General features: G+C 47.9%; 66 protein-coding genes (1 of these 66 running past the window's edge). 46 read left to right on the top strand and 20 right to left on the bottom strand.

Going from position 1 to position 56,399, the window contains the following annotated elements; translation table 11 throughout:
• Positions 1-60: the start of a carbon-nitrogen family hydrolase gene (locus D479_RS01990; protein WP_008633068.1), read on the bottom strand. Its footprint begins 723 nt before the window's first position; 60 of the gene's 783 nt are visible here — the first part of the coding sequence; its start codon is at positions 58-60; its stop codon lies off the left edge, out of view.
• 272 nt (positions 61-332) lie between these two features.
• On the opposite strand from D479_RS01990, the gene D479_RS21270 reads away from it, so the two are divergent.
• The 9 genes from D479_RS21270 (at position 333) to D479_RS01950 (ending at position 7,448) form a co-directional block, all read left to right on the top strand.
• Positions 333-1,331, top strand: coding sequence for a LytS/YhcK type 5TM receptor domain-containing protein (locus tag D479_RS21270; RefSeq protein WP_346773244.1), 999 nt, complete (start codon positions 333-335; stop codon positions 1,329-1,331).
• Positions 1,328-1,948 carry a histidine kinase gene (locus tag D479_RS21265; protein ID WP_346773243.1) on the top strand — a complete coding sequence of 207 codons (621 nt, stop codon included), beginning with the start codon at positions 1,328-1,330 and terminating at the stop codon, positions 1,946-1,948. Before D479_RS21270 ends, D479_RS21265 begins: the two co-directional genes overlap by 4 nt.
• Positions 1,945-2,676: a LytTR family DNA-binding domain-containing protein gene (locus tag D479_RS01980; protein ID WP_008633055.1), complete on the top strand. Its 732-nt coding sequence runs from the start codon at positions 1,945-1,947 to the stop codon at positions 2,674-2,676. The genes D479_RS21265 and D479_RS01980 overlap by 4 nt, the downstream gene beginning before the upstream one ends.
• Before the next feature lie 138 nt (positions 2,677-2,814).
• Positions 2,815-4,257, top strand: a complete 1,443-nt coding sequence (locus tag D479_RS01975; protein ID WP_008633053.1) for a carbon starvation CstA family protein — start codon at positions 2,815-2,817, stop codon at positions 4,255-4,257.
• Between the two features lie 82 nt (positions 4,258-4,339).
• Positions 4,340-4,615, top strand: a complete 276-nt coding sequence (locus D479_RS01970; RefSeq protein WP_008633051.1) for a GNAT family N-acetyltransferase — start codon at positions 4,340-4,342, stop codon at positions 4,613-4,615.
• Positions 4,616-4,630: 15 nt separating this feature from the next.
• The gene (locus D479_RS01965) at positions 4,631-5,092 is read left to right on the top strand and encodes a GNAT family N-acetyltransferase (RefSeq protein WP_008633048.1); all 462 of its coding nucleotides are present in this window, start codon (positions 4,631-4,633) and stop codon (positions 5,090-5,092) included.
• Positions 5,093-5,159: 67 nt separating this feature from the next.
• A complete protein-coding gene (locus D479_RS01960; protein WP_008633046.1) occupies positions 5,160-6,041 on the top strand; it encodes a diacylglycerol kinase family protein in 882 nt (293 codons plus the stop codon).
• Between the two features lie 45 nt (positions 6,042-6,086).
• Entirely contained in the window at positions 6,087-6,533 is a 447-nt protein-coding gene (locus D479_RS01955) for a YueI family protein (protein ID WP_008633043.1), read from the top strand.
• A 261-nt stretch (positions 6,534-6,794) separates the two neighbouring features.
• Entirely contained in the window at positions 6,795-7,448 is a 654-nt protein-coding gene (locus D479_RS01950; protein WP_008633042.1) for a peroxiredoxin-like family protein, read from the top strand.
• Positions 7,449-7,651: 203 nt separating this feature from the next.
• Here the strand turns inward: D479_RS01950 and D479_RS01945 are convergent, their stop codons facing one another.
• On the bottom strand, positions 7,652-7,852 hold the full coding sequence (locus tag D479_RS01945) for a hypothetical protein (RefSeq protein ID WP_008633040.1): 201 nt from the start codon (positions 7,850-7,852) through the stop codon (positions 7,652-7,654).
• 555 nt (positions 7,853-8,407) lie between these two features.
• On the opposite strand from D479_RS01945, the gene D479_RS01935 reads away from it, so the two are divergent.
• Positions 8,408-9,061 carry a lytic transglycosylase domain-containing protein gene (locus D479_RS01935; protein WP_008633037.1) on the top strand — a complete coding sequence of 218 codons (654 nt, stop codon included), beginning with the start codon at positions 8,408-8,410 and terminating at the stop codon, positions 9,059-9,061.
• 40 nt (positions 9,062-9,101) lie between these two features.
• Here D479_RS01935 and D479_RS01930 read toward each other — a convergent pair whose 3' ends face one another.
• Positions 9,102-9,653 carry an NAD(P)H-dependent oxidoreductase gene (locus D479_RS01930; protein ID WP_008633035.1) on the bottom strand — a complete coding sequence of 184 codons (552 nt, stop codon included), beginning with the start codon at positions 9,651-9,653 and terminating at the stop codon, positions 9,102-9,104.
• Between the two features lie 245 nt (positions 9,654-9,898).
• Between D479_RS01930 and D479_RS01925 the strand changes: the two genes are divergently transcribed.
• The 6 genes from D479_RS01925 (at position 9,899) to D479_RS20555 (ending at position 13,121) form a co-directional block, all read left to right on the top strand.
• Positions 9,899-10,171, top strand: coding sequence for a DUF1232 domain-containing protein (locus D479_RS01925; protein ID WP_008633033.1), 273 nt, complete (start codon positions 9,899-9,901; stop codon positions 10,169-10,171).
• 86 nt (positions 10,172-10,257) lie between these two features.
• Complete coding sequence (locus D479_RS01920; RefSeq protein ID WP_008633032.1) at positions 10,258-10,674, top strand: organic hydroperoxide resistance protein; 417 nt, start codon at positions 10,258-10,260, stop codon at positions 10,672-10,674.
• 107 nt (positions 10,675-10,781) lie between these two features.
• Complete coding sequence (locus D479_RS01915) at positions 10,782-11,066, top strand: hypothetical protein (RefSeq protein WP_008633030.1); 285 nt, start codon at positions 10,782-10,784, stop codon at positions 11,064-11,066.
• A gap of 60 nt (positions 11,067-11,126) precedes the next feature.
• Positions 11,127-11,738: a metal-dependent hydrolase gene (locus D479_RS01910; RefSeq protein WP_008633029.1), complete on the top strand. Its 612-nt coding sequence runs from the start codon at positions 11,127-11,129 to the stop codon at positions 11,736-11,738.
• A 187-nt stretch (positions 11,739-11,925) separates the two neighbouring features.
• Complete coding sequence (locus D479_RS01905) at positions 11,926-12,948, top strand: AimR family lysis-lysogeny pheromone receptor (RefSeq protein WP_008633026.1); 1,023 nt, start codon at positions 11,926-11,928, stop codon at positions 12,946-12,948.
• Between the two features lie 17 nt (positions 12,949-12,965).
• Positions 12,966-13,121: a hypothetical protein gene (locus tag D479_RS20555; protein ID WP_161484934.1), complete on the top strand. Its 156-nt coding sequence runs from the start codon at positions 12,966-12,968 to the stop codon at positions 13,119-13,121.
• A gap of 40 nt (positions 13,122-13,161) precedes the next feature.
• Here D479_RS20555 and D479_RS01900 read toward each other — a convergent pair whose 3' ends face one another.
• Positions 13,162-14,670 carry a BCCT family transporter gene (locus tag D479_RS01900; RefSeq protein ID WP_026576997.1) on the bottom strand — a complete coding sequence of 503 codons (1,509 nt, stop codon included), beginning with the start codon at positions 14,668-14,670 and terminating at the stop codon, positions 13,162-13,164.
• 272 nt (positions 14,671-14,942) lie between these two features.
• On the opposite strand from D479_RS01900, the gene D479_RS01895 reads away from it, so the two are divergent.
• The 5 genes from D479_RS01895 to D479_RS01875 all read left to right on the top strand — a co-directional run bounded on the left by D479_RS01895 (position 14,943) and on the right by D479_RS01875 (position 19,654).
• A complete protein-coding gene (locus tag D479_RS01895; RefSeq protein ID WP_008633022.1) occupies positions 14,943-15,452 on the top strand; it encodes a hypothetical protein in 510 nt (169 codons plus the stop codon).
• A gap of 198 nt (positions 15,453-15,650) precedes the next feature.
• Complete coding sequence (locus tag D479_RS01890; RefSeq protein WP_008633021.1) at positions 15,651-17,168, top strand: BCCT family transporter; 1,518 nt, start codon at positions 15,651-15,653, stop codon at positions 17,166-17,168.
• Positions 17,169-17,308: 140 nt separating this feature from the next.
• The gene (locus tag D479_RS01885) at positions 17,309-18,124 is read left to right on the top strand and encodes a DUF368 domain-containing protein (protein ID WP_008633020.1); all 816 of its coding nucleotides are present in this window, start codon (positions 17,309-17,311) and stop codon (positions 18,122-18,124) included.
• A 74-nt stretch (positions 18,125-18,198) separates the two neighbouring features.
• Entirely contained in the window at positions 18,199-18,516 is a 318-nt protein-coding gene (locus tag D479_RS01880; RefSeq protein ID WP_008633019.1) for a thioredoxin family protein, read from the top strand.
• Between the two features lie 55 nt (positions 18,517-18,571).
• Positions 18,572-19,654: an FAD-dependent oxidoreductase gene (locus tag D479_RS01875; protein WP_008633018.1), complete on the top strand. Its 1,083-nt coding sequence runs from the start codon at positions 18,572-18,574 to the stop codon at positions 19,652-19,654.
• Positions 19,655-19,705: 51 nt separating this feature from the next.
• On the opposite strand, the gene D479_RS01870 is transcribed toward D479_RS01875, so the two are convergent.
• Genes D479_RS01870 through D479_RS01850 form a run of 5 tightly spaced genes read right to left on the bottom strand, consistent with a single transcriptional unit; the run spans position 19,706 to position 24,182 of the window.
• Positions 19,706-20,353 (bottom strand): TVP38/TMEM64 family protein, encoded by a 648-nt coding sequence (locus tag D479_RS01870; RefSeq protein WP_008633017.1) that lies wholly within the window; start codon positions 20,351-20,353, stop codon positions 19,706-19,708.
• Positions 20,350-21,318, bottom strand: a complete 969-nt coding sequence (locus D479_RS01865; RefSeq protein WP_008633016.1) for an ABC transporter ATP-binding protein — start codon at positions 21,316-21,318, stop codon at positions 20,350-20,352. Before D479_RS01865 ends, D479_RS01870 begins: the two co-directional genes overlap by 4 nt.
• Complete coding sequence (locus tag D479_RS01860; RefSeq protein ID WP_008633015.1) at positions 21,315-22,115, bottom strand: ABC transporter permease subunit; 801 nt, start codon at positions 22,113-22,115, stop codon at positions 21,315-21,317. The genes D479_RS01865 and D479_RS01860 overlap by 4 nt, the downstream gene beginning before the upstream one ends.
• The gene (locus D479_RS01855) at positions 22,112-22,972 is read right to left on the bottom strand and encodes an ABC transporter permease subunit (protein WP_008633014.1); all 861 of its coding nucleotides are present in this window, start codon (positions 22,970-22,972) and stop codon (positions 22,112-22,114) included. The genes D479_RS01860 and D479_RS01855 overlap by 4 nt, the downstream gene beginning before the upstream one ends.
• Positions 22,953-24,182 carry an ABC transporter substrate-binding protein gene (locus tag D479_RS01850; RefSeq protein WP_008633011.1) on the bottom strand — a complete coding sequence of 410 codons (1,230 nt, stop codon included), beginning with the start codon at positions 24,180-24,182 and terminating at the stop codon, positions 22,953-22,955. The genes D479_RS01855 and D479_RS01850 overlap by 20 nt, the downstream gene beginning before the upstream one ends.
• Before the next feature lie 143 nt (positions 24,183-24,325).
• Here D479_RS01850 and D479_RS01845 point away from each other — a divergent pair, with 143 nt between their 5' ends.
• Positions 24,326-24,913, top strand: coding sequence for a class I SAM-dependent methyltransferase (locus tag D479_RS01845; RefSeq protein WP_008633009.1), 588 nt, complete (start codon positions 24,326-24,328; stop codon positions 24,911-24,913).
• A 33-nt stretch (positions 24,914-24,946) separates the two neighbouring features.
• On the top strand, positions 24,947-25,201 hold the full coding sequence (locus tag D479_RS01840) for a DUF2164 domain-containing protein (RefSeq protein ID WP_008633007.1): 255 nt from the start codon (positions 24,947-24,949) through the stop codon (positions 25,199-25,201).
• A gap of 35 nt (positions 25,202-25,236) precedes the next feature.
• On the opposite strand, the gene D479_RS01835 is transcribed toward D479_RS01840, so the two are convergent.
• The 8 genes from D479_RS01835 to D479_RS01795 form a co-directional block, all read right to left on the bottom strand.
• Positions 25,237-26,904: a methyl-accepting chemotaxis protein gene (locus D479_RS01835; protein WP_008633006.1), complete on the bottom strand. Its 1,668-nt coding sequence runs from the start codon at positions 26,902-26,904 to the stop codon at positions 25,237-25,239.
• A gap of 15 nt (positions 26,905-26,919) precedes the next feature.
• Positions 26,920-27,864 (bottom strand): BMP family ABC transporter substrate-binding protein, encoded by a 945-nt coding sequence (locus tag D479_RS01830; protein WP_008633005.1) that lies wholly within the window; start codon positions 27,862-27,864, stop codon positions 26,920-26,922.
• 109 nt (positions 27,865-27,973) lie between these two features.
• On the bottom strand, positions 27,974-28,984 hold the full coding sequence (locus D479_RS01825; protein WP_008633004.1) for an LLM class flavin-dependent oxidoreductase: 1,011 nt from the start codon (positions 28,982-28,984) through the stop codon (positions 27,974-27,976).
• A gap of 209 nt (positions 28,985-29,193) precedes the next feature.
• On the bottom strand, positions 29,194-30,099 hold the full coding sequence (locus D479_RS01815; RefSeq protein ID WP_039870440.1) for an efflux RND transporter periplasmic adaptor subunit: 906 nt from the start codon (positions 30,097-30,099) through the stop codon (positions 29,194-29,196).
• Between the two features lie 5 nt (positions 30,100-30,104).
• Positions 30,105-30,488 carry a hypothetical protein gene (locus tag D479_RS01810; protein ID WP_039870437.1) on the bottom strand — a complete coding sequence of 128 codons (384 nt, stop codon included), beginning with the start codon at positions 30,486-30,488 and terminating at the stop codon, positions 30,105-30,107.
• 22 nt (positions 30,489-30,510) lie between these two features.
• Entirely contained in the window at positions 30,511-31,182 is a 672-nt protein-coding gene (locus tag D479_RS01805; protein WP_008633002.1) for a hypothetical protein, read from the bottom strand.
• A 266-nt stretch (positions 31,183-31,448) separates the two neighbouring features.
• The gene (locus D479_RS01800; RefSeq protein ID WP_346773246.1) at positions 31,449-32,777 is read right to left on the bottom strand and encodes an MATE family efflux transporter; all 1,329 of its coding nucleotides are present in this window, start codon (positions 32,775-32,777) and stop codon (positions 31,449-31,451) included.
• A 43-nt stretch (positions 32,778-32,820) separates the two neighbouring features.
• Positions 32,821-33,279: a MarR family transcriptional regulator gene (locus D479_RS01795; protein WP_008633000.1), complete on the bottom strand. Its 459-nt coding sequence runs from the start codon at positions 33,277-33,279 to the stop codon at positions 32,821-32,823.
• A 155-nt stretch (positions 33,280-33,434) separates the two neighbouring features.
• Here D479_RS01795 and D479_RS01790 point away from each other — a divergent pair, with 155 nt between their 5' ends.
• The 7 genes from D479_RS01790 (at position 33,435) to D479_RS01760 (ending at position 39,846) form a co-directional block, all read left to right on the top strand.
• Positions 33,435-34,529 (top strand): hypothetical protein, encoded by a 1,095-nt coding sequence (locus D479_RS01790; protein WP_008632999.1) that lies wholly within the window; start codon positions 33,435-33,437, stop codon positions 34,527-34,529.
• A gap of 32 nt (positions 34,530-34,561) precedes the next feature.
• The gene (locus D479_RS01785) at positions 34,562-35,485 is read left to right on the top strand and encodes a YegS/Rv2252/BmrU family lipid kinase (RefSeq protein ID WP_008632998.1); all 924 of its coding nucleotides are present in this window, start codon (positions 34,562-34,564) and stop codon (positions 35,483-35,485) included.
• 154 nt (positions 35,486-35,639) lie between these two features.
• Positions 35,640-36,104 carry a MarR family transcriptional regulator gene (locus tag D479_RS01780; protein WP_008632997.1) on the top strand — a complete coding sequence of 155 codons (465 nt, stop codon included), beginning with the start codon at positions 35,640-35,642 and terminating at the stop codon, positions 36,102-36,104.
• 273 nt (positions 36,105-36,377) lie between these two features.
• A complete protein-coding gene (abc-f, locus tag D479_RS01775; protein ID WP_241210902.1) occupies positions 36,378-38,183 on the top strand; it encodes a ribosomal protection-like ABC-F family protein in 1,806 nt (601 codons plus the stop codon).
• 123 nt (positions 38,184-38,306) lie between these two features.
• Positions 38,307-38,591 carry a glutaredoxin family protein gene (locus D479_RS01770; RefSeq protein ID WP_008632984.1) on the top strand — a complete coding sequence of 95 codons (285 nt, stop codon included), beginning with the start codon at positions 38,307-38,309 and terminating at the stop codon, positions 38,589-38,591.
• 94 nt (positions 38,592-38,685) lie between these two features.
• Positions 38,686-39,075 (top strand): YppG family protein, encoded by a 390-nt coding sequence (locus D479_RS01765; RefSeq protein WP_008632983.1) that lies wholly within the window; start codon positions 38,686-38,688, stop codon positions 39,073-39,075.
• Positions 39,076-39,138: 63 nt separating this feature from the next.
• Entirely contained in the window at positions 39,139-39,846 is a 708-nt protein-coding gene (locus tag D479_RS01760; RefSeq protein ID WP_008632981.1) for an alpha/beta fold hydrolase, read from the top strand.
• 139 nt (positions 39,847-39,985) lie between these two features.
• Here the strand turns inward: D479_RS01760 and D479_RS01755 are convergent, their stop codons facing one another.
• Positions 39,986-40,843, bottom strand: coding sequence for a DegV family protein (locus tag D479_RS01755; RefSeq protein ID WP_008632978.1), 858 nt, complete (start codon positions 40,841-40,843; stop codon positions 39,986-39,988).
• 64 nt (positions 40,844-40,907) lie between these two features.
• Positions 40,908-41,822: a DMT family transporter gene (locus D479_RS01750; RefSeq protein WP_008632976.1), complete on the bottom strand. Its 915-nt coding sequence runs from the start codon at positions 41,820-41,822 to the stop codon at positions 40,908-40,910.
• A gap of 219 nt (positions 41,823-42,041) precedes the next feature.
• On the opposite strand from D479_RS01750, the gene D479_RS01745 reads away from it, so the two are divergent.
• The gene (locus tag D479_RS01745; protein ID WP_026576979.1) at positions 42,042-43,511 is read left to right on the top strand and encodes a DEAD/DEAH box helicase; all 1,470 of its coding nucleotides are present in this window, start codon (positions 42,042-42,044) and stop codon (positions 43,509-43,511) included.
• A gap of 47 nt (positions 43,512-43,558) precedes the next feature.
• Here the strand turns inward: D479_RS01745 and D479_RS01740 are convergent, their stop codons facing one another.
• On the bottom strand, positions 43,559-44,320 hold the full coding sequence (locus D479_RS01740; RefSeq protein ID WP_008632974.1) for a rhomboid family intramembrane serine protease: 762 nt from the start codon (positions 44,318-44,320) through the stop codon (positions 43,559-43,561).
• Positions 44,321-44,448: 128 nt separating this feature from the next.
• On the opposite strand from D479_RS01740, the gene acpS reads away from it, so the two are divergent.
• The 15 genes from acpS to D479_RS01665 all read left to right on the top strand — a co-directional run.
• A complete protein-coding gene (gene acpS, locus D479_RS01735) occupies positions 44,449-44,736 on the top strand; it encodes a holo-ACP synthase (protein ID WP_008632972.1) in 288 nt (95 codons plus the stop codon).
• Positions 44,737-44,884: 148 nt separating this feature from the next.
• The gene (locus tag D479_RS01730) at positions 44,885-46,369 is read left to right on the top strand and encodes an NAD(P)H-hydrate dehydratase (protein ID WP_346773245.1); all 1,485 of its coding nucleotides are present in this window, start codon (positions 44,885-44,887) and stop codon (positions 46,367-46,369) included.
• Positions 46,370-46,414: 45 nt separating this feature from the next.
• A complete protein-coding gene (locus D479_RS01725) occupies positions 46,415-47,437 on the top strand; it encodes an outer membrane lipoprotein carrier protein LolA (RefSeq protein ID WP_008632968.1) in 1,023 nt (340 codons plus the stop codon).
• Positions 47,438-47,581: 144 nt separating this feature from the next.
• Positions 47,582-48,730 (top strand): alanine racemase, encoded by a 1,149-nt coding sequence (alr, locus tag D479_RS01720; protein WP_008632967.1) that lies wholly within the window; start codon positions 47,582-47,584, stop codon positions 48,728-48,730.
• A gap of 150 nt (positions 48,731-48,880) precedes the next feature.
• The gene (locus D479_RS01715; protein ID WP_026576976.1) at positions 48,881-49,162 is read left to right on the top strand and encodes a hypothetical protein; all 282 of its coding nucleotides are present in this window, start codon (positions 48,881-48,883) and stop codon (positions 49,160-49,162) included.
• A 5-nt stretch (positions 49,163-49,167) separates the two neighbouring features.
• A complete protein-coding gene (locus D479_RS01710) occupies positions 49,168-49,518 on the top strand; it encodes a type II toxin-antitoxin system PemK/MazF family toxin (RefSeq protein ID WP_008632962.1) in 351 nt (116 codons plus the stop codon).
• Between the two features lie 214 nt (positions 49,519-49,732).
• Positions 49,733-50,602 (top strand): RsbT co-antagonist protein RsbRA, encoded by an 870-nt coding sequence (locus D479_RS01705; RefSeq protein ID WP_008632960.1) that lies wholly within the window; start codon positions 49,733-49,735, stop codon positions 50,600-50,602.
• Positions 50,603-50,607: 5 nt separating this feature from the next.
• Entirely contained in the window at positions 50,608-50,964 is a 357-nt protein-coding gene (locus D479_RS01700; protein ID WP_008632953.1) for an STAS domain-containing protein, read from the top strand.
• 2 nt (positions 50,965-50,966) lie between these two features.
• Positions 50,967-51,368, top strand: coding sequence for an anti-sigma regulatory factor (locus tag D479_RS01695; protein ID WP_008632951.1), 402 nt, complete (start codon positions 50,967-50,969; stop codon positions 51,366-51,368).
• 14 nt (positions 51,369-51,382) lie between these two features.
• Positions 51,383-52,393 (top strand): PP2C family protein-serine/threonine phosphatase, encoded by a 1,011-nt coding sequence (locus tag D479_RS01690; RefSeq protein ID WP_008632950.1) that lies wholly within the window; start codon positions 51,383-51,385, stop codon positions 52,391-52,393.
• Positions 52,394-52,458: 65 nt separating this feature from the next.
• Positions 52,459-52,788, top strand: a complete 330-nt coding sequence (locus D479_RS01685; RefSeq protein WP_008632949.1) for an STAS domain-containing protein — start codon at positions 52,459-52,461, stop codon at positions 52,786-52,788.
• A gap of 2 nt (positions 52,789-52,790) precedes the next feature.
• Complete coding sequence (gene rsbW, locus D479_RS01680) at positions 52,791-53,267, top strand: anti-sigma B factor RsbW (RefSeq protein ID WP_008632948.1); 477 nt, start codon at positions 52,791-52,793, stop codon at positions 53,265-53,267.
• Complete coding sequence (gene sigB / locus D479_RS01675; protein WP_008632947.1) at positions 53,239-54,018, top strand: RNA polymerase sigma factor SigB; 780 nt, start codon at positions 53,239-53,241, stop codon at positions 54,016-54,018. The genes rsbW and sigB overlap by 29 nt, the downstream gene beginning before the upstream one ends.
• Positions 54,019-54,038: 20 nt before the next feature.
• Positions 54,039-54,614: a SpoIIE family protein phosphatase gene (locus tag D479_RS01670; protein WP_008632946.1), complete on the top strand. Its 576-nt coding sequence runs from the start codon at positions 54,039-54,041 to the stop codon at positions 54,612-54,614.
• Positions 54,615-54,754: 140 nt separating this feature from the next.
• Positions 54,755-56,399, top strand: a 1,645-nt coding sequence (locus D479_RS01665; RefSeq protein ID WP_039870451.1) for a Tex family protein, incomplete at its 3' end; no start/stop codon positions are given.

Raw genomic sequence — 56,399 nt, 5'->3', positions numbered from 1 at the left:
GTTTGCCTCCGGGTTGCCAAGTACAATGTTCATTTGAATAATAGCTATTTTCTTCATCATTAGGATCACCTCATTTCCAAAAGTGTACCAAAGAAAGCGGGGGATTGCCTGTATTTTCTGAATATATCTCGTTTTGCTCCTTTACATGAACCGTTTTCAAACATGGTACAATAAGTGAAAAAAGTACAGAGAGGAAGGCGAGCGATGTTTGAACTGTTCCTTCCCATGTTGGAGCGACTCGGTATCATCGTGACCGTCGCTTTCATCATAACGAGGTTCCGTTTTTTCGGGAACTGATAGATAAAAAGACCTTGGATTCCGGACAGCAGTTCATGGCTGTCGTCTTTTTCGGGGTGTTCGGTATCATCGGCACCTATACAGGGATTACCTACAATACGGATTCATTGGATTTCGGAAGGTGGGCCTTTAATTTAGGAGAATCGGAAGCGCTTGCTAATTCCAGAGTCATCGGAATTGTGGCTGCCGGATTATTCGGAGGGTACCGGATTGGAATCGGCGCAGGCGTAATCGCGGGGCTGCATCGGTTTTCTCTGGGTGGTTTCACCGGTCTTGCCTGCGGAATCTCTGCTGTCGTGGCCGGGCTCCTTGCCGGCTTGTTCCATAAGAAAGACAGACCATTAAAGCTGACAACGGCCCTGCTCGTCGGTGCATTGGCGGAGACGGTGCAGATGGGCATCATTCTCCTTACTGCGTCCCCTTTTTCAAGAGCGTGGGGGCTTGTTCAGGAAATCGGCTTACCCATGATTGCCGCGAACGGTGTCGGGGCTGCATTGTTCCTGTTAATCATACGGAATGTGCTTCATGAAGAAGAGAAAGTAGGAGCTCTTCAAGCTCAGAAAGCATTAAAGCTGGCGGAGTCCACCGTTTCTCATTTAAGAAAAGGATTGTCTGCCCAGTCGGCAGGACAGGCCTGCCGTATCATTTATGAAGAAGTGGATGTCAGCGCAATTTCCATGACGGATAAGAATGATATCCTTGCCCATGTAGGTCTTGCTGATGATCATCATAAGTCCGGAGTTCCGATTCAGACAGATGCGACGAAGCAGGTCATCAGAGACGGAAAGATGGCGATAGCAGGTCACGAAGAGATTCATTGTCAAACGGCAAGATGCCCATTAGGAGCGGCAGTCATCGCTCCGCTGATGAAGCGGCAGGAAGTAGTGGGAACGTTGAAATTCTATGTGCGTTCAGAAAAGGATATATCCAATGTACTGATTGAGTTGATTCAAGGGTTGAGTGCCTCCTCAGCCAACAACTGGAACTTGCCGATGCGGAAAGAGCGCAGGAACTTGCTAGAGAAGCGGAAGTGAAAGCTCTCCAGGCGCAGGTGAATCCGCATTTTCTGTTCAATTCCTTAAACGTAATCGTATCCTTGACGAGAACAGAGCCGGATCGTGCCCGCTCCTTGTTAATAGCGCTCTCTAAGTTCTTCCGCCAGAACCTCAATGCGACACGGAAAACCTGGATTACCTTAGAAGAAGAATTGAAGCATGTGAAGGCATACCTGTTGATCGAAGAGACACGATTTGTGGATCGGCTCCACGTCTATTACGACGTAGATGAAGCTGCTTTGACAGCAAGGATAGCCCCATTGACGCTTCAACCCTTAGTGGAGAACTGTATGAAGCATGGAATTAAAGATCAGGATGGAGAAGCGATTATCCGGATTTCTGTCAAAGCAGAGGAGGACGGCGTCCGTGTCTCCATAGAAGATAATGGCACGGGGATCGATCCCGAACGCTTGGAAACGCTCGGAACAGATTACGTCGATTCACATAATGGTACCGGCTTTGGTATTTATAACGTGAACAGACGGTTGGAGCACATGCATGGAAAAGGATCCACACTTTCGATTAAAAGTGAGCATGGAGCGGGTACGGAAATTACGTTTTTATTGCCCGTGGAAAGGCAGGAGATTACACGATGATGGAGAAAATACGTGTAGTAATCGTTGATGATGAACGTTTCAGCAGAGAAGAATTAAACTTTCTTCTGAATCAATACCCAGAGCTCGAAGTGGTAGGAGAAGCAGGGTCCGGAGAAGAAGCGGTGATGAAGACGCTCCAGCTTCAACCGGACGTATTATTCCTGGACGTGGAGATGCCGAAGATGGACGGCATGGAAGTAGCGAAAGCTGTTCAGGAATTAAAGAAACAGCCCATTATTGTGTTTGCAACGGCATATCCCGATTTTGCTGTCAAAGCGTTCCGTCACCAGGCGGTGGACTATCTATTGAAGCCGTTTGAGGAAGAGCGCCTGAACGAGACGGTGGAACGGGTGATCCGGCTGATGCAGCCGGAAACGGAAACTTTGTCTCAAACCGGCCCGTCAAGGCTTGCTGTCGAGGGGGAGGACCGTATTGATTACATCGACCCCGGAGATATCATGTATGTGTACCGCGATGGGCGGGTGACCAAGATTGCAGGAAGAAACGGCACCTACGAGACGAAGGCTCCTTTGAAGGAAATCGAAGAGCGGCTGCGGTCTTATTCCTTTTATCGGATTCACAAAAGCTATCTTGTTAACTTGGACTATATCGATCGGTTGACTCCATGGTTCAACGGAGCGTATCAGCTCGAATTGAAAGGAACCGAGGAGCGTCTGTCTGTCAGCAGAAACTATGTGAAAGGCTTGCGTAAACAATTAGAGCTATAGGAGTACCCGTGCTGTTTTTCAGTACGGGTATTTGACGTGTTGGGCCGCCTATTCGACATCTTAAGCTGGAAACGACTCATGAAAGCGTTATCCTGGTACATTATTTGTAAGCGATTACAATGATGGGGAGGAAAATCCATGATTACGTTTCTGGTCAGTATTGCTATTTTAATTGTCGGTTACTTCACATATGGTAAGTACGTAGAGAAAGTTTTCGGTGTCAATGAAAAACGTCAGACGCCTGCTTATTCCCACGGCGACGGGGTCGATTATCTGCCGATGGGAGAGAAGAGAAATTCCTTGATTCAATTACTGAATATCGCCGGTGTCGGTCCCATCTTCGGTCCGATCCTTGGTGCTTTATACGGTCCTGTTGCGTTTCTATGGATTGTGTTCGGCTGTATCTTTGCCGGTGCCGTCCATGATTATTTGACAGGTATGATTTCGATCCGTAACCGTGGTGCGCACCTTCCTGAGCTTGCCGGTAAATTCCTTGGTAAAGTGATGAAGCATGTGGTGAATGCCTTTGCTATTCTTTTGCTGGTCCTTGTGGGAACGGTCTTCGTCACCGCCCCTGCAGATCTTCTGCACAATATGACGAGCAGCTGGTTGTCTCTACCTGTAATTCTAGCAGCTATTTTCGTTTACTATCTGTTGGCGACGATGCTTCCGATCGATAAAATCATCGGGCGGTTCTATCCGATCTTCGGCGCCCTTCTTGTTGTCAGTGCTCTTGGTGTCGGCATCTCGTTGATTGTGACAGGAGCACCAATTCCTGAGCTCAGCCTTACGAATATGCACCCGGATAATGCGCCGATCTTCCCGCTGTTGTTTCTTACTATTTCCTGCGGAGCTCTTTCCGGCTTCCATGCTACTCAGACGCCGATCATTTCCCGTACGACTCAGCAGGAGAAGCAAGGGCGCCGCATCTTCTACGGCATGATGATTGCAGAAGGAATTATCGCCATGATCTGGGCCGCTGCAGCCATGAGCTTGTTCAACGGCTCTGCCGGTCTGAATGAAGTGCTTGCTTCCGGTGGACCTGCTGCGGTGGTAAGCGAAGTGTCGATCGCTATGCTTGGAGCAGTCGGCGGAACGCTTGCCGTCCTTGGTGTCATCATTCTCCCGATCACTTCCGGAGATACTGCTTTCCGGAGTGCCCGAATGATCATTGCTGATTACCTGAATATTTCCCAGAAGAAGATTATGAGCCGGTTGTGGATCGCCCTGCCGCTGTTCGTTATCTCCTTCGTATTGACCCGCGTCGATTTCACTCTGCTTTGGAGATACTTCTCCTGGGCTAACCAATCGACGGCCGTCATTGCCTTATGGGTTGGAGCAATGTATTTATTCCTTGCCAGGAAGAACTATTTCATTGCAGCTATCCCGGCAACATTTATGACAATGGCTACCTTTACGTACATTCTTAATGCACCGATCGGCTTCGGGCTTTCTATCAATATTTCCTATATCCTGTCCGCCGTCATTACGGTAGCGATTGTAGCGGCATTCTTTATCGCCGCAAGGAAAGGATTGAATCGTAATATTCCGCTGGAGGAAGAACTGAAACCGACGGCATAAGGATAAACACCTGCTGGATCATTCCGGCAGGTGTTTTTCGCAGGTGGAAAATGGGTATGCTCTTATAAAAGGAGTGATAACAATGGACAGAACGATACATGAATCCAAAGGAGAATTTTATATCGGTGGTGTGGACAGCCCTGATGCCCAGTTGTTTTTTGAAGAGGATGACAATGTGATCACCATCACAAGTACAGAAGTGACACCAGCCCAGCGAGAGCAGGGGCTCGGAAAAGATCTGGTTGATCATGTCGTCAACTATGCAAGAAAAGAGAAGAAGAAGGTAGATCCTGTTTGCTCGTTTGCATACGATGTGATAAAAAGTACACCAGAGTATCATGTAGTTTGGAAAGAGTGAAGGAGGAAGCAATACATGGAAGTCCGTGAGCCTTTGGAGCGCGACTTGATGCATTTTACAAGATACAGCATCGATTTTCTTCATGTGATGAAAGAGAGGGAGACAACCAAGGAAGCGAGAGCGGAGCAGCTTAGAGAAAGGAAATTCTGGGCTGCCGACGTTTTCCTCTCTGAAGATCCGAAACAGAAACTGTACGTCGCTGAAGTTCAGGGACGGATGACAGGGTATGCGCTTGGAAGAATGGATGACAATAATCAAGGTACAATTCAAGAAATATATGTGGACGAATTTTATCGGCGGGAAGGGATCGGTTCCCAACTCTGCCGGGCAGTATTGGCTTGGATGGACGAGCAAAATGTCAGCGATGTGCGGGTGTCGCCACCATTCGATCTGCAACGCAGCCTGGACGGGTTTCTAAGGGCCGTCGGTTTTTGCCCGGTGCAGACAACTTATTCGTTCCAGAAAAATTCACGTTAGAATGCGTTTCTTCTCCTCTGTGAAAAGGAAAGAAGAGAGCAGAGGCAAGCGGAGGAGGAATACAGGTATGGATAAAGCGATGATTATAGTGAACCCTTCATCTGGGAAAGAAGAAGCGTTGGATCATGTGAAACGGATCGAGGAGATTTTGGAAGAGAAAGGATATCAAACGAAGGTTGTGCAGACAGAGAAAGAATTGGATGCCACCAAGTATTGTCAGGACGCTTGTAAAGACGAATTCCGTCTGGTCGTTTCGATGGGAGGAGACGGTACCCTGCATGAAACCATCAATGGAATGGTTGACCAAGATCATCGGCCCTTGCTTGGCATCATACCACTCGGGACGGTGAATGATTTCGCCAGAGCGCTTGATATACCTCTTCATATCGAGGAAGCGATTGAAGTGCTCCGTTCGGATCGAACCAAACAGGTCGATATCGGGAAGTTCAATGAGGACTACTTCGTCAACATTGTCGCGGCGGGAGCCATTGCAGAGGCCGTCTATGACGTCTCCCCTGATTTGAAGACAAAATTCGGTCCTTTCGCCTATATTGTCGAGGGTGTGAAAACCCTCACCGCCAACTCAAGCTACCCGCTCAGGATCGATTACGACAATAAGGCCTGGGAAGGGGAGGCACTTCTTTTTCTCGCTGCATTGACCAACTCGACAGGCGGATTCGAGAAGATGGCACCGGAGGCGGAAGTGAATGACGGTGTCATTCATTGTTATGTCGTTCCGAAAGTGAGCATGATTCGTCTAGGTTCGATACTAACGGCAATCATGAGGGGCAACTTGAAGAGTGTGGAAGGTGTCCATTACTTTACAGCAGAAAAAGTAAGGCTGACTTCCGAGGCGGAGCTTGTCACAAACGTAGACGGAGAAGAGGGGGCGGGTCTGCCGGTGGAACTGGCGATTCTTCCTTCCCACATTGACGTCCTTGTTCCTTGATGGAACAGGGCGGCGACAGATACAGCAGGAGAATGAGGTGCACGTATGAAGAAACGTAACGTCGATGATTATTTGCAGGAAGGGATATACGGGACGCCGGAAACCAAACCTTCCGAACGGAAGCAGTACTTAGGAACCATCCGTGAACGAGTGATTCTGGTTCTTACGAAAGGACAGGTTATGCAGGGAACGGCAAAGAAGGAGCTTTCATCCCGGATGAAGCAATATAAAGATGCGACTCTGTTGTTGAACGGGGAAGTGAGTTATCGCTTTCTCAGTCCATACATGGACATTGCTGAAGAGGAGAGCATCCATCATACCATGGTTTCCAACCAGGAAGCGGATACGGATACAGGACTTGTCCTGACCGTTGATTACCCTGTGGAACTGGAGGATGTAACGGTTAATCCTTCCGTAACTGGCGTGGAAGAAAAAAGTGTCCAGCGAGGTTGGAAAGGGTGGATGCGTTCCCTTTTTAAGCCGAAGGAATAATGTAAGGAAGAAAACGACTGCCGGGCGGAGGCTCGGGAGACCGTGCGTATACGTCTCGTTCGGTTTGTTGAAGCCTGCCCGCATCCTCTTGTTAGAAGAGAAGCCATCCCAGGCACATCGATGACTGCTGCTATGGATGTGGATAGGATATGGCCTTTTTTGCTGGGAGTTTATGCTGATTGTATGAAGACGTATCATTTTATGTTTAGAAAGATTCCAAGTAAAATGAAAATCGAAAATGATCCAAAAGGAGTTTTTCGAATGACAACTGATATGCGCAGCCAGTTTGACCAATATATCGAGAATTTTAAACAAAATACTTCTAAGGAAGTACAGGACAAGATGAGGAACGCCATTGATGAATTGGAAAATTCTGAAGAAGGTAACGGTCTTTCTGAAGGAGAAAAAGCACCGGACTTCACCCTTCCAGATGCTAAAGGGGGTCAAGTGCAGCTTTCCGAACAGCTTAAGTTTGGTCCTGTCATAGTGACTTTCTATCGTGGCGGGTGGTGCCCTTACTGTAATATGGAATTGCGTGCGTATCAGGAGATCCTGGATGACATCCATAAGGAAGGGGCTCAGCTAATTGCCATCAGCCCGCAGACTCCGGACCAGTCCATGACGACCCAGGAGAAAAATGACCTGCAGTACCATGTATTGAGTGATGTTGGAAACAAAGCAGCCAGGCAGTTCAATCTCGTTTACAAGCTTCCGGACTATCTCGTTGAAGTATATAAGGACAAAGGGTTGAACGTGGACAAACATAACGGAGACGATTCCTGGACGCTTCCAGTTTCCGCGACTTACATCATTGATACAGATGGTTCGATCGTTTATGAATATACTAAATCTGACTATAAAGACCGTGCAGAGCCTTCAGAAGTTCTACAGGAGCTGAAAAAGGTAAAAGCGTAAATAAAAAGACGTCCCCCACGTGGAGGACGTCTTTTTATTTTTTTATATCTTTCTTTAAAAATCTACCTTCGGAATAAAAAGGACAGGGTTAATTCCAGGCCATAAACAAAAAAAAGACTGTCGAGGAAGTGCTCGGCAGTCTTTTTCAATGGAAGCGGACATTGACTTCACAGGAGGACGAGAACGGATGCTTCTTCTGTCAATTACCTAAACTGTCGGAACAGTCTTGATAAGCCAAGGATAATAAGTGCGAAAGAAAATAGAATCATTGCAATGTACCCGGCATAGTAAAGGAATTGATCGAAGAAATTACCGGCTGTGTCACCGATGCTGAACAAAGCATACCCAGCGATCAGTACAGATAAATAAAGGAATACACGACCATCAGCTTTCAAATCCACCATGTCTTTCACCTCCTCTCCTCACCAATATATGCAGGAGGGAGAACCATTATTTATCTTTTCTCCATAAAATTCGACAGCTTGTCCACCGGCATAAAGAAAAAACCTTTCCATAGTGGAAAGGGGGATGGCACGTACTTTTCATTGAGGGAAGCAGACCATGAAATCTACAGGCTATTTTTCCTGGCGGGGAAAAATAGTAGGGTGATTCGACGTAAGAGACAAAAGAGAGTACCTATACCGATGATGAAGGATTCGGTCCTTCATCAGACAAATGTGCAGAACGTGGACAACCAGAACACGCCCGGCACGGTGAATAACGAGGATCTCTTTTGTTAACTATATTGTAACATTTTCCGACTGTCATCCGCTTTGGGAAAAGTAAAGATGGAAGGTGCTAATGGTTTGGGCTTTTGTCGAAGTATTTTCACAAGTTTTTACTTGTTCTGGAAAAGTGTGCGTTTTTTCGACTTTTTTCACTACGATCAAATGGCAGATTGTCGACTCATTGGGATTGATGTAAAATAATAGATAATAAAAGGTTGGAGGAATGAAAAGGTGGATATCCGTAATTATCAGTACTTGATTCAGCTGCAGGCAATGTCAATGATGAGCGGCGGTATAAATCAAACGTCCGGCTTGATGCAGGGACCGACGTTCCAAAGCCTGCTCCAAGCGGCTATGTCTTCTCCGTTCGGCAGTCAGGATGATGAAGGCGGAGAGGCTCCGATGTTATCCGTTGGTTCCAATACGTACAACACTGTCCCGCTGTCCTTCTCTTCACTTCCTTCTCCACAGCCGGAACCGGTAGAGAAAGAGGCAGTGCAGGAAAGCACGGCACCGAGTTCCATCGATCAGTTGATTACGAAAGCTGCCGAACGATTTGGTGTAGATGAACGTCTTGTCCGTGCGGTGGTCCATACAGAGTCGAACTTTAAAGCAGATGCAACAAGCCACGCTGGTGCGCAGGGACTCATGCAGCTCATGCCTGCGACAGCTAGAGCACTGGGAGTCAAGAATCCATTCGACGCAGAGGATAATTTAATGGGTGGAACGAAATATTTAAAGCAGATGCTGGACCGCTATGATGGAAATAAGAAGCTTGCGCTGGCCGCTTACAATGCGGGACCGGGAAACGTGGACAAGTACAACGGTATTCCACCTTTCCGGGAGACACAGAATTATGTCGGCAAAGTCCTTGCCAAAACATGAAAAAACCTGACCGGATCCCTATATGGGACGGTCAGGTTTTTTATTTATCCGGCTCTAAATGCCGGCTCATCTGCATGTATTTATTAAATACGACGGTCATTTCCTTTAAACGGTTGCGCACATCCTCATCGATCAGTTCTCCCTGGGTGGAGAAGTGGTTCGTGTGGGTGTAGACATAGTTCGGTGTCACCATACAGCGGAAGTAATTCAAGATCGGTTTCAATTGATTCTCGATGACGAGATGGTGCTGCAGTGTACCGCCGTTTGCTACGATCGAAACGGGCTTATAACGCATGGCCAGCGGGGATACTGCATCGAAAACATTCTTTAACGTTCCAGGAATGGATCCTTGGAAGATGGGTGTCGCGATTACATAGGCATCTGCACTTTCTACGGCCTGAATAAGCGCCTGCATATCTTTATTATATTCGTCCGCAGGCCTCCCATCGACGAATTGCAGGTCATAATTCTCCAAATCGACGATCTGGGTGTCGTGGGTGTCCGGAAGGTTTTGTATATATCCTTCTATTTCATTTAACAATGTTCTCGTTTTCTTACCGACGATTGTTCCATTCAACAATAAGATCCTCATCAACGTTCTCTCCTTTATTTTCTAGAACCTAACATAGCGTATGCAAAAATGAATGAAGTGGGCTTTATAACAAGTGCTGATATGTATGCCTGTGTAGAAACGGTCGATGGACCGACTATATCGAATAAGAGAAGTGCCGGTCCCGTCCATTTCATGGTAAAGTATCACGTAAGTTAAAGCAATCGTAAGCGGACGCTGGTACAGCGGCTTAGGTGCCGTTATAATGAGGTAGAGGAGTGAAGATCATGATCAAAATGCTCAGACGGATCAAGTTCCTTCTACATATAAGAAAATCGATACCTTTCCTCATCCGTTTCTTTCGATCGGCAGAAGTGACCCCCTGGAAAAAATGGCTTTCTTTGCTGTTTTTGCTCGGCTATGTCGCTTTTCCGTGGGATTTAATACCTGATTTCCTTTTGGTCATCGGTTTTATCGATGATCTCGCTGTCCTGACGTTCGTTCTACAGCTTATGGTGAGGATGGCTCCGGATTCGCTGAAGGAAGAATATGAGGTATAGGAGGATTAGGAAGGTTTAATGTAGGGAATTATGAGGTATGAGTTTATTGTGAATGATTTTAAATAATCAGTCGAGGAGTGGTGATTTTGAGTAAAGCAATGTTTACAGCACACGCAACAGCTAAAGGTGGACGTAACGGCCATGTCATTTCTGATGATGGTTTGATCGATTTGAACCTGGTCCAGCCGGGTGAAGGAAATGAAAAAGGTTCCAACCCTGAGCAGCTGTTTGCTGCCGGATATTCTGCATGCTATGACGGTGCATTGAACCTAATGGCAAGCAAGCAGAAGAAAGACATCGATTCAGAGGTCACTGCTGACGTAAGTCTGTTGAAAGATGAGTCGGACAACGGCTTCAAAATCGGCGTTGTACTTAATGTTGATATTAAGGGAGTGACGCAGGAAGAAGCTGAGGAGCTTGCGAAAGCTGCCCACGAATTCTGCCCATACTCCAAAGCGACTCGTGGTAACATCGAAGTAGAACTTAAGCCAAGAGCTGTATAAGTCATACCTTTAGAAGCACCCGTTTTCCGGGTGCTTCTTTGTTTGCAATCCTGTTATTTTATCGATTCGGAAAAGTGTGGTATTTTAGAGGCGGAGGGATGAAGGTCATGAAGATAACCGATCAAGCAAGAGACTTACTGCATCAGATCTTAGAAGACGAAGAAGCCGGTTGTCTCCGCCTGTTTTTTGCCGGGTACGGCTGTGGGGAACCTGATATCGGAATGACGATCGGGGAACCTCAGGCAGATGACGAACTGCATCAGGTCAACGATATCCCCGTTGCAATCGACGGGCGGATCATGCATCTGACGGAAACGTTAACGATTGAAGGCAAACAGACGATGGAAGGACCGAAGTTTCAATTAAGCGGTCTACCGGAAAAAGAGTGTTGACTTCCCACTATCCAGCTGGATGTGGGTTTATTTTTTAAACAGAGAGAGGTTCGAAACATCATGATGGCACGTGGACACCAGGTCGTCGGATTCACTTTCGGGGTGGGTGCCTTGACGCTGCTTCCTTCCTTTGAATTGGTTTCCGAGCGACCATTTCAAACGATCTTATATTTTGTCTTTGTTTTATTCGGTTCCTTATTACCAGATATCGATACACCGACATCCACGCTTGGCAGTAAGTTCTGGAGAGGATTGATGACGGTGTTTACCCTCGCTTTCCTCTGCTACTTATTCGCACCTCAGTACTTGGATACATACAGGGATGAGCTGAAGATCTTCGTCATGCTTCTGCTGCCCATTCTAATTATGATCCGCGGTCATAGGAAAATGACCCACTCGATCCTGTTCGTGAGTCTGCTGGCATTATATGGTTACATATTGGAACAAACGTTGAATATCCCATGGTTTTACCTGGGAGGTTTGATGATCGGTGTTGTATCCCACCTTTTCGGGGACTACATAACAAAACAGGGTATCCCTCTTGGGTATCCTATATCTAAAAAGTACGTACAGTTTTTATTTACATTTAAGACGGGTTCCAGTACGGAGAAGGTACTGATATATGGACTGGTACTCTGGAATGTATGGTTTCTGACCTCCATCATTTTTTAATTGTGCAGCACGAACTGATACAGTAATACTTGATCGTCCGCCTCTCGAGAAGCAGCAACCTTCTCAGGGGCGGTTATCTTTAGGTGTATTTTAGGTAATATAGCGGCATACCAATTGGTTTGTACTGGACAGGTGGAATTTTATTCAATAAAATGTAAATAAGCATAAGAGAGGAGTCTTGGTGCTTATGGTGAATTATAAGTTGATTGAGCCGAGTCCGCTTACAAGTCTGCAAATGAACCGAAGCTCTTCGTTATATACCATCTATTTAAATAACTTGAAACGTTATTCCAGAATAGAAGCACTTAATCAGACACGGGATTTCATCTTCGCCCATACTCCTGATCAGTTATCCGAACAGATCGCCTCGATGGAATTTCTCTACATGAATGATTTGTTCGATGATCTAACATGTTGGATGAATCAGCCGGGCATCAGGAAAGATGTGTCTTTTCTTTACAGTATCTTGATGGATCGCCGCCAAAGAAAATCAACGATGGACCGCGTTCATCAACTGAAGGCTATCCGGTTTACGAACCCTTCCATGCATTGTCTTCACCTCTTCACCCTCGTTTATTCCTACTATGATTTGAAGATGTACACAGCCTTGGATAAATATTTAGATGACTGTGAGCTTGCGCTTCGAGCCGTGGATGAACCCCTCATGTATTATTATTTGAATCAGAGGTACCAGGAGCTCCTTTTCCAGCATTATTGGAAGACAGACAACTCTATTCTCGCCAGCCGGTACGCTTATAAGATGATCAATACAGAACTTTCACCGAAGCGGAAGTATCGTATGTATCATCACCTGGCCTTATGTCTACTCTTTGACGGATATAATTCTGCCATCGAGCCGCTCAGTAAAGCTCTGGAAATCGCAGAGAGAATCAACGAAAGACCTCTCATCGACTCCGTTCTTCACCGATCGCTTCCGTTCATCTCGGCTTTCCATTATAAGACGGAGGGAGTCACTACACCGGACCCTGTGGAGAATGCACATCTTTGTATTGTGAAAGGGGATGTGAAGCGGGCGAAGGATTTCCTGCGGACGCTTCCTGTGCTGACTCCTTTTCAAGAGAGTTACATGGGGCTTGCCGAGCGGGATGAAGACCGGTTGAATCTTGCACATAAACGATTTATTACCGAACGTGGGGACCATTTCTTTGCACGTGTACCTTTGGAATTCTTGAAACGAATACAATCATAATTGGAGGCAGATTTTTCATGAGAAAAATGCTGACGTTGCTGTTCCTTTTTGTATTGCTTTCGGCCGCAGGTGCTTCGTTTTCAGATGGTCATACGTATGCGAAAGATCCGGGCGACCCTGGTATGGGCTCCGTTCATCCTGACAAAGATCCGGGCGATCCCGGCATGGGTTAAACAAGAAGACGCCTCCTTTAACAAGGAGGCGTCTTCTTGTTTATTTTTTCCGTTTTCTTTCTGGTAGAGGTTCTCTACGGATCATTTTCGTAAAGGCGTAAACGAAAATGATCAGAATGATGGTAAACGGCAGGGCGGAAACAAGAGAGGCCGTCTGCAGCGCATTCAGTCCTCCTGCGACGAGTAGAACAGCCGCAATAGCCGCCATTAGTACACCCCAGACGATTTTAATCGGAAGAGAAGGTGTCAGGCTTCCGTTCGTCGTCATACTTGCAAGGATATAAGTGGCGGAGTCTGCCGATGTAATAAGAAATGTTGCAATTAATAAGATAGACAGCATCGACATGATTCCTGTCAACGGAAGGTATTCATATGTTTCAAATAAAGCGACGGTGATGTCGTTACTAACAGCAGATGCAATCGATGTTCCACTGTTAAGGTCACTGTTCAATGCCGTACCACCGAAAGTGGCGATCCATAGGCAGGCGATTAATGGCGGCACGACAAGCACACCGAAAACGAATTCCCGGATTGTTCGTCCCCTGGAAACCCTCGCAACGAATGCTCCGACGAATGGAGACCAGGCAATGGCCCAAGCCCAGTAAAAGATCGTCCAGTCCTGCAGCCATCCATTGTTTCCCTGATAAGGCGTAAGCCTCAAGCTGTAGCTGACAAAGTTGTTCAGATAGTCTCCCAGTCCCAATGTGAAACTGTTCAGGATGAAAACAGTAGGGCCTGCAATAAAGACAAACAGCAGGAGAAGAAGACACAGACCGAGGTTCAGATTGCTCAACCATTTGATGCCTTTATTCAATCCTGTGCTTGAAGAGGTTAAGTATAGAATAAGCAGAACGGCGGTGATAAGTAATTGGCTTGTGGTGTTGTTCGGAACATCAAATACGGCATTCAACCCGCCGTTCATCTGCAGGATGCCGAGTCCGAGAGAGGTGGCAATTCCCATTACCGTAGCGATGACGGCCAGGGAGTCTGTCGTGTTCTTGACCACTTTGGATTTGCCGAGTACAGGTTCTAGAGCCGTAGAAATCAGGCCGTTCTTATCCTTCCGGAACTGAAGGAAGGCGATGATCAGACCGACGATGGCGAACACCGACCATTGGCTGACACCCCAATGGAAGAAGGAATATCCCATAGCGACTCTGGCTGCTTCTTCTGTTTGTGGTTCGAGGTCAGAGAAAGGGGTCTCAAAGAAATGGCTCATCGGTTCTGCTACTCCGTAGAAGACGATTCCTACCCCGAATCCTGCGGAGAACAGCATCCCGATCCATGTGAAGAATGGGAATTCCGGTTTGGAGTCTTGAGGACCGATTTTGATTTTGCCGTACTTGCTTATGCTCAAAATAATAAGAAATAGGACGAATCCGAATACGGAAATCAGGTAAAACCAACCGAAATTCAAGGTTGTGAAATCGAATAATGTGCCGGCGACGTTCCCGAACCCTGTCGGATTGACGGCCCCGATCACGACTAAAATGGCTACGACGGTTGCTGAAATAAGAAAAACTGGATTTTTTAACTGTTCTTTCATCATACTCCCCTTTCATGAATCAGATAATAGGTCATTCAATATAGCCTTCCCTACATTTTCCTGCAGGAAACATCAGCATTCTTCATACGATGCTTCTTATTCCTCCCGAAGCAGTCTTCCCCTGAAACAGGTCGTAATTCTAAGGATTTTCCTGTAAGCATTTCGTTCCACCTCCTTTCTATGGTTCTTCATTCTACCAAACAAGGATAGGTTTGTAAGAGTGGGCTAGGATGGGCCGGGATAGGTAAACATAGAGAGAGAGGAGGGGGAAAAGCATGTTTGAGCCGTGTAGAAATATTGGAGACTGGATGAGGGACTTTCCTGGTAGATGGTGGGTGGCGGGAGGCTGGGCAGTGGATCTTCATATAGGAGAAGAAACCCGTCATCATCATAATGTGGATATTGCTTTAATAGAGCCTGAGGACAGCAGCTTCTTCCGCGATTGGTCCCCGCTTGGGACATCTCCCAGTGGAAGTCTCCGTGTACTTGCTCCTACAGGGGAGGAAGTAAATGTGTGGCTGCAGGAACAGGAAAAGGAGAGGTTCCGTTTCTCCGCAGCTGTTCATTATGATCTATCTTCCATGCATCTGCGCTCGGAGAACGGGCTGCCTTACTTAAATCCGGAAATTGTCCTTTTGTATAAAGCATTTTCTGATACGGAAAAGAACGAAGCAGATTTCAAGTTGCTGTATCCTCACTTGAATGAGCATCAAAAAGAATGGCTGAAACAAGGATTAATGCATCATCGCCCGCAGCATCATTGGTTAATCCGGCTGCTGTATTGATGTTTGTTATATAGCTGCGGGATAAAATTATTAAAGGCTTTAACTTTAATGTGACGGGCGTTACGGTCATTATGCTCAGGAAGAAAGTCCGCTTTTCTGTTTATATTTTCTAAGTATGGGTATTCGTCTATAAGAACTTCCATGACCGGAGGATGCCTCTTACCCGGGAATCTCACCAGGTCGGAAAGGAGACGAATGATGAATAAGGTTACATCCGTATTTTGGATCACATTAGCCATCGCACTATTGTCGGTCGTTTGGGGGGCGGTGGCACCCGGCAACTTAGGGGAGATCACAGGTAGTATTCAAACCTACATTTCTGTCCATTTCGGCTGGTATTATTTATTGATTGTCACAGGTTTCGTACTATTCTGTCTGTACATGATCATCAGCCCATACGGGAAAATCAAATTGGGAAAACCATCAGATAAACCGGATTACAGTTATCCCACATGGTTTGCAATGCTTTTCAGCGCAGGGATGGGGATCGGACTCGTCTTTTGGGGAGCGGCCGAGCCGACAACTTTTTTTGCCTCCGACGCACCTTTGTCGGAAACGGGTTCTGATGCCGCTCTTAACGAAGCGATGCGGTTCGTTTATTTTCACTGGGGTGTGCATGCTTGGGGAATTTATGCCATCGTCGCGCTTGTGCTCGCTTACTTTAAGTTCCGCCGGGGAGCACCCGCTTTGATCAGTTCGACCCTGGAACCGCTTTTTGGAGAGAAAATGAAGGGGCCGTGGGGGAAACTGGTGGACGTCATCGCTGTATTCGCAACGATTGTAGGTGTGGCAACGACACTTGGGTTCGGGGCAGCGCAGATCAACGGCGGCCTTACGTATCTGACTTCCATTGAGGATTCTTTTGGAATCCAATTGACCATTATCCTGATTGTTACGGTGCTGTTCATGATGTCTGCTTATACAGGGCTAAGTAAAGGGATCAAGTACTTAAGTAATACGAATATGATTTTGGCAGGTCTGCTCCTGCTTGTGATGCTGATTGTCGGACCGACTTTATTCATTTTGAATATGTTCACAGATACAATCGGTGCATACTTACAGAACCTTCCAGGGATGAGTTTCCGTCTTGCGCCGAACAGTGAAGAAAGCAGAACCTGGATCAATGATTGGACGGTTTTCTACTGGGCCTGGTGGATTGCCTGGTCTCCATTTGTAGGAATCTTCATCGCCCGTGTTTCTAAAGGGCGGACGATTCGGGAATTCCTTTCCGGTGTCCTGCTCGTCCCGTCAGCCATCGGATTCCTTTGGTTTTCCACATTCGGTTCCTCTGCCATTCAAGTGCAGAGAAGTGGAGATGCAGACCTGACCCAATTAGCGACAGAGCAGGTATTATTCGGCTCCTTCGACAATTATCCACTCGGTTTGATTATGTCGATTATCGCGATGTGTCTGATCGGTACATTCTTTATTACATCAGCAGATTCCGCTACGTTCGTGCTCGGAATGCAGACGACGAACGGTTCACTGACACCGCCAACGATGGTCAAGTTCGTCTGGGGACTGATCCAATCATCCATGGCTGCGGTACTGCTGTATTCAGGTGGACTGCAGGCACTGCAGAATGCTTTGATTTCAGCCGCTTTCCCCTTTTCCTTCGTCATGATTCTCATGGTCGTATCCTTGTACAAGGCGCTGCGTGCCGATAAGAAGGCGATAGAAAGGGATAATGAACAAATGGAAAAGGATTCCGCTTAACCGGCAGTTTTTGTCTTCCACTCATCCGTAACCGCTTTTTCACTGTTTTTTAATTATTTTCATGAAATTGTATCATTAAGGAGATTCGAATTCTGATAGAATAGAGAGTGACTATGCATGTCGCAAAGGAGTTATGGATGATGTGGGAATGGAAGAACATATACCGCGGACTGCTGATGGGAGCGAGTGATGTCGTTCCGGGAGTCAGTGGAGGAACCATCGCGGTCGTTTTAGGTATTTATGATCGTCTTATTGAAGCGATCAATGGAATATTCAGCAGGGAATGGAAACGGCATCTTCGTTTTCTCATCCCGCTTGGAATCGGTATTGGTATATCGATCGTCCTGCTTGCTAATGTAATTGAATGGTTGTTTGAGCATTATCCTGGTCCGACCCAGTTTTTCTTCCTTGGTCTGATCATCGGAGTCCTGCCTTATTTAGCGCATAAAGCGGATATGAAGCATACCTTTAAAGCTCAGCATTACCTGCTGCTTCTGATCGGTGCAGCCGCGGTCGCTTCTATGGTGTTTTTCCAGACAGGAGAATCCGAGCCGCTGCAAAACATGACAGCTTCAACGTATCTGCTGCTCTTCTTCTCGGGTTGGATTGCCAGCAGTGCTATGATTCTGCCGGGCATCAGCGGATCGTTCATTTTGCTGATCATCGGTATCTATTCGACGGTTGTCAGCGGTATCTCTGATTTCCGGATCGACATCATTGCCGTGGTCGGTATTGGAATTCTGATCGGACTGATAACGATGAGTAAAATCGTTAAGTTTTTCCTGGAGAATTATACGGCTGGTACGTTTGCCGTCATTATCGGATTGGTGATCGGGTCCGTCGTCGTCATCTTCCCGGGAGTTCCGGAGAACGGTGTCATGTGGATCGTCAGCATCGTTACGTTCCTTGCAGGTCTGGCAGCGGCGTGGCTGCTCGGAAGAGTCGAATATAAATAAGCAGAACGTAAGACAAAAGTTCCAGATTCTATTAAGATGGAAGATAGATTGAAGCACAAAGGAGAATGGAAGATATGGAATCTATTCATACTGTTGATACATTCAACGAAATCATTGAAAGCGAGCAGCCGGTTATTGTGAAGTTCCAAGCGGACTGGTGCCCGGATTGCCGCCGTATGGACATGTTTATCGGAGATATTCTCGAGGAGTACAACGGATATCAATGGTACGATGTTAATCGTGATGAACTTCCGGAAATGGCGGAGAAATATGAAGTCATGGGCATTCCGAGTCTCTTGATTTTCAAGAACGGTAATAAACAGGCACATCTTCACAGTGCGAACGCGAAGACTCCCGAAGAAGTGCTGGAGTTTTTGAAAGCAAGTCTTTAATCGGTACGTCCACATGGTCCCCATGTGGACGTTTTCTATAAGGAGGTTCTGCCATTTGTACAAACGGTTGTTATTGGTTGGTGCGGGTCATGCCCATTTAGAAGTGTTGCGCCAGTGGAAGGAGAATCCGCTTCCGAACGTACAAGTATGTTTGATCTCGCCAAACCGTTACCAATATTACTCAGGAATGTTCTCCGGTTTTACAGAGGGTATCTATGAAGAGGAAGAGACACGTGTGGATCTCAGGAGGCTGACTATAGATGCCTGTGTTCACCGGATTCAAAAGAAAGCAGCGAGGATCGACGTTCGTCATAAGAAAATCATTTGCGAAGATGGATCCGCTTATCCGTTCGATGTCGTCAGCTTTGATATCGGTTCTGGGAGTCTCCCCCCTGATTTTGCAGAGTCGCCTGCGCGCTCGGTCAAGCCGAATGACGAATTCATTGAACAAATGAAGGAATTGCGGGAAACACCGATGCCGCTCATTATCGGTGGGGGAGCGGCCGGGACGGAGCTTGCTCTGTCGATGCAGGCCTATAAAGAGATGCAGGGGATTCCCGGCCAGGTACGTATCATTACATCCGGGCGCATTTTGTCGGATGCGCCAAAGTGGGTTTCTACGAAGCTGGAAGGATTGTTGAGGGAAAAGGGTGTGCGAGTCTGGGAGCAGGAACGTGTACAGGAGGTTTCAGACTCCCATGTCCATACAGCTACCGGCAATCAGGTTCGCCACACAGGTGTGCTCTGGCTGGGCGGAGCTTTCGGTGATACCGTCTTTGAACGCTCGGGTGTGGAAGTGGATGAACGGAGTTTTGCTTACGTTCGTTCGACCTTACAATTCGAAGGGTTCGATTACATGTTCGGTGCGGGCGATTGTGTCACCATGATGGATCATCCCGATCTGCCGAAAAGTGGTGTCTATGCGGTAAAGCAGGGGCCGGTGTTGTTTAACAATCTAAGAAGTTATCTGGATGGGAAAGAACTGCAGCATTTCTCTCCTCAGAAAAATGCCATGTATATTCTGTCGACAGGCGGAAAGCGGGGATTCCTTATCTATGGACCGCTCAGTGCCCATAACCGGCAGGCTTGGAAGATGAAGCATAAAATAGACAAAGAATTCATGGCCAAATATCAATAAAAAAGTCTTTGACGTCTGTCCTTCAGCACAGGACTCGTCAAAGACTTTTTTTCAGCGTATTTTTAACCATTCTTTCACTTTATTGCGGAATAAGAAAGTAAGAACGAGGACGAAGGCGAAGACGCTGAAAGCTGCAATGATCAAGCTGCGGTTCCCGCTGGCCAGACTTGTACCTACTAAACTGTAGGCAAAAGAACCGGGAAGCATCCCTATGACGGTAGCGAGCAGGAAAGCAGAGGGACGGACTCTTGTCATTCCGGCAAGGTAGCTTAAAATATCGAAACCGACTAGTGGGATAAGACGCAGAATGAATACATACAGAAAACCTTGACGCTTCATCCTCGGATAGACCGCTTCCGCCCATTTGGATTCTTCGAATTTCAGGACGGAATCTCCGAAGAAACGCCCCATCGCATAGCCGGTGATCGATGCTGCTGTCGCTCCGATGATGATATAAAGGATTCCGGGCCACAATCCGTAAGCGAAGGCTGCGGCGAGCGAAAGGATCGAAGTCGGAAAAACAATGATCGGACCGGCGGCATACAGCAAAATAAAGAGGGCCGGCCCCCACGCACCGAAGGATTGGATGTAGGAGCGGATATGGTCCGGGGATACGTTCAGTTGGCTCCTCACGATAAAGACTGTGAAGAGGAACACAGTTAAAACGACGAGAGCCCGGCCGATGCTTTTCCTGCTCACTGTATCCCCGCCTGAAAGGTACGCACGTCCGCCTTGTTTACATATAGAAGTACGTCCGTTTCTATAAGCGAGCGGTCCTGGAGAGGGATGGCAAGCTTCTTCTCCAGCTCAGGAAGCTCGATATGAGCGATGGGATGGCCGTGGTTGTACGTAATGTGTTCCACCCTTCCCTGAAAAGTCAAGCTATCCTCTTCTTTTTCCGACGAGTGAAATCTTACATGCTTTAAAGGCACGTAGGTCCGGTCATCAATGATAAAGTGGCCACCCATGAAGGATGCGACGTGGATGTTGGCAGGATAGTCATGGAGCGTATCCGCTTCCCCGATCTGCTTAAAGGCTCCATCCTGAAAGAGGGCGATCCGATCCCCCATGATCATAGCTTCCTCCAGGTCATGCGTAACGAACAAGGCGGTCGTGTTCCGTTTCACTAAAAAGTCACGCACCCAATAGCGCAGATCCTGGCGTAGATGAGGGTCGAGGCTGCTGAATGGTTCATCGAACAAAATAACTTCCGGTTCTGTCGCCATAGCCCTGGCGAGCGCGGTCCGCTGCTGCTGGCCGCCGGATATTTGTGATGGGAAGTGGCTTCGGTAATCTGTCATTCCGATGGCAGCAAGTAGCTGCTCTATCTTTTCGGGCGTGTATTTTTTGGATACTTTCGCTCCGTACGTAATGTTTTCTTCCACAGTCATATGGGGGAACAGTAGCGGTTGTTGAAAGACGAGGCTGATATCCCGTTGATTGGCTTTCTGCCTCGTAATATCCTGTCCGTTCATCAGGATTGTTCCGCTTGTCGGTTTTTCCAGGCCGGCAAGGACACGCAGGAGGGTGGTTTTCCCACTTCCTGATGGTCCGACCACACTGAGTATCTGACCTTTTTCCATGGTAAAGGAAAGTTCACTCAATACGACCGGTCCTTTGAACTGTTTAGTGATCCGTTGAATTTCCAGAGCTGGGCTTGTCATCGTTGATTCCTCCATCGTGTATGAGTATATGGGAGAAAGGAAATCATTCCTTCCACTATGGCATACATAGCTAGTGGTACGAGTGCGAACCAAATGGAGAAGGCGGACATCAGGGACGGGTCGGCATTCTCCATGAACGGAAAGAAAACCATCGGAAGGGTCCGTACCTGTCCTCCCCCAATGATCGAAGTTATCGCATACTGACTTAGACTGATGACGATCGTCAGGAATGTCGTGCTCCGGATCGCCGGCTTCATCAGGGGCAGTTCAATGGTAAACAGCTGCTGGAGCTTTCCTGCTCCCAGTACTTCGGGCTGCTGCAGCATGGAAGATCCGATCTGCTTATAGGTGTTATGGAAAATCTTGATGCTGTAGGGAACCGTCGGGATCAGATGAATAAGTATGACGCCTGCTGCTGTGTCTGCCAACCCGATTCGGATCATCCAAAGGTGAAGGCCCATGGTAATGGCAAGAACGGGAATAAGCAGGGGGGCAAGCAGGAATGCTTCCAGAATCGCCTTGCCGCGGAAAGTTGTCGTCGCAAGAGCTTTTCCGGCGGGGAGGGCGATCAGGAAGTTGAGGATAAGCACACTGAAAGCTATTAGAACGGATGTCCCTGTCGCTTCGATCAAATAAGGGTCATTCCAAAGCCGCTGATAGCTCGTCCATTGAAGCGTGATCCCATTTCCTGTGTGGAACCGGAATGGAGCGCTGAGGCTCTGTAAAAGCAAAAGGAACAGAGGAAATACGAATACTCCCCCTGTGACCAGGTAAAACAATGTTTTCTTCAAGGTCATAAAGATTCTCCTTTCGCTCTTCTCCATCTCCTTCTGTTTACAAAGGCATAACCGACGACAGCCAGAGCAAGCAAGAGAAGGCTTATAGAAATCATTGCAGCAAACGCAAGCGGACGATCATCCCAAGAGCTTCCATAAAACCAGTCATAGCTTAATACCGCTGCCATTTCTGGATAAGTCGTTCCAAGCAATGCCGGCACTTCATACGCAGACAAGGTAAAGGCAAAGACGATGAGGAACGTCTCGATCAAGACGGGGGTGAGGCTTGGCATGTCTACTGTTTTGAATTTCTGCCAGCCGCTGCCGCCCATCGTTTCGACAAGGTCATAATACTCCCTGTTTATTCCTGCATACACAGGGAAGAGCAGCAGAATGACAAGCGGGAGTTCTTTCCATACATAAGTAATGATGATGCCGATCCCGTTCGGGTCCCGTGTCCAAATCGGGAAAGCTTCCGTGCCGGCCAACAGGCCAAAAGAAGTCAATGCTTGAGCTGCCACACCCGATTCCGATAAGAGCAGGAGAACGACATACCCCCATACAAAATGAGGGAAGAGCATTGGTATCCAGACGAGGAGCCGTGACGATGTTTTCTTGAGATAGGTATAGAAATACTTGGTCATCACGAGCCCGATGACCATGGAAAGGGACGTGGCAAGGAAAGCCGTTTGGACACTGAAGCTGATGGAGCTTATGAATCTCCCGTTGTCTGCAAGCTCTTTATAATGCGTAAGACGCACACTTCCGTCATCCATCAGGCTTTGGATCATGCCGTTTACCAATCCATAAAACGGCATGACTAGAAAAAGAAAGGATGGAAGCAGCAACCACAGGCTCTTAGTCCTGAACGATTTCATTAAACCATTCTTCCGTCATCCATTCGACATAAGAAGCTGCTGATTCGGGCAGAAAGCTTTCTTCCAATTTTTCTACAGGAAGGACACTATCGCCCCGATCAACCGCTTCAAACTGTTGCTTCTGCTCTTCCGGCAGCAGGTCGAGGCTGATCGGTGTGTTGTCACCCCAGGAATCGGGCTGAAGCTTGGCCAGTTGTGCCTCCGGAGACAACAGGAAATTGATGGTCGTCAAAGCGCCTGGTTTGTTCGGACTATTGAACGGTACAGACAGGAAGTGGGTATTTCCGATGGACCCCGGATCCATGACGAAGGATTTCGTTGTTTCAGGAAATACGCCTTCTTCGATTAATGATTCTGCGCGTGCTTCGTTGTACCCCATCGTCATCCATACTTCGCCTTCGCTGTATAGACGGTCCAATTCAGTCAGGTCATTCGGATAATGTTCGCCGGACCGCCAAAGATCTTCTTCTATATCCTTTAAATAATCCCATGTCTGATCTGCTGTCGGCTGGATGGTCTCTTCATCGAGAGGCTGATCATAGATGTCTGAAGGCTTGTCTGCCTTTGCGTACAAAATATGCCGCAGGAAGGCATTGCCGGAGAAATCTTCTGCGCGCGGGTACGTAAATTTACCTGGGTTTTCGTGGATCCACGTTTGCAGTTCCTCAAAAGTTTCCGGCGGGTTTTCAATTTTGGCGGAATCATAGAAAAAGACGAATTGAACTTTTCCCCATGGGGCCTCCATTCCATCCACCTCTGTGCCGAAATCTTTTTGAAAGGCTGGTGAGTCCGTATCATAATATTTCTGGAAATTGGGCAGACCGTCGGTGATCGTTCCGCTCAATAATTTGTTTTCTTTAGCATTTTTGAAATTTTCGCCGTTCAGCCAGATAAGATCGATCGATCCATCCTGTTTGCCGGCTTGTTTTTCGGTTTGGAGCTTCTGCAGAATTTCCGGTGTGTCCATCGGCACGCGCTCCAACGTTACACCAAACTGTTCTTTCATGCGGGGAGCTGCCCATTCGTCGATATATTGGTTAATGCTTTCATCCCCGCCCCACATATGTAAACGGACGGTAGTATTCTCAGAAGCTGATTCGATGGCCTGCCAGGATTGGTCCGACCAATCGGTGCTGTTCGGTTCCTGGCTGCACGCAGATAAGAAGACCAGGGCAGCCAGAAAAAGCATGAGACTGAAAAACTTGTTCATGAAATTCCTCCTCTATCTATTCCATCTTTATCATCCATTGGACTCTTTTCTATCATACAAACAAAAAGACAGGAAGGAAACTATTCCTGCTTCCTGCATGCGGAGGGGCTTCCCGGGGTATGAAAGGACTAGGAGGTGTCGACATGCTGTATGAACAGTTCGCAAAACCGGAAGGATGGATTGGTAAGCTCGCTGGAAAGTATATGGAACGGGAGAATGAAGCGTTGAACGAATGGACCATCCATTTTCTTACCTTGGAAGAGGGGGACCGGGTGTTGGAGATCGGCTTCGGTTCGGGAGGGGCATTGAAAAAGGCATTGGAAGTACCGGGAATCCATTTGTTCGGAATCGATCCATCGGAAGCGATGGTGTACACGGCACTGCGACATCTACATAAACGGGAGAGTACTGCAGATGTCTGCCTCTATCACGGAGAAGCATCTCAGTTGACCACTTTCACTCAGCCGCTGGATAAAGTCTACGCCGTCAATAACAGTACGTATTGGGAAAAGCCGCTGGATACGCTCCTCTATTTGCGGGGGCTGATGCGGAGAAACGGGAAAATCGCGTTAACCATTCGCCCGCACGAGAACGGAGCGGGGGACGATACAGCAGAGTTGTTAGGCGGCCAGCTGCAGGCCCTGCTGGTCAAGGCTGGTTTTCAACAGGTTCGCATCCATCTCCGTGACGCAAAACCGAACGATGCCGTCTGCGTGACAGGAATGGCGTGAGAGTATGCTACGATGGGGGAGGAGGGATGAAGCATGAAATCGTTGACGAAAGAAGAACGGGAATATTTGATCGATCAGGTGCAGCAGCATTTTGAAATGGAGCGGAACGAGGTGCTCGGAGAGCTTGCGGCCGATCACTTCGTCCAGTGGATGGCAGAGGAAGCAGGTCCGATTTTTTACAATAAAGGTATCACGGATGCCAGACGGATGGTAGAACAGAAGGTAATGAACATCGATGAGGACCTGCTTTCGTTGGAAAGACCGGCAGGCAGACCGAAGAGAAGATAAAGAAAACCGCTTCCTCATTGAGGAGCGGTTTGTTTTTATGCTTGTTCTTTATTCCAGCGGAAGTGATCGATTTGTTCGTTCAGCTCTGTCACCATGGTGGTCAAATGGGCCGCCTCCTTGCGTAAGTGTTCAAAGGCGGACTGCTGTTCCACGGTTGATGCAGAAATTTCTTCTGTACCTGCCGCTGTTTGTTCGATGACGCTGCTGACGTTCTCCATGGAAGCGTGGACGTTCTCGCTGCGGTCTTTAGAGTGAGAGAGTTCATCGACAAGCTCTTCCAATCGGGTATCTATTGTTTTTACTTGATCAGTAATCCTTTCAAATGCGGTCTCTGATTTGGCGGAAGCGCCGGTTTGTTCCTTTGCCAGGGAGAGAGCAGCGGTCATCTCCTTTTCAATGCTCCGGACACCGTTTCTTATTTGGCTGACCATGTCGGATATATCTGCCGTAGCATTGGTCGATTGATCAGCAAGTTTTCTTACTTCTTCTGCAACGACAGCGAAGCCTTTCCCGTGTTCCCCGGCGCGGGCCGCTTCGATGGCAGCATTCAAAGCAAGAAGGTTCGTTTGTTCGGCTACATCATTGACGACTTTGATCGTCGTATCGATACGGTCGGTGTATTGGATGAAGTCCGTGACCGATTTCTCGACACGAGAGAGGGAAGCGCTGCTTTCCTCCATTAACGAACGTTGACTCGTGACACTTTCTCTTCCTTCTTCGACAAACGCCCGCGCCTGTTTCCCTGCTTGTCTCGAAGCCGATCCCAGCTCTGTGTTTTTTAAGAAGCTGTGGTGCAGTTCCTCCATTAAGGAGGCGACATCCTGCATGTCATTGGATATGGACTGGCTTCCCGCGGCCAACTCGTCCGTAGACTGAGTAACTTGGTCGGAGACTTCCGTAAGGGCATGCATTTCTTCGTTCAATCTCCCGCTGAATGTACCGACTTGGCGGCTGATTTGGTGAACGGAAGACACGGTTCCCCGGAGTTGATCGACCATCGTTTGAAACGATCGTTTCAATTGCCCGATTTCATCTTTCTCTTTGTCCATGACCACGAGCTCCGTCGTCAAATCACCGTCCGCAATGCTTGCTGCTTTATCGGCAAGCGCGCGAAGAGGTTTGGCGATGTGCTTCGTCAGTCTGGTCGTAGACAGGATGGTCAGGACGAGAAGGACCGTGGCAGCAATGATGGTAAATGTAATCAGCTGACGGATAGTATCCTTCTGCCTGTCTATTTGGTTCTGATACCAGGATTGCCCTTCCTGCTCCAGCATGTACACGTCATTCGTTATTCCGGCCGTTCTGGAAGCCTGCCGCTGTACCTCATTGACATCGCTGTCCGCCAGTGCCTCTTGTGCCCGGTTCTTCCAATCAGCAAATTTCGCTTCTGCCTGCTCGTACCAGCGTTTTTGAGCGGCTGTTGTGACGAGGGGAGCTACTTCTTTGAATGACTCTTCCATCTGGGCGATCTGCGTTTCCGCATCCTCCTGGAAAGCAGCGGATGGGTTATATCCATAGGTAGTTAACGCTTGTTCCACTGTGACAAGTCCTCCGTGCAGTTCTTTCGTTTCTAATAGAATCTGCACGTCCTGATTCGATGATTGCTGCAACTTCATCATTTGGAAAACGATGAAGCCGATCAGAATAAGGCATATGAACAGGGGGATCAGCGTCATTATGTATAATCGTTTCGCAATGGTCATGATCGTTCTCCTCCTTTATTCCTTCCCGTCCGCCTCGTCGATCATCTGTTCGTCTGCTTCTGTCCATTCGATGATCCGGACAGGTGCAAGGCCGATTCCGTTCTCTTTGATCCCGAGCGTCTCCGGTCCTGTAGTGATTTCACCGGTTTCCTGCAGTTCTTTCATGACTCTGTATAACGCCACGTTGACGTTTTTCAACATGGAAGACACAACGGCATCTTCCGCTACGAAGAATTGGTCCGTATCGACACCGAAGGCATAGATCCCCTGATTTTGTGCTTCTTTCAACACTCCAATTCCGGCAAATCCTGCAGCAGGGAAAAGGAAGTCCGCGTTCTTATCCGCCATATCAGCAGCTAATCGGGCCCCTTCTTCATCGTCATCGAACGAGCCGGTATAGCCTGTCAGAACCTTTGCATCCGGGTTCACGGCCGCTACTCCTTCCCGGAATCCCTTTTCGAAGTTTTGAATAACAGGCATTTCTTCTCCTCCGATGAATCCGACCACATCGGATTTTGTTTTGGAACCGGCAATCATGCCTATCAATCTGCTGCCTTCTTCATCTTTGAACAGGATGGATCGGACGTTCTCTTTTTCAGATACAGCATCGATCAACACGAATTTCTGCTCCGGGTATTTATCCGCCAAGGCTTCAATGGCAGGTTGGGAATTGTATCCGAGTCCAATGATCACGTCGTGACCCTGTTCAATCATTTCTTCCGCCTTTGCCTCATAGTCTCTATCGAATGGTTCTCTGTAATCGAATGTAATGCCAAGCTCATCCCTGGCCTGTTCCAATCCTTGAAATGCCGAGTCACTGTAGGCGTTATCTCCAAGACCGCTTTCTGTAACGAGCAGTCCGGCAGAAAAGGTCTGTGCCGTTGCCTTTTCTAAGTTTTCACTGCATCCGGTAAGGATCCATAGCGCAAGAAACATGTACACGAGCAATCGAACTTTCAACGTTAGCCACTCCTTTTGTATGATGTCTGACATCTATTAAATCGGTAAGCCGATCTATTTGTTGAGCAGGATATAAAAATTCATACAAAAAACACCAGGAACAGAGTTCCTAGTGTCGGGAGTATTCCTTATTCAAAGAGAAGGCGTCCGCCAGTAGTTCATACGACCGCATGCGTTCCTCGAATGGAGAAACAATGGTATTGACGATCAACTCATCGACCCCGTAGTCGTCGGCGAGTTGGACCATTTCTTCTTTTACTCTCTCCTTGCATCCAACGATCATACGGTGCCGGTTCTCGCGGATTTTCTCTTCTTCATAGAGGGAATAAGAATAGGAGAGTGCCTCTTCCGGTGTCGGAAAATGGTTCATATCGGTTCCGCGCTCAATTTGTAGAAGGGCTAAATCAAGTCCTGTTGCCAAATACTCGGCTTTCTCATCCGATTCTGAACAGATGACGAAAACAGATACATTCACAGCAGGTTTATCCTGCTGCATAGATGGAGTGAAATAGTCTTTGTATCGATCGACTGCTCTCGTCCCGCCCCGGCCGTTAATAAAGTGGGCGAACGAGTAAGAGGTGCCTAAATCAGCTGCGACCCGAGCACTTGTCCCGCTGGAACCGAGCATCCATACAGGAGGCGCTGATTGTCCTTTCGGTGACGCATATATATCCATACCGTGCGGGTCATATCCGTGAAGATACGCCATTAATTCTTCCACTTGCTGCGGATAGCCTTCTGTATTAGGAAGCTTTCCGCGGTTCAGGGCAAGGTTCACGTTCGGTTTTCCTCCTGGTGCCCGGCCGATACCTACATCCACACGATTCGGGTGAAGTGTCTCCAGAATGCGGAAGGCTTCCGCTACTTTGTAGGAGCTGTAGTGCGGGAGAAGAACCCCGCCTGTGCCAATGCGGATCTTCTTGGTTTGTGAAGCGAGATGGGCGGCTAATACTTCGGGTGCGGACCCTGCAAGGCTGTCCGTACTGTGATGTTCCGACACCCAGAAGCGATGGTAGCCAAGTTCGTCTGTCCATTTTGCAAGCTCAGATGTTTGTGCTAATGCTTCCTGCGGGCTTCCCCCGGATAGGATAGGGGATTGATCCAGTATGCTTAATTTCATCTGCCTGCCCCCTTCATTGTTGGTGGTTATGTCTATGACTATCGTCCCACGAGTGGAGGGGAGATGCAAAGGATATGCCTTTTGCGCAGAGGGTTTTATGAGAAGGGAGGAGGCCTCTATTTCCTGTGGGAAAAGAAGGAGGACTGCTTGGAGGGGGGAAGCAGAAGAAAGAAAAACGCAGGCGTAGGGCCTGCGTTTTCATACGTGCTTTATCTGGCCAGAAACCCGAGCATACCGTAGGTCAACTTCGTCTGCTTATCCAGCTTGAATAATTTCTTAGCATGGACATCATCGATATGGATCGGTGTGAAGAAGACCGTTCCGTTACGGAACTCATCTTCAGGCTGAACGGCCAGCCATTCGTTCTCCTCTAAGCCCTGAACGATTTCGACGAGGCCGTCTTCGGTTATGCCTTTCTCAATCTCCCGCTTCTCCATTTCACCGTCTTCATTCATCACCCAGGCAAAGAGATTCTCCTCTGTGCTGAGCGCTTCATCGGCGGCGGTGACAGCGCCTGGAGATTCGTTTGTAATGATGCTTATTTCAGCGTGATACCCTGGTAGAACGTCTTCGTTCAAGTCATCCATTGCAATGGTGAAAGGATACCGGCTCGTTCCTTTTACAGACGTACGATCCGGATGGGTATCGATGGAGCTGATCGAACCGGTGCTTTCCATATCCAGCTCCGGTACTCTAATGTCTGCCTGCATCGTTTCATCCACAGTCGTACGCGCCGACTCATCTAATGTGCCGGAGAGAATCAGATCGGTGGAAGCGATCGTAAGCAGCGGAGCATCCAGCTCTTCCGAGATTTCCGTGACGGTTCCAGCGAAGGTGCTTGTAACGGTAATCTGATCGCCATCCTGCTGCAGCTGGTCGAGTTGGTCTTCCTTCATTTCGAGCATCGCTTCCTGTTTCATAAGTTCCGACGCCTGTTCGGCAAGCTTCTCCTGCTTCAAGTATTCTGCTTCCGCATTGGAGGAAGTGTCCTCCTGCTGCAGAGGTGAACGATCCGTCATTTCTTCCGTCTCATCCGGATTTCCTCCCCCGAAAAAGCTGGGAGCGCTCATTCCGGACGTCGACTCGGACGGCTCCGGAATTTCATAGTCTTCCAATTCTTCTATGTAGCTTGTGTCGCGGAGATTTCCTGCTCGATGCGGTCGATGTCTCCCTGAAGCTGTGCTTCCTGGGCGTAATAATCTGATACAGCATAAGTGTACAGGTCATCGCCGTCTGCGACGGTATCTCCTTCTTCAACGAGAAACTCTTGGAAGCTGCCAAGCTCCTCATCCAAGTATACAGGGGTAGTCGTTTCCGAAGTGAAAACTCCTTTTGTCTCCAGCGTTTCCGCCAAATCTTCTGTTACTGTCTGTGACCAGTCGTGGACGTAGGATTTTCGCTCGACCTTCTCTTCCTCATCGAAATAAATGAGGAGAGCGTTTGCCACAATAAATGCGACGATTAATAATCCCAGGATGCGCCCTTTCACATTAACTTTTGCCATAGTATTTCCACCTGCTGCTTTCTTACCTGATTAGATAAAGTAGGAACAAATCATAGTGGGCAAGGGCGGAGGTACCGGCCCATAAGAGGATGTGCCAAACGATGACTCCAGTCCATATCCACCCTTTTCTCGTAGTAGACAACCAAGTGAGACATTTGACTTGATACCAGATGATGAACAATTGAAAAATGGATATCGCTCCGAAGAAATAAATGATCCACTCGATGGAAGTGATGTAGGAAGCGATCACTCCGAAGGAAAGAGGGGATACATACCAGTCGATACCTGCGTAGACCATGAGCGGAATCCATGTGATCCGTTCCAAAAGCATGATCAACAATACGTTCATCTGGATGATGAACAGTTTCTTATAAGATACATTATTAAATAACCAGAAGAAAAAGGAAGAGATGAACAGGACGAATAGGAAGATTCCCAGGGCGAACGCTGTCCGGCCGATCAGAAACCAGGCTTTCCTCTGTTCGTATTCTGTACGGGTCAACCCGTCCATATTGGCAGATATCGCATCCGTTCCGAGTCCGAGCCAAGCCGTCCATGTGTATGTAAGGACTGTTAATAATAAAGTGAAGAATAATAGATTCCAAACGTTCCTCAGCCGCTCGGCTTCATTCAAACGAAATAAATGATCGTCCCGGCGGGTGAACAACTTAATGAGATTTACTGAATAAGTCATGTCCTCCATCCTTTGGCAGCAAAATTAAAGCTATGTCTTATTTTAACGGAAATTGTCACCAGTTGCTATAAAGGATTGTAATCTTTGGAAAAATGAGAAATCCTGAAAATGGTGGACTCCATCGGAAAGAAGAGGCAGCTTTCAAGGATATAACAAAGGTGCTTCCAAAGAAGCACCTTTGTTTGTTTCGGTATTGATTTTCAGGCCCTGAAGGGGACGGGAGGGCAGGTGTGAAGCCTTATCGTTTTCCAGCGCCCGGAAATACGTTAAGTGGCTGCTGTATCATAGTTTCCTGGTTTCTTCTTCGTATGGAAGAAGAGCTTCCTGTCTTTGTACAGGAAGAACATAGACAGGGTGAACGCAAACAGGTCAGATAACGGGAAGGCAAGCCATACACCGGTCACCCCGAAGAAGTTCGGCAGGATCAGTACGAGCGGAATCAGGAATAAAACCTGGCGTGCCATGGAAAGTATCAGCGCAGGCTTTGCCATGCCCAAAGCCTGATACAAACCGCCGCTTACGACCTGAGCACCAATTAATATAGCAAGAGAGAACATGATCCGCATGGCATGAGCACCGGAATCGATCGTCGCCTGGTCTCCGGTGAAAATCTTCATCAAGCCTTCCGGGAAGACCATCATAATAATGAAGATGAGGGCGGAAATTATCGTGACAACCTTCATTCCGAGTTTGATGGTGTCCTTCAGCCTTTCATCATTGTTCGCACCGTAATTGTACCCGATGATCGGCTGCATGCCCTGAAGGACTCCGATCATCGGCATGATCGTGAACATCGTCAGCTTCTGGACGATACCGAAGACGCCGACTTCGAACTCGCTGCCGAATTTAATAAGCATCAAGTTGATCGCAATCATCATCGCACTCCCTGCCACCTGCCGAATGAAGGCAGGTAAGCCGATGGTCACGACTTCTTTCAGCACTTTGTACACAGGGAGCAGGTACGCCGTTTTTATGGAAAGGGAGGATTTTCCCTTAAGGAAGTAATTTAAAATGACGACGGTGACGGTCGCCTGGGAAATCACGGTTGCAACCGCCGCCCCCTGCACGCCCATATCAAGACCGAAGATGAAGATTGGATCTAAAATGATGTTGATGACAGCAGGGATGATCATGGTCATCATGGCGAACTTCGAATTCCCCTCCGAACGGATGATGCTGTTCGTTGTAAACGCAAACGAGAAGAAGAACGATCCGACCATGATTGGGAACAAATAATCACGCGCGTAAGGCATGATGTTGTCGGTCGTACCGAACAGTCTTAACAGTGGTTCTAGAAAGGTGAAGGCACCGATCAGACCGATGCCGCTGACGAGCACGATGGTGAACAGGACGTTGCCGAAGACGTGGTTCGCTTCTTCCGGCTTGTTCTCCCCGAGACGTCTTGAGATGACGGAAGCACCCCCGATACCGACAGCAGCGGATATGGCCATGATGATCATCATGACAGGAAATCCGATACTCACCCCGGAAACGCCGAGAATGCCGACGCCGCGGGCGATGAATAGCGTGTCGACGACGTTGTATAAGGCCATGACGAACATTCCTACCATAGCGGGAATCGATAAATTGGCCAGCAGCTTCGGAATCGGCTGTGTACCTAAACGCTGACTCTGTTCTTCATTTGCCGTCCCTCCTTGTAAGGTCGCGGTTCAAGTTGTTCTGCATCTTTTTCAGCCAGGCGTTCATCACCTGTTCTTCTTCCCAGGACAATCCTTCTGTAGCTTCTGTTTCGATTTCGTCGATGATCTGGAGGATCGTGTCGTAGAGATCCAAGCCCTGATCGGTAAGCGAAATAAGCTTTGTCCGTTTGTCCGTTTCGCTTGGGCGTTTCAAAATACGCTCATGCTTTAATAACGATTCAATGAGTCCGTTCATAGAAGAGGCCTGGATATGGAGTCTCTTCTGCATTTCTGTCTGGGACTGTTCCCCGGATGTCGCAAGGAAGTAGATGACTTTCGCCTGGGCGTGTGTCAATCCGTATTCGCCGAGTCTTTCGTTATATATGTTTTTTAGAAAATGGGATACCATGTGGATGTTATATCCCAGAGAATGATCAATTTGTTTTTTCTTTTCCATTTATTTAGCCCCCTAAACAAATAGAAGTATAAATCAGAACAGGAGAGAAGGCAATCCTCCCGCCTGATTCTTTGTGCTTAACGAATAGAAGGTATTTGTACACATATTTCCTGATGGATTTATTGTAAAATGAAGGAAAAGGAGTGAGGCAGAAGATGGGTGGATTAATAGAGCGTAAATCGAAGTCCTTCTATATCGCTTTGGTATTTATTTTCCTGCTGCTTGGATCCAATATAGCTATTCAAAAATGGGAATGGACGGGGCGGGTGGATCCCCTGCTCGTATGGGGGACGGTGCTTGACGTTATGGTGGTTCTGCCTGTTGTCGTCTTCACCTTTCTATTGAGAAGGAAACCGACGCTGTCTGTATTTGCGCCGATGATTTTACTCGGTCTTCTTTTCATCCATTGGATTGTTCCTGATTACGCAAAGGAAGAGTTATTCCTGTTGAATGTATCAGTCTTGATTCTGGAGGCGGCTGTCGTCCTCTTTGAAATAGGGATGATCGTCTTGTTCGTAAAGAAATACCCGGAATGGAAGCGTCACTTTCAAGGAGCATCCCAGGAATATCCTCATCTCCTTCCACGCATCTTCGCCGCGAATAAGCGGACCTTAGATCTGGAAGGGAGAGGCCGTACCTTCTCCCGGTTAAGCGGATTTCTTGCAACAGACGTCTCTGCTGTTCGTTACGCTTTGTTTCCTCGATTCGATCGCGTTCCTCCTGCGCCGAACAGCTTCAGCTATCACCAGCGCAGCGAGTATTTCGGTGTGTTTCTCATGCTCGTCCACGCAATGCTGATTGAAATTATTGCCGTGCACGTCATGCTTATGCAGTACAGCCACACGGCCGCATGGATAGCGACGGTGCTTGATATGTATGCCCTGCTTTTCCTGATCGGAGACTACCAGGCAATCCGGAAGTCTCCGGTTATTCTTGAGGATGACCGTCTCCACATTCAAAAAGGACTTCGTTTCCATACAGTGATCGATACGGTTGATATAAAGGAACTGGCTGTATATGAAGCGGGTGATGAGCGCTGGCGAAAGGATAAGCGCGCCGTTCACCTCGGTCTGGCGGGATTCGAACCGGTGCCTCCGCAGCTTGTGCTGGAGCTTGCAGACGCTGTGGATGTACACCTTTTCTTCGGGCTCAAGAAGCGGGTGGATCGCATCTACCTGACCCTGGATGAGCCGGAGCGGTTCTGGGAAGCGATAAAAAGAGAGGGAGTGGTTTCAAAGGATGGAAAATAGTCAATTATGATAGGAGGAAGGATGGGATAGTCATGCCTCGATATCAGCGTGGTATTTTCTTATATAATGGAAATAAAGAGGAAGCGGAACTGGATACGGCTTTGCAGCAGACGCTTCCTTCCTTAAGCAGGGAAATTGCAGAGCTTCGTGTCATTCAGACGTTCGAGGTGGAAGAAGTCGGGGAAGTATGCCGCCGCTTCGGAGAGGAAGTGGATGTCTTTCTCATCTTTGGTGGGGATGGGACAGTTCACGAATGTATCAATCACCTGGCGGAACTGGAAAAGCGCCCGGTCATCGGTGTGCTGCCGGGAGGCACCTGCAACGATTTCAGCCGCGTATTGGATACTCCGCAGAGGCTGCAGCAGGCAGCGAAAGCGATCATAACAGGTGAGGAATTGTCGGTGGATGCCGGGAAGACGGACGACAGGTATTTCATCAATTTCTGGGGGATCGGTCTTGTTGCACAGACATCGACGAACATTGATCCGAACCAGAAGAACCGATTGGGTGTACTCAGCTATTTCATCAGTGCCTTCAAGACGATGAATGAAGCCGACCCATTCCGCTTCAAGGTGACGGTGGATGGGGAAGAGATCGATGGCGAAGCGGTGATGGTGCTGGTCATGAATGGGCAGTTCATCGGAACAAGACGGGTGCCGCTTCCTACGATCCATCTTCAGGACGGCAAACTGGATGTGTTAATCGTGAAGAACTCGAATCTGACGTTTTTCCGGGAATTGTTGAACGCGGGTAAACCTTCGGCCGAAGATCGGGAATTCCAGGAGCTTTTCCATCGACAAGGCAGGGAAATCAAGATAGAAACGGAAGCAGAGGAAGCGGTGGATATGGACGGGGAAATTCAGGGAAAAACACCGACGAGCATAGAGGTCCTGCCTGCCCATTTCACTTTTCTCGGTGGGGGACCGGAGGCGCTGCACATCGGCCCGGGAAATTGACCGGAATATTTATTTCCCAAGGTGGGATGGTTTGACAGAGCAAATTTGTTAAACTTATACTATCTACTATTGCAGGCATCGTGTTCTCAGTCCCCGCAGACGATGAGGAGCGGGAACCGGAAAGCCTGATCATGGAAAAGGATGGGCGGACGTCATGAACGAACAAGAGTTATATAAAGAAAAGAAACAAGACCCTTCGCTGAAGCTGTTTGTCGTTATGTCAAAAGCACAGCGGACGATATCCGATCTGGTGAAGGATGATATACAACGCTACGAATTGAACCCGACGGAATTCGGGGTACTGGAACTGCTTTATCATCAAGGACCGCAGCCGCTCCAGAAAATCGGAGAGAAGATATTGCTCGCGAGTGGCAGTATCACTTATGTGGTGGACAAGCTGGAGAAGAAGAAATACTTGGAGCGGGTGCCGTGTCCTAACGACAGAAGGATCACCTTCGCTTCCATTACGGACAAGGGCCGAGAGCTCCTGCACAGTATCTTTCCTGACCATTGGAAGCGGATCGAGTCGATTCTCGGAGGCTTGACCGATGAGGAGAAACGCCAGGCGATCAACCTTCTGAAGAAGCTCGGTAAATACGCCGACGCACAACAGGAGTAGACAATTATCTGATTCTTTTGTAAAATGACAAGTAGACTAAAGACAAAGGAGGTATGAAGATGTTACAGATGCACACGCTTGATTACCAATTGAATTATCTGCGTCGTGCAATTATTCATGATTCAGCTGCCACAGGGACACGTATGTCCAAAAACAGCTGAATAGGAAGGAATGTAACGTCTCATATCTGATCATATAAGAAAGCCAAAGTCAGAGGTAACGGGACCTCTGGCTTTTTTTGTGCTTTTTTCATTTGTCTTTAGGAGGAACGTAATGATGATAATTACATTAAAAGATATAAATAAGATCGTCGGTGGCGAAGTATTGTTTGAAGGTTTGAATACGGAATGGAAGGCACAGCAGCGGATTGGACTCGTAGGCAGGAACGGGAGTGGGAAATCCACTCTGTTCCGGATCGTGCTGAAACAGGAGGATATAGACGGCGGAGATATCTTCATCCAAAAAGGGTTGAAAATCGGTTATCTGGAACAGATTCCATCCGCTTGGGAAGATACAGCGGAATCTTACCTGCGCCAAGCCTTCCAATCCTTGATCCGAATGGAAGAGAAAATGAAGCTGCTGGAAAAAGAGATGACGGACCCGATGAAGCTGGAACGGGCCATAGAGGAATATGGGGATTTGCAGGAGGAGTACACGAGGCTTGGAGGATATGGTATAGATTCCTCCATTCGACAGGTCGCAGGCGGCCTTGGAATCACGGTTCTTCTTAATAGGAGCGTCAATGATTTAAGCGGAGGAGAAAAGACGAAGCTCGGTCTCGCTAAACTGCTTCTCGAAGAGCCGGACGTTCTATTATTGGATGAGCCGACGAACCACCTCGATCTCCCTGCTATCGAATGGCTCGAGTCCTATTTGCTCCAGTACAGCGGAACGGTCTGTGCGATTTCCCACGACCGCTCTTTCCTCGACCGGGTCGCCACGGATATCATGGATCTGGAAGCTGGAGCGGTGGATGTATATAAGGGAAATTACTCTGCTTTCGAAAAGCAGAAGGAAGAGAAGCTGCTTGCCGAATTCCATCAATATGAAGAGCAGCAGAAGAAAATAAAGAAAATGAAAGAAGCCATCCGCAGACTCAGACAATGGGCGAATGAAGCCAATCCTCCGAATGAGAAATTGTTCAAGAAAGCCAAAAGTATGGAGAAGGCGCTGGAACGGATGGAAAAACTCGATAAACCGATTCTCGATCCGAAGAAGATGAAGCTCCGCCTTGATGCAGGAGACCGATCAGGGAAAGATGTATTCGTCGTCCGCAGCCTGTATAAAGCATATCAGAATGATACCATCCTGGAGGACCTTCATCTGCATGTCCGTTATCAGGACCGACTGGCGATTGTCGGGGCGAATGGAAGCGGGAAATCGACACTGCTTAGAATGCTGTTAGGAGAAGAGAAGCCCGATCATGGAGAGATCAAGCGGGCGCCGGACCTTCGAATTGGCTATCTGCCGCAGCAACCGTTAAAAGGGGTGGACGGTGACCGGCGTCTGATCGATTTCTACAGGGAGCAGATTCGTGTGACAGAAGGAGAGGCCCGTCATCATCTTGCTGGATTTCTGTTTTATGGGTACGACGTATTTCGGAAGCTCCGTCATTTAAGCGGGGGAGAACAGATGCGTCTGAAGCTTGCTGTATTCATGCATCTGGATATCCAACTCTTGATCCTCGATGAACCTACCAATCATTTGGATGTGGAATCGCAGGAGGTTTTGGAGGAGGCGTTGAATCAATTCGACGGGACGGTCATTGGTGTTTCTCATGATCGTTGGTTCTTAAACCGCTGCTTTACAGAAACAGCGTACATGATGAATGGACAGTTAAAGCGCCGGATCGGCACGTATGAGGAAACACGTAACGAATGGCTGGAAAGTCTGGATGAGAAACAAAAGAAAGACCCGACACAACCATCGCAGCCGGAGAAGGTGGAACTCCCTCTGGAAGAGCAGATTCAGCAGTTGGAGCAGCAGCTGGAAGAGCGAAAGCGAAAGGGCGGAGAGGATACCGGAACAGCAAAGCTGCAGACGGAAATCGATCATCTTTATGAAAGATGGCTTGGATAGGGAGACAGGGGGGATTACCCTCTGTCTTTTTCTATGGGAATTCAGGAAGGGATTTCATGTTTAAAGCTAAACGGAACGGGTATGAATTAATAGGCGTAAGGAAAGATGTAAGGAGGGAGAAGCTTGGGTAAGCGGAACGTCATCGTGTATACCAGTAATGATTGTACCCATTGTGCGCGTGTGCTGGAGAAGCTCTCGGATTGGAATGTCGAATATGAAGAGAAGAACATTTCTGAGAACAGAGAGTATTTCAAAGAATTACAGAGCAAGAAGATTTATGGCACGCCTGCCACTTTCATAGATGGTGAGAAGATCCTCGGTTTTCAGGAACGTAAGCTGAAGCAAGCATTGAAAATAAGATCAGACGAGACTTTCTTCGTGGACACAGATTCCATGAATTTTTCTTGAAGTGGTGCAAGTGATGGGAAATCACTTGTTTTTTTTACACTTTTTTCGTCTTCTGACATAGGCTGAAGTAAATAATGTAAAGGTGGGACCTGACATGTACCAAGATCCTTACCAAACCTATTCCAATGGTTGGTACTATTATCCGACTGAAACCGCCTATCGTCAGAATAATTATCCGATGTATTCAAACCAGGGAGGTAACTGGGGTTATCCTATGTACACAGATGCTTCCTATATGCCGTACCAGCAGCAACAGCCCTTCATGAATAGTTACAATTATCCGGGTTATACTGAGACCGGAGAACAATCCGCCTCTTTTGACGCTTCCTCGATTCCTAAAGGAGTCATGGGATATTTTCAGAATGAAGAAGGGCAGCTTGATTTCGATAAGATGATGTCGACGACCGGGCAGGTCGTGAAAACGATGCAGCAGGTGAGTCCGATAGTCAAAGGTCTCGGCTCATTCGTTAAAGGCTTCAAGTAACGCGCGCTGCTGCAGTGCGCGTCTTTTTCTATACAATATGATGACAATCTGGAGGAGAAGATGATGACTATCGGATGTTTGTGTATCCACGGGTATACGGGAAGCCCGGAGGAGGTACAACCTCTCGTTGACTTCCTGAAGAAGCGCACGGACTGGGAAATAGCCAATCCGACACTCCCCGGGCACGGAGAAGACTTGGATTTGGAGGGGCATTATTATCAGGAGTGGATTGCGACGGCGGAACTCACCCTGCTTGATATGATGACACGCAATGATAAAGTTTATATTATCGGCTTTTCGATGGGAGGAATGATTGCGGCATACTTGACGGCTAAATACCGTCTTGACAGGCTTGTGCTGCTGTCGGCAGCGGGGAAGTATGTCAGCCTGCCGCAGATGTATAAGGATGTGGCAGAAATGGTGTTCGATGCGTGGAAAGGAGTCCTTTCCTCTAATGAGCTGTTCCTTCGATATAAGAAGAAGTTGAAGGATACTTATTTATTTTCCACCTTCGAGTTTATGAAGTGTGTCCAGTTTACAAGGCCGTACCTTCGTCATGTCCGTTGTCCGGTATTGATCATTCAGGGAGAGCTGGACGGCATGGTGCCGAAGAAGGCGGCGCTTTACTTAGAGAAAGAAATACCGTCGGTGGAGAAGGAATTGGTATTCTTAAAGAAATCGAAGCATTTGATCTGTCATGGCGATGATCAGGAGGAACTTTTCGATGAAGTGCTCGATTTCGTCCATCCTAGAAGCACTGTACCTTCGTGACCGGCCGCACCGGTCTTTCACCTGTAGATTCTCATATGATGGAGTGGATTTATCGGTTTTTCCTGAAAGGGATAAGCTTCTTGAAAGCATGAAAAAAACCGGACGCTTTCCGCGCCCGGTTTTTCCCGGTCAACGATAGTTAGTCGCGGAAGAATGCGATAACGAGACCGCCTTCTCCTGCATAGGTGGAAATCAAAGGTCCGACGTCCATGAACAAACTGTTCTTGAACGGATAGCGGTCCTGGATGGCGCCTAATACTTTCCGTCCACGCTCTTCATCATTGGAATGGGAAAGAGCGATGATGCGGTCTTCGACGTTATGGGCATATTCTCCAATCTGCTCGATGAACCGACGAAGGGCTTTCTTATCGCCGCGGACTTTCTCTGTGACTTCCACCGATCCCTCGTCTTCGCTGGCTCTCATTAAGAGTTTGATGTTTAACGTCTTAGCGATTGCGCCTTTCATTTTATCCAATCGTCCGCCTTTGATGACATTTTCGAGTGTCTTCAAAAGGAACAAGGTCGTCGTCTTCTCAATTCGTTCTTCCATATGAGATACGACTGCTTCGAAAGAAAGTCCTTCCTCAATCTTCCGCTGTGCTTCATGAACGAGCAGGGCGATGCCGCAGGAAGCGGTTTTCGTGTTCAAAACCTTGATTTCCCTGTCCGGCTGCTCTTCAAGCAGCATGTCTTTCCCCATTACAGCGCTGTCGTAGGTGCTGCTGAGTCCCCTGGTCATCGAGAGGACGAGAATCGGCCGATGCGCGTCGATTTCTTTATACGTTTCATAGAAGTCATTCGGGCTCGGGGAGGAAGAACGGGGGAGCTCGTCCGATTGTTTCATCTTCTCGTAAAAGGTAGGGAGGTCGATGGACACCCCTGATTTATAACTTTCTTCTCCAAAATGAATGTTCAAAGGAACGGATTTGATTTCGTATCGATCCATCATTTCCTGCGGAACATCTCCGCCGCCGTCAATGATCAATTGAATCGTCATATAGTCACCTGCTCTCGAATTTATCGTCTTTCTATTCTGACATGAAAGCGCCATCCTGCAAAGGTCAGCTTTTTCCAGTCTTATGTTTGATGCGCTTGGAATACGTAATGGTCGTGCTGAGTAGGAACAACATTAACCCGAAGAGGACGATGCTGCCTCCGAGGAACTGAGACCAAGTTATAAGTTCTCCAAGGAAGAAATAAGCAAGAACCGCCGCGCCGACCGGCTCTAATAAGACAGCCATGGATATGGTTGCGGCGCTGAGCCATCGGATTGTCCAATTGAACAATGTATGCCCGAAGAACGTTGGGATGATGGCGAGACATAAGAAAACCGTCCACTGCCGACCGTCGTACCCGGTGAAGGGAAAAGAGAAGGCCGTATTATAAAGGAATAATGTAGCGGCAGCCGTTCCGTACACGATGAAGGTATAGGCCATTAAAGAAAGCCTCTGTCTCAATTTCTGGCCGAGCAGAAAGTACCCAGTCACCATCACCGCTCCGAGGAGTGCCAGCGAATCGCCGTACAGGGCCTGTCCACTCAGCTGCCAGTCCCCCCACCCGATGATAGCGCTTCCTGTGATGGTGATGATCAAGCTCATCACCGCTCCGGTCGTAAACCTCTCTTTGAAGAAAAGGAAGGTACCGATAAAGGCGAAGACAGGCTGCAGGGATACGAGGACGACGGAGCTTGCCACACTGGTATAGTTCAGTGATTCGAACCAGAAAATGAAGTGGAAGGCAAGGAAAATACCGGAAATAGTCGTCAAAAGCCATTCTTTCACGTGAAGGTGTTTGATTTCATCTATATGTTTCCATACTACATAAGGGGCCATGATGGATACGGCCATCAGCAGTCGGTAAAAAGCGATGATCGATGCGGGGGCATCACCCGCCGCCTTTACGAATATGGCGGAAGTGGAAATGGAAATAACACCGATGAATACAATTAAATAAGGATGAAACGGAGGTTTATTCAAGCGAATCCTCCTTCATAACACATCGATTTTTACTAATTTTATCATTATTGGGTTTGAAAAGCACAGCGGAAATGTGTAGAATTAATGATGTTATATATGTTATGATGAATGAATCTATCAGGCAGATACCAGAGAAGCCTCTCCCGTTTCCTGTGGCAGAAGGCTTTTTTTACATGTATATAGGTAGAAGATTTAAAAACAAAGGAGTATGAAATTACTGTGACAACATTTCAATCACTAGGATTATCAAACCCCATTCTAAAATCATTAGATGTGATGGGATTTGAAGAAACCACACCAATCCAAGAACAGACCATCCCTCTAGGACTTGAAGGGAAAGACGTTATTGGCCAAGCGCAGACAGGTACGGGGAAGACGGCGGCATTCGGTATTCCGATGCTGGAGAAAATCAACAAACAGGTGAAAGCCGTTCAAGGTCTTGTCATCGCCCCGACAAGGGAACTGGCTATTCAGGTAGCAGAGGAATTGAACCGACTAGGTAAAGGAAAAGGTGTCCGTGTCCTTCCGATTTACGGTGGGTCCAACATGGAACGCCAAATCCGCGCCCTGAAGAACAACCACATCGTCGTTGCGACACCTGGTCGTCTACTTGACCACATCCGTCGTAAAACGATTAAATTGGAAAGTGTTCACACAGCGGTTCTTGATGAAGCGGACGAAATGCTGAACATGGGCTTCATCGATGATATCCGTGACATTCTTAAGGCCCTTCCGGAAGAACGCCAAACGCTTCTGTTCTCCGCAACTATGCCGAAAGAGATTCGTGATATCGCGACAACGCTGATGAACAGCCCGGAAGAAGTAAAAGTTAAAGCAAAAGAAATGACTGTGGAAAACATCGAGCAGTTCTTCGTGGAAATTCCGGAGAAGCATAAGTTCGATACTTTGACTCGTCTTCTTGATATCCATGATCCTTCTTTGGCAATCGTCTTCGGCCGTACGAAACGCCGTGTTGACGAAGTTGCTGACGGTCTTCAGGCACGCGGCTTCAGTGCAGAAGGAATCCACGGAGATTTGACTCAAGGAAAGCGTATGTCCACATTGAACAAGTTCAAGCGCGGACGTATTGAAATCCTTGTGGCGACAGACGTAGCAGCACGTGGTCTGGATATTTCCGATGTAACTCACGTGTACAACTTCGATATTCCGCAAGATCCGGAAAGCTATGTTCACCGTATCGGCCGTACAGGACGTGCTGGTCGTAAAGGTAAATCAATTTCTTTCGTCACACCGAGAGAGAAAGACCAACTGCACTTGATCGAAAAGATCACGAAGAAGAAAGTAGAACGTTTGAAAGTTCCTTCTTCTGAAGAAGCAGCGCGTGGGCAGCAGAAAGTTGCGGTCGAGAAGCTTCTGGAAATGATCGAGAAGAATGATCTGAAGAATTACAAGCAGGCGGCGGATGAGCTGCTTCAACAGCATGATTCCACAGACCTGATCGCTGCAGCACTGAAGATGATGACGAAAGAACGCAGTGAAGTTCCGGTTCGTCTATCTCATGTTCAACCGATCAGCGTGAAGAACGCCCAGCGTGATAAGAGCAAGAAGAAGGGCGGCTACCGTGGTGGCGGTAACCGTAACTTCAACAGTAAGAATAAATCCCGCAACCGTAACTTCAACGGTAAAGGCGGAAAACAGCGCAGCTTCCAAAGTAAAGGCCGCAGCTGATAAAAAAACGATCAGCCCTCTTGAGAGAGGTGCTGATCGTTTTTTTTTTATCTGTTCAGCAGGGCTATGAGGACGAGGAACAGGATGATTCCCCCCACGATATATTTCCCTGTCTGCCTGCTGCTGAATTTCTTTTTGCGCCAGCGGTCCGGATCGAAATGAATGTCGCCGTCGTTCCGTTTCGTGCTGCGCCTTACCTGCCAGATGGAGAAGGGGCGGGCATTCCGGAGAACGACAGGAGCGATGGCGAATCCGCCGATCAATCCGAAGAGGTGGCCGAGAATGTTAATGTTCGGTCGGACGAAGGTCATAAACAAACCTAATGCCACAATGACACCGATAATTTGAGAGTTGGCTTGATCGATCAAGTGTTTTCGGTTCCAGACCATGAAGATATAGACCCCGAATATCCCGAAAATCGCTCCTGACGCACCAAGGTGGGCGTAGTAGGCGGAAGGATCAACGATGAACGTTCCGACATTCCCGGCGATACCCGCGAAAAGGTAGAGAGCGATAAATTTCACCTTCCCGAGCATCTGCTCCAGCGCAGGGCCGAAGAGGACGAGAGAAAAGGAATTGAACAATGCGTGAGCGAAGCCGGCGTGAAGAAAGATCGGTGTCACCAGCCGCCAGTATTCTCCGTTAAGAACGAAGACGTTCACTCCCATCCCCCAGGCTTTCCACTCTTGAGCGAATCCCAGCTGCAGGAAGTCCATCAGTAACCATAGGACGAGATGGAGTCCGACTAGAAATGATATGACAGGGTAGAATTTCAGAAATTCCTTAAAGCTTTCTGTACGTACAAACATTCGATTCGTCTCCTTTTAAAGACCTTCTTATTGTCAATGTAGTCATATAGGGTACTTCGTATTCTTTTTTTATCTCCCTCATCATCGGGTATACTGTGTTTAGAATGAAGATAAAGGAAGATGCAGGCATGATAGAAGGAATTGGAATAGACATCATTGAGTTGGATCGTATTAATCAAAGTATAAAGCGAAATCCCCGTTTTGTTCAAAGAATATTGACGGAAAACGAATATCAGCGATACGAAATGCTGAATGAAGGAAGACGCGTCGAATTTCTTGCCGGCCGCTTTGCTGCCAAGGAGGCCTGTGCGAAGGCACTGGGAACGGGAATCGGAAAAACAGGCTTTCAAGATATAGAAATTTCTTCGGCTGAGACGGGGCTCCTCAAGCATCGGTTCGGGGAATGGAGCACTTGAAGATCTGGGTGTCGATCAGCCACAGCAGTCAGCACGCCATTGCTCAGGTGGTTTTGGAAAGGAACACGTGAGGTATAGGCATAAGACATAATTACATAGGTTGTCTCATAACATTGTAATGCGGGTAGGAGGGAACGAATTGGATATTGTGACCGCACATGAAATGTACGAACGGGATCGGTTGGCGATGGAAGCGGGAATAGACGGCAGACTGTTGATGGAGAATGCAGGACGTGCCGTCGCTTATGACTTTCTGAAACGGATCGAACCTCAACAGAAGGTTGTCGTCTTAATCGGAGGTGGAAACAACGGGGGAGACGGTTTCGTCATTGCCCGGACGTTGATGAACCTGGGCTGTCAGACGGAGGTCGTGCAGGTGGTGCCGGATGATAAGATCCGTGGCGACGCTTTGGAACATAAACGGTTGTTCGAGGCGTCCGGATACAGGTGTACGGTCTGTCCGGAAACGGCTGCGATCGCAGCTCTGCTGGAGGAATCGGATATCTGCGTGGATGCGATTCTCGGTATAGGGGTCAAAGGGCGGTTGAAAGAGCCGATCGCCTCGATCACCCACCTCTGTAACGAAGCAGACGTCCTGCGATTGGCAGTGGATATTCCTACTGGAGTCCCCGCAGGTGAAACGGACGAGGAATTCGACGGGTACCGGGCTCACTATACGTCCATCATCGAAGCGCCGAAGCTTAGTGCGTTCCTGCAGCAGACCCAGCCGTTCTATGGCGAATGGTCTGTCGTCGAAATCGGTCTTCCAAAACCGCTGCTTCCGGATATCCGGCGTAGATGGTGGAGGGAGCAGGAAGTTCAAGAGACGCTGCCGAAACGGGATGCTCATGCACATAAGGGAACACATGGAAAAGGGTTGGTCATCGGAGGATCTGCGCTCATGCCGGGTTCAATAGCCATGTCGGCAAGAGCTGCTCTGCGCAGCGGAGCGGGGTTGGTAGCTGTCGGTACCGAAAAAGAAGCCGTTCCAGCCATTGCCTCTTTCGTCCAAGAGGCGACATTCGTAGACTTGTTCCGTGGACAAGTCCAAGGTAATCTGGAAGGATATGATGGCATTGCTGTCGGCATGGGGCTTGGCAGGGAGGATTCCAAAGAATCTCTCGTAGGTGAAATCATCCGGCATGCGGAAGCTCCTCTGCTTCTGGATGCGGACGGTTTGTACCATGCCAAAGCTTTTCTTGAAGCGGTAGGAAGCCGGCAGTACCCGACGATACTGACTCCACATCCAGGAGAATTTGCGCATTTACTTGGTCTGTCTGTAAAAGAAGTGCTGCAATCTCCCTTTTCTCTTACACGTGCATTCGCAGAAAAATACGGCGTCTATCTTGTTCTGAAAGGCCCTTCTACTATCATTACGTCACCGGACGGGCGGCAGCGTGTCGATACTTCCGGTAATGTGGGTCTTGCTAAAGGCGGCAGTGGTGATGTCTTGTCCGGAATCCTGCTTGCTATGATCATGCAGGGGGCGGATGTGCTGGATGCCGTCTGCGACGGCTGTTTTGTTCACGGCCGGACAGCAGACCTTCTTGTGGAATCAGATCGATCGAATGTCGATTTGCTTGCGACGGATGTCATTGAAGGATTGTCCCGAACGTTTCGTACATTCTCATGATTTCGTTCCCTTTGTCCTTAAGTAGAGACAAAGGAGTTGTGTCTTATGCAAAGACGTTTTCTGATTCTACTATTCAGTTTGTTCGTCTTAGGTACACTGGCAGCTTGCGGCACCCAGTCTAAAGAGGATGTTGTCAAGAAGCTGGAGAAGCAGTCGGAGGAAATGGCAGGCTATAAGACCGAAGCAAACATGAAGATGAAAACCGGCAAGGCAGAGCAGAAATACCATATTCAAGTGTGGCATAAGAAAGATGATTTCTATCGGGTGAAATTGAACAGCGACAAGGATGAGAAGGGAAGCCAGATCATCCTGAAGAATGACAGCGGCGTTTATGTGTTGACACCTGCCTTGAACAAGAGCTTCAAGTTCCAGAGTGAATGGCCGCAGAACACGAGCCAGCCTTATTTATATGCGTCTTTGTTGAATGACATCAAGGCAGATGATGATGCCGAATTCACGACGTCGGATAAATATTATGAATTCAAGACGAAGACCAACTACCAAAACAATAAGACTCTCCCTTATCAGAAGATCTTCTTCGACAAAAAGTCTTACCAGCCCGTCATGGTTCAAGTATTTGATCAGGATATGAACGCACTGGTGGAAGTCCAATTCGCCAATTTCGCCAAAGATGATTCCTTGAAGAAAGAGGACTTTGATGTAGATAAGAATATGGCGATGGCACCGACGGAAGCACCTGTTGCGAACATGGAAGGACAAGAGCTTGAAGAAGTGCTGTATCCGGAAGAGACATTCGGTGCAGAACTTGCAGAAGAGCAGGAAGTCAAAACAGATGACGGCAAGCGGATCATTATGAGCTATGCCGGCGAGAAGAATTTCACGCTTGTCCAGGAGAAAGCAGAGGTGGAAGCCGCAAGCGCATTATTCTCCGTACAGGTGAACGGTGACCCGGTTCAGCTTGAAGGCGGCGTAATCGGTGCGATGGAGAATAACCGTCTGGAATGGACGCAGGACGGAACCACGTATCAGCTTGCCAGCAATGAATTGACGAAGGATGAAATGATTTCGGTAGCAAGCTCCATCTATAATGGAGACATGGTGAAATAGTCGCTGGTTGGAGCAGGCTTAACGGTCTGCTTTATTTTTATTTTCCGTACCTCTAAAGATTCCCCCTTATGCGATTTGACAGTCCCCGGCAATCATTCAATAATAGGAAGATACATTAGTTGCAGAGGAGCGGACGTTTTGCCAATGAGTTACTATCGAGATACTTACGTAGAAGTGAATCTGAACCATATTGCACAGAATATCCATCAATTGAAGGAGCGTCTCGGCTCTTCAAAGAAAATCTATGCGGTTGTCAAGGCGGACGCCTACGGACACGGAGATATCCAGGTGGCAGAGGCTGCCTTGGAAGCAGGAGCGGAAGGCCTTGCCGTCGCGATCCTGGATGAAGCGTTGAAACTAAGAGAAGCGGGTGTGACAGCCCCGCTGCTCGTCATGGGCTGGATTCGTCCGGAAGATGCGGCACTGGCAGCCGTCCATGATATCGCCGTCACCGTATTTCAGCGGGAGTGGCTGGATCAGGCTGGAGAGCAGGCATTGGAACGGCCGCTCCGTATACATTTGAAGTTGGACACAGGGATGGGGCGCATCGGAGTACGATCGGAAGCCGAGCTGGATGAAATCCTTCCTTATATCGATGAGCAGCCGAACTTCCAATTAGAAGCGCTTTTCACCCATTTTGCGACAGCTGATGAAGCAGATACGACATACTTGGAGGAGCAGCAGCGCCGCTTTGATGAATTGTTCGCTCATTTTGAAGGAAAATGGCAGGAAAATGTCGAAATTCATACGAGTAACAGCGCAGCGAGCATGCGCTTTCCGGAAAAAACGGCCCATTTTGTCCGTTTTGGTATCAGCATGTACGGTTTATATCCGTCGCAGGATGTGAAGCGGGAACGTCCGATTGATTTGCAGCCCGCGATGTCGCTGCACAGTCAATTGATTCACGTGAAACAATTGGAAGCCGGTGAAGCAGTCAGTTATGGTGCCACGTATAAGGCGCAGGAAACCGAGTGGATCGGCACCGTACCGATCGGTTACGCGGACGGCTGGACGAGGAAATTGCAGGGGATGGACGTGCTGGTTGACGGAAAGCGCCATCCGATTGTCGGAAGAATTTGCATGGATCAACTCATGATTCGGCTGGATCAGGAATATCCTATAGGGACAAAGGTTACCTTAATTGGTAAACAGGAGGATCAGGAGATCTCCGCAGATGACATAGCCGCCAGGTTGGATACCATCAATTACGAGGTGCCTTGTATGATCGGCAGCCGGGTACCGCGTGTGTACGTGAAAGATGGCAGGATCGTAGATGTCAAAAACGCTCTCTGACGCGGATTGGACAATTCTCCCTATGTAAGGATAACAGGTTCCATGATTCACGAAAAAATTCCAACACTCCTTTGCAATGGACACTCCCGTTTGATAAGATTAGAGTGGACTAATTGACTGGTTTCTTTTGAGAGAAGATGGTGGAGGTGTATGGTTTTGTCCGATAGCATGCAGGAGATTGTCATCCGGATTCCGGATAACCTACTCAATGAAGTGGATGGCTTCATTCAACTCGAAAACAGTGATCGGAGCGATTTCATGTGTCAAGCAACGAAAATGTATTTGCGTGAAAAGAAACAGCGTCATATAAGAGAATCCATGCGTAGAGGCTACATGGAAATGGCGAAAATCAATCTCAACATCGCTTCAGAAGCGTTCCAAGCTGAAGAGGAGGCAGACCACACCCTGGAGCAATTAGTGAGCGGGGTGTGAAGCCGGTGATAGTCAAACGAGGAGACGTTTATTTCGCTGATTTGTCCCCGGTCGTGGGATCCGAACAAGGCGGGGTTCGTCCTGTACTCATCCTCCAAAATGATATTGGTAATCGTTTTAGCCCTACGGTAATCGTCGCCGCGATTACTGCGCAAATACAAAAAGCCAAACTCCCTACACACGTAGAAATTAACGCAGAAAAATACGGGTTCGAACGAAACTCTGTGATCCTATTGGAACAAATCAGAACGATTGATAAACAGCGTTTGACCGACAAGATTACTCAACTGGATGAACCGATGATGCAGCAAGTGAACAAATCCTTGCAGATCAGTCTCGGTTTGATCGATTTCTGATCCGTCTAAGCTATTCCATAATAAAGTTGCCTGGATAAAGGTAACTTTATTTTTTTTACGTTTATAGTTTATAATAAGATTTATAAGGGTAATGATGATGGCGTGATTTTTTAATGCGTGAAGGTATGATAATTCGCTTATTTTTGTTAATATTATATTCAAATATTATTAGAACGGAATTATAGAAGGGTAATACAGGCGGAGGTTTGAAAAAATGGACGAACGATTGAAGAACGTAGTAATCGAGTATAGTGATGACATAGTAAAAATGTGGTTGGAAGAAGTGAATGCACATAAGCAGAACGACTATACGTCGACGATTTCCGACGAAATGTTCGAAAGTACAAACAGGGAATTCGTCAATGTCATTTTCTCCAGCATTGAAAAACAGGGGTTGTCCTCCGATTTGGACGATTTCTCGGAGCGGCTGATTAACTTAGGCTGGCCGCTGAGCTATCTGACAGATGGGATGCAGGTATTCCGCCGCGTGGTGACCGGCTTCATCCTGAACCAGTCGGATCAAATAGACTCGGATTATTTCTCCAGGGTACTGAAGGAAGTGGACGGTTGGGTGGATCCGATCATCAACCGCCTTGTTAATGAGTATTCCGGGAGCTGGGAACACATCGTTTCCCTTCAACGTGTCGCTCTTCAGGAACTTTCAGCTCCGCTCATTCCTGTCATGGAAAACATTACGATCATGCCGCTTATCGGAACGATCGACACAGAACGTGCCAAGCTCATTATGGAGAACCTGCTGGACGGGGTCATCAAGCACAATGCGGAAGTCGTGCTGATCGACATTACCGGAGTTCCGGTCGTCGATACAATGGTTGCCCACCACATCATCCAGGCGGCAGAAGCGGTCCGTCTTATCGGTTCCCGCTGCATATTGGTAGGGATACGTCCGGAAATTGCCCAGACCATCGTCAATCTTGGTATCGATTTAGGGAAGTTCCCTACGAAGAGCTCCTTGAGAAAAGGTTTTCAAACAGCGCTCGAATTAACGAATCGCCGGATCGAAGATACACAAAACACCTACGAGGATATTGAGAAATTGATTGATTCGCTAGATAAGGAGTGAGAACAGTGAGAATACCGATTCTGAAGCTTCATAATTATCTGTTGATCTCTATCCAGATCGATTTGGATGATCAGACAGCTATCCAGTTTCAAGAAGACTTGCTCAGTAAGATCCATGAAAGTGGTGCGACAGGGGTCGTCATCGATTTGACGTCTGTGGACATCATTGATTCCTTTATTGCCAAAGTACTCGGCGATGTGGTGACCATGTCCGACTTGATGGGTGCCAAGGTCGTACTGACAGGTATCCAACCGGCTGTTGCCATGACTCTGATAGACTTGGGTATCCATCTCCAAGACGTTCCTACAGCATTAGACTTAGAACAAGGGCTGATTAAACTTCGCCAGGAATTGGAGGAGTGAGTATGGACTTCCAATCCTGTGTCAATATAAAAAAGGAGTGGGACATCGTCGGGGCACGACAACTGGGCCGGGACATTTCCAGGAAAATCGGTTTCGGCACCGTTGATCAAGCGCGGATTGCCACTGCCATATCTGAACTGGCAAGGAACATATACTTATATGCTGGAACGGGGAAAGTATGTTTTGAAGTGATGGAAGATATGAACAAAAAAGGAATCAGGATTGTTGCGATGGACAGCGGTCCCGGAATTAAAGATATCAGCCAGGTGATGGAAGACGGCTTTACGACTTCCGGAGGGCTTGGTGCCGGATTGCCCGGAGTGAAACGATTGATGGACGATTTCGATATCGTTTCGGAAGAAGGGGAAGGTACGGAAATAAGAGTTGTTAAATGGCTCCGTTAGAGGAGGTATAACTGATGAGTACATTGAAGCTCGATTTGGAGAATTATAAGGAACTTTTGCAGGAGTATATTAAGACGAAAGATGAGCAGGCTCTGTATCAGGCAGAGCAGTTCAGTAAGCATTCGATGCAGCAGAATATTTCACCGGAAGAAATCATCAATGTCCACATTCAGTCATTACAAGAAATATACCCGGATATGCCCGAGTATATTCAATCTTCGATGAACTTCCTTTTGGAAACGATGATCTCCTACGGTCTTGCCTATCAGGAGTATCAGTCTCTCAGGGAAAAGCAGCTGGAGCTGAAATCAGAGATATCGGTAGCTGCCAATATGCAGAAGACGCTGCTTTCGACAGTTAAGCCGGAGCTTGCTGAAGTAGAGGTCGGAGCCCTGAGCGTTCCGGCCAAGCAGATGAACGGAGATTATCATCACTTCGTGGATGACGAAAAAGGGAGTCTCGGAATTGCTATCGCTGATGTCATCGGTAAAGGGGTCCCGGCGGCCTTGTGTATGTCGATGATCAAATATTCGATGGACAGCTTTCCTGAAATGCGGACGGACCCGAGCGTCATTCTTGGGAGCCTGAACCGCGTCGTGGAACGCAACGTCGATGCGAGCATGTTCATTACGATGTTCTACGGATTATACGATACCAACGATCACACTTTCTCTTATTCCTCGGCCGGTCACGAACCGGGTTTCTATTACCATAGTGACAGGGACGAATTTGAGGAAATTGACGTTCCCGGCCTGGTGCTCGGCGTTTCACCGGATGTCACTTACTCGCAATATGAAAAGAAAGTGGAAAAGGGAGACATGATCATTCTTCTGACAGATGGTGTGACCGAATGCCGTCAGGGGGAGCGGTTCATCGAACAGGAAGAAGTTCTCCACGTCATCAAACAGTACGCACACCTGCCTGCTCAAGGGATTGTAGACCATGTGTACAAGCATTTCGAGCGTTTGCAGGACTTCCAGCTTCGCGATGATTTCACTTTGATTATCCTGCGCCGTAATGTTTAACGGCCTGTTGGGACGGGTACTATCGATGTGATTGACTTTTTTAGGATCTTAGGAGGGTAAATGGTATGAACTTAACTATAGATGTTACGAATAAAGAAAGTGTTACGACCGTTGTTTTATCCGGAGAGGTAGATGCATTCACCGCTCCTAAATTGAAGGAAACGCTGCTTCCTTTGACGAAAGAACAAGGTCAGGTACTCGAAGTGGATTTTGGAAGTGTCAGCTATATGGATTCTACAGGTCTCGGTGTGTTCATCAGTGCCCTGAAGTCCACGAAGGAACATGGAACGGAAATGAGACTTATCCATATGCAGGACCGGGTATATCGTCTGTTTAAAATCACCGGCTTAACCGAAATCATGACGATTGATTCTACAGTGCAAGGTGGAATGTAATAATGGAACCATTTGATTTTGTCGAAGTGAAAGTACCAGCCAAAGCAGAATACATCGGGGTTGTTCGTCTGAGTACGTCAGGGATCGCCAACCGTATGGGTTTTTCCTACGAAGATATCGAGGATTTGAAGGTGGCGATATCAGAAGCCATTACGAATGCCGTCAAGCATGCGTATAAAGAAACGGGCGAAGGCGAAATTACGATCGGCTTTGGAGTATATCAGGACCGCTTGGAAGTCATGGTGGCAGATCACGGTGGAAGCTTTGATTTGGGCGAGGTGAAAGAAGACATCGGCCCGTACAAGCAGGATGATGATATTGAAGAGCTCCGCGAAGGTGGTTTCGGCCTGTTCCTCATCGATGCATTGATGGACAAAGTTGAAATCAACAGTAAATATGGAGTCATCGTCTTAATGACGAAATACCTCCATGAAACTGGGGTGGGTCAAGATGGCGACCAAATCACAACACCACAATGATGAAGTATATGAATGGATAGCACATTTACAAGAACACCCGCGTGATGAGGTAATACAGGAGAAGATCGTTCTTGTTTATAAAGACCTGGTCGAATCCATCGCTCGGAAGTATTCCAAGAACAGTACGATCCACGAAGATTTGGTGCAGGTGGGGATGCTGGGTCTGCTAGCTGCCATCCGCAGGTACGACCCGGAATTCGGAAAGTCTTTTGAGTCCTTTGCGATTCCGACCATCATCGGTGAAATCAAACGGTTCATCCGCGATAAGACATGGAGTGTCCATGTACCGAGGCGGATTAAGGAACTCGGCCCGAAGATTAAGAAAGCGGCCGAAGAATTGACGAATATGCTGCAGCGTTCTCCTTCTGTGTTAGAAATCGCTGATTATCTGGAAGTTTCGGAGGAAGATGTACTGGAAACGATGGAAATGGGCAAAAGCTACAAAGCCTTGTCCGTCGACAGGAAGATCGAAGCCGATTCCGACGGGAGTACCGTTACCATTCTCGATTTAATCGGGAATCAGGATGATGGATATTCGAACATCGACCAAAAGATGCTGCTTGAGAAGATACTCCCGATCCTGAGCGAACGAGAGCAGGAAATACTGCAGTGTACGTATTTTGAGAACATGAGCCAGAAAGACACCGGAGAGCGACTGGGAATATCACAAATGCATGTTTCCCGACTGCAAAGAAGAGCACTCCGTAAGTTGAGGGAAGCCTTGCAATCTGAATCCATAGAGGTATTCTAGTGGAAAAGGAGAGTAAGCGCGTGAATTTATCTGTTTTTCAAAAAGCGAAAAAAGGCAATTACCACTGCGGAGACAGTTATTTCTATATAGAGACGGAAGATGGTTTCCTTTGCGCCCTTGCAGATGGATTAGGAAGCGGCGAGTTGGCAAAGGAATCAGCGGATGCTGTGATGAAGGTTATTCAATGGAATCCTGATCTAGGAATTGAAGCGCTTGTGAAAAAGTGTAATCAAGCACTCGTCGGCAAACGCGGAGTCGTTCTTGGAATCCTCCGGATCGACTTTCATACAGGAACCTACTCTTATTCTTCGATCGGCAACATCGGTGTCATTACGATTGATGCGGATGGAAAGAGAAGCAGGAATATTCCGCTTGCCGGCTATTTGGCAGGATATCCCCGACCACTGCGGGTAGCCCGCGGGAAAGCAGAGAAAGGTATGTTTTTCCTGATGTTTTCAGACGGCGTCAACGATCGTCGGCTGTCGAGTGAATTGACAAGAACAAGAAGTGTGGAACAGATTACCCATCGTTATCAAGAGCTGTATGGACAGTTTCGGGAAGACGATACGACACTGATTGTCATGGAATATGATTAAACCCCTGGAATCCCATGGTGGCGGGACTAGGGGTTTTTGTGTACCTGTCTATATTTTCCGGCGGCGGTGGCGTGTGGAGCGGCGTAATTTGATACAATGAAGAAGACGCCATTGAAGGAGGTCTTTTTTTGAGTGATGTAATGGTGCAGCCGGAAGTAACGAAACTGGTTGCCGAACAAACCAAAATGAATGAGAAAACGATTAAGCAGGTAATCGCATTATTAGATGAAGGAAACACGGTTCCGTTCATCGCCCGTTACCGAAAAGAAATGACAGGCGGGTTGGATGAAGTACAGATCAAAGCTGTTGAGGATCAGTGGAATTATGTAACGAATTTGATGCAGCGAAAAGAAGAAGTCATCCGATTGATTGAAGAGCAGGGAAAGTTAACCGATGAATTGAAGCGAGACATTGAGTCGGCGTCCCAGCTTCAGAGGGTGGAAGATCTGTACAGGCCGTATAAACAGAAAAGAAGAACGAGAGCCACGGTCGCTAAAGAGAAAGGGCTGGAACCGCTCGCCTTGATGGTTTGGGAGCAGAAGCAGCGCATGGACTTTGAGAAGGAAGGGGAAGCCTTCCTTTCAGAGGAGAAGGAACTTGTTACTCTGGAGGATGTGGAAGCCGGAGTGAACGATATTCTCGCGGAATGGATTTCTGAAGATCCGGGTTACCGGGAGCGCGTCCGCAAGCAGACACGTGATAAGGGAACGATCGAATCATCCGGCAAGAAGACAGAAGAAGACGAGAAGGGTATCTTCGAGATGTACTATGAATACCAGGAACCTGTACGGTCTATTGTCTCCCACCGGATTCTTGCGCTTAACCGCGGCGAGAAAGAAGAGGTATTGAAAGTATCGATCCATCCTCCTGAAGAAGCGATCCTTCAGTACTTGGAGAGGAATGTCATCCACCGGAATACGGTAGGGAAGATGCGGGAGCTGTTGGCTGCGGCCATTCAGGACAGTTACAAACGCCTGATCCAGCCTTCCGTGGAGCGGGAAATCCGTAATGCCCTGTCGGAACAGGCGGAGGAGCAGGCCATTGAAGTGTTCTCAAGCAACCTGCGCAGCCTCCTGCTGCAACCTCCGTTAAAAGGGAAAGTAGTGCTGGGCATCGATCCGGCCTTCCGGACCGGGTGTAAGCTTGCTGTTGTGGATGAAACGGGGAAAGTGCTCGATATCGGGGTGATCTATCCGACGGCACCGAGGAACGATACAGCAGGAGCAGAGAAGAAGGTTCTTCAGTTCCTTAAGCAATACGGGGTCGAGTTGATGGCAATAGGAAACGGGACGGCTTCCAGGGAGACGGAGCAGTTCATAGCAGATCTGATCCAGAAGCATGACCTTGATGCTGCTTATATGATCGTCAACGAAGCGGGCGCAAGTGTTTATTCCGCTTCTAAACTGGCAAGGGAAGAGTTTCCTGATTTTCAAGTCGAAGAGAGAAGTGCTGTATCGATCGCACGACGCGTCCAAGATCCGTTGGCGGAGCTTGTCAAAATCGATCCTAAGTCGATAGGTGTCGGTCAATACCAGCATGATGTGAGTCAGAAGAAATTGAATGATTCCCTTGGTTTCGTCGTAGAGACGGCGGTGAACCAAGTAGGGGTAAACGTAAACACCGCCTCCGGTTCCCTTCTGCAGTATGTATCCGGACTGAGTAAGACCGTAGCGAATAACATCGTGAAGAAGCGGGAGGAGCTTGGGAAGTTCACGAAGCGTTCCGAGCTTAAGGATATTCCGAGGCTGGGAGCGAAGACGTTCGAGCAGAGTATCGGCTTCCTCC

The sequence above is a fragment of the Halobacillus sp. BAB-2008 genome, assembly GCF_000328325.1.
Lineage (GTDB): Bacteria > Bacillota > Bacilli > Bacillales > Halobacillaceae > Halobacillus.
The sequence above is the reverse complement of the archived record's forward strand: the minus strand, read 5'-3'. Positions and strand labels throughout refer to the sequence as shown.

Bases quoted from the DNA above. Each gene is read 5' to 3' on its own strand.
- D479_RS21270 (WP_346773244.1), top strand. From the start codon at position 333: ATGGCTGTCGTCTTTTTCGGGGTGTTCGGTATCATCGGCACCTATACA.
- D479_RS01980 (WP_008633055.1), top strand. From the start codon at position 1,945: ATGATGGAGAAAATACGTGTAGTAATCGTTGATGATGAACGTTTCAGC.
- D479_RS01975 (WP_008633053.1), top strand. From the start codon at position 2,815: ATGATTACGTTTCTGGTCAGTATTGCTATTTTAATTGTCGGTTACTTC.
- D479_RS01970 (WP_008633051.1), top strand. From the start codon at position 4,340: ATGGACAGAACGATACATGAATCCAAAGGAGAATTTTATATCGGTGGT.
- D479_RS01965 (WP_008633048.1), top strand. From the start codon at position 4,631: ATGGAAGTCCGTGAGCCTTTGGAGCGCGACTTGATGCATTTTACAAGA.
- D479_RS01960 (WP_008633046.1), top strand. From the start codon at position 5,160: ATGGATAAAGCGATGATTATAGTGAACCCTTCATCTGGGAAAGAAGAA.
- D479_RS01955 (WP_008633043.1), top strand. From the start codon at position 6,087: ATGAAGAAACGTAACGTCGATGATTATTTGCAGGAAGGGATATACGGG.
- D479_RS01950 (WP_008633042.1), top strand. From the start codon at position 6,795: ATGACAACTGATATGCGCAGCCAGTTTGACCAATATATCGAGAATTTT.
- D479_RS01945 (WP_008633040.1), bottom strand. From the start codon at position 7,852: ATGGTGGATTTGAAAGCTGATGGTCGTGTATTCCTTTATTTATCTGTA.
- D479_RS01930 (WP_008633035.1), bottom strand. From the start codon at position 9,653: ATGAGGATCTTATTGTTGAATGGAACAATCGTCGGTAAGAAAACGAGA.
- D479_RS01925 (WP_008633033.1), top strand. From the start codon at position 9,899: ATGATCAAAATGCTCAGACGGATCAAGTTCCTTCTACATATAAGAAAA.
- D479_RS01915 (WP_008633030.1), top strand. From the start codon at position 10,782: ATGAAGATAACCGATCAAGCAAGAGACTTACTGCATCAGATCTTAGAA.
- D479_RS01910 (WP_008633029.1), top strand. From the start codon at position 11,127: ATGATGGCACGTGGACACCAGGTCGTCGGATTCACTTTCGGGGTGGGT.
- D479_RS01905 (WP_008633026.1), top strand. From the start codon at position 11,926: ATGGTGAATTATAAGTTGATTGAGCCGAGTCCGCTTACAAGTCTGCAA.
- D479_RS20555 (WP_161484934.1), top strand. From the start codon at position 12,966: ATGAGAAAAATGCTGACGTTGCTGTTCCTTTTTGTATTGCTTTCGGCC.
- D479_RS01900 (WP_026576997.1), bottom strand. From the start codon at position 14,670: ATGATGAAAGAACAGTTAAAAAATCCAGTTTTTCTTATTTCAGCAACC.
- D479_RS01895 (WP_008633022.1), top strand. From the start codon at position 14,943: ATGTTTGAGCCGTGTAGAAATATTGGAGACTGGATGAGGGACTTTCCT.
- D479_RS01890 (WP_008633021.1), top strand. From the start codon at position 15,651: ATGAATAAGGTTACATCCGTATTTTGGATCACATTAGCCATCGCACTA.
- D479_RS01885 (WP_008633020.1), top strand. From the start codon at position 17,309: ATGTGGGAATGGAAGAACATATACCGCGGACTGCTGATGGGAGCGAGT.
- D479_RS01880 (WP_008633019.1), top strand. From the start codon at position 18,199: ATGGAATCTATTCATACTGTTGATACATTCAACGAAATCATTGAAAGC.
- D479_RS01865 (WP_008633016.1), bottom strand. From the start codon at position 21,318: ATGACAAGCCCAGCTCTGGAAATTCAACGGATCACTAAACAGTTCAAA.
- D479_RS01860 (WP_008633015.1), bottom strand. From the start codon at position 22,115: ATGACCTTGAAGAAAACATTGTTTTACCTGGTCACAGGGGGAGTATTC.
- D479_RS01855 (WP_008633014.1), bottom strand. From the start codon at position 22,972: ATGAAATCGTTCAGGACTAAGAGCCTGTGGTTGCTGCTTCCATCCTTT.
- D479_RS01850 (WP_008633011.1), bottom strand. From the start codon at position 24,182: ATGAACAAGTTTTTCAGTCTCATGCTTTTTCTGGCTGCCCTGGTCTTC.
- D479_RS01845 (WP_008633009.1), top strand. From the start codon at position 24,326: ATGCTGTATGAACAGTTCGCAAAACCGGAAGGATGGATTGGTAAGCTC.
- D479_RS01840 (WP_008633007.1), top strand. From the start codon at position 24,947: ATGAAATCGTTGACGAAAGAAGAACGGGAATATTTGATCGATCAGGTG.
- D479_RS01835 (WP_008633006.1), bottom strand. From the start codon at position 26,904: ATGACCATTGCGAAACGATTATACATAATGACGCTGATCCCCCTGTTC.
- D479_RS01825 (WP_008633004.1), bottom strand. From the start codon at position 28,984: ATGAAATTAAGCATACTGGATCAATCCCCTATCCTATCCGGGGGAAGC.
- D479_RS01810 (WP_039870437.1), bottom strand. From the start codon at position 30,488: ATGGCAAAAGTTAATGTGAAAGGGCGCATCCTGGGATTATTAATCGTC.
- D479_RS01805 (WP_008633002.1), bottom strand. From the start codon at position 31,182: ATGACTTATTCAGTAAATCTCATTAAGTTGTTCACCCGCCGGGACGAT.
- D479_RS01795 (WP_008633000.1), bottom strand. From the start codon at position 33,279: ATGGAAAAGAAAAAACAAATTGATCATTCTCTGGGATATAACATCCAC.
- D479_RS01790 (WP_008632999.1), top strand. From the start codon at position 33,435: ATGGGTGGATTAATAGAGCGTAAATCGAAGTCCTTCTATATCGCTTTG.
- D479_RS01785 (WP_008632998.1), top strand. From the start codon at position 34,562: ATGCCTCGATATCAGCGTGGTATTTTCTTATATAATGGAAATAAAGAG.
- D479_RS01780 (WP_008632997.1), top strand. From the start codon at position 35,640: ATGAACGAACAAGAGTTATATAAAGAAAAGAAACAAGACCCTTCGCTG.
- abc-f (WP_241210902.1), top strand. From the start codon at position 36,378: ATGATGATAATTACATTAAAAGATATAAATAAGATCGTCGGTGGCGAA.
- D479_RS01765 (WP_008632983.1), top strand. From the start codon at position 38,686: ATGTACCAAGATCCTTACCAAACCTATTCCAATGGTTGGTACTATTAT.
- D479_RS01760 (WP_008632981.1), top strand. From the start codon at position 39,139: ATGACTATCGGATGTTTGTGTATCCACGGGTATACGGGAAGCCCGGAG.
- D479_RS01755 (WP_008632978.1), bottom strand. From the start codon at position 40,843: ATGACGATTCAATTGATCATTGACGGCGGCGGAGATGTTCCGCAGGAA.
- D479_RS01740 (WP_008632974.1), bottom strand. From the start codon at position 44,320: ATGTTTGTACGTACAGAAAGCTTTAAGGAATTTCTGAAATTCTACCCT.
- acpS (WP_008632972.1), top strand. From the start codon at position 44,449: ATGATAGAAGGAATTGGAATAGACATCATTGAGTTGGATCGTATTAAT.
- D479_RS01725 (WP_008632968.1), top strand. From the start codon at position 46,415: ATGCAAAGACGTTTTCTGATTCTACTATTCAGTTTGTTCGTCTTAGGT.
- alr (WP_008632967.1), top strand. From the start codon at position 47,582: ATGAGTTACTATCGAGATACTTACGTAGAAGTGAATCTGAACCATATT.
- D479_RS01715 (WP_026576976.1), top strand. From the start codon at position 48,881: ATGGTTTTGTCCGATAGCATGCAGGAGATTGTCATCCGGATTCCGGAT.
- D479_RS01705 (WP_008632960.1), top strand. From the start codon at position 49,733: ATGGACGAACGATTGAAGAACGTAGTAATCGAGTATAGTGATGACATA.
- D479_RS01695 (WP_008632951.1), top strand. From the start codon at position 50,967: ATGGACTTCCAATCCTGTGTCAATATAAAAAAGGAGTGGGACATCGTC.
- D479_RS01690 (WP_008632950.1), top strand. From the start codon at position 51,383: ATGAGTACATTGAAGCTCGATTTGGAGAATTATAAGGAACTTTTGCAG.
- D479_RS01685 (WP_008632949.1), top strand. From the start codon at position 52,459: ATGAACTTAACTATAGATGTTACGAATAAAGAAAGTGTTACGACCGTT.
- rsbW (WP_008632948.1), top strand. From the start codon at position 52,791: ATGGAACCATTTGATTTTGTCGAAGTGAAAGTACCAGCCAAAGCAGAA.
- sigB (WP_008632947.1), top strand. From the start codon at position 53,239: ATGGCGACCAAATCACAACACCACAATGATGAAGTATATGAATGGATA.